We start from the raw sequence: 57,428 nt of genomic DNA, 5'->3' as shown, positions 1-57,428 counted from the left end.
CCTGACCAAGCTGAAAAGCGCGGTGACCGACGCTGAGAAGGTGCCGGTCTTCGCGGCGCCGGGTCCGGCGGTGGATGTCTCGGCGGTCAAAGGCAAGACCGTCTACGCGTTCGCGATCAACGACGAGATCGACACGTGCAACCACCAGGTCGCAACCTACAAGAAGCTCGGCCAGGAGTTCGGGATGAAGGTCATCACCTTCAGCAACTCCGGCTCGCCCGACCAGTGGGCCACCGGTGTGAAGAACGCCATCGCCGCGCACGCCGATGTGCTGGCCATGTTCTGCGGCATCATCCCCGGTGCCATCGGCCCGCAGCTGCAGGCAGCGCACAAGGCCGGCATCAAGATCATCGACGGCAACTACAACGAGACCGACAACTACACGGGCCTGGATGCCGTCACCGGCGTGCAGACCGCAGAGGGCATGAAAGCCAGTGTGGATGCCGCGGTCGTCGCCCTCGACGGCAAGCCGCTGCACGCGCTGATGGTCACCAGCAGTTCGGTGATCCAGGGCCCGGCCGCGACGGCGGCGGTCAAGAGCGAGGTGCAGACAGATTGCGGCAGCGTGTGCACGGTGGCCAAGACCATCGACGTGCCGGTGCAGAGCTGGACGAGCCAGACCACCAATCAGGTGTCCTCGGCACTGCTGGCCGACCCGAGCATCAACGCCGTGTTCGTCGCCTTCGACGGCATGGCCACATTCGCCGTCACCGGCGTGCAGCAAGCCAAGCGCTCCGACGTGAAGGTCTACGCCTGGGGCACCAGCGCCTCCACCGTCAAGACGATGGTCGGTCAGCCCGACGGCATTCTGCAGGCGGATGTCGGACCCAGCGTGGTGTGGGACGCCTACGCCGAGATGGATCAGACGATCCGGCTGCTGGCCGGGCAGCCTGCGGCCACTCCCGAGAAGGAGATCGTGCCCAACCGCTACTGGGCACCCGACAACGCGTCCGGGTTCCTCACCGCCAGCGGCGGCTACAACGAACAGGGGTACGGCGGCAACGCCTACCAGAACGCGTACCGCACGCTCTGGAACGCACCCCAGCTCTGAGCGCTGAGCGAGCGATCGAGGGATGACGAGCATCGTGAACGCGCTCGCAGAGAGAGTCCACCGCCCCGTGCCCGCCCTGCGGGCGCGGGGCTTGGCCAAGCGCTTCGGCGCACAGCTGGCCCTGTCGGGCGTGGATCTGGACATCGAGCAGGGCGAAGTGCTGGCCCTCCTGGGTGAGAACGGATCGGGCAAGTCGACGCTCGTCAAGATCCTCTCGGGATTCCACGCCCCCGAGCCCGGCGGGCAGCTGCAGGTCGCCGGTCGCGACGTGCCGTTGCCGGTGCCGCACGAGAACTACCGCGACTTCGGGCTCAGCTTCGTCTATCAGGACCTGGGGCTGGGCTTCGGCCTGAGAGTGGTCGAGAACCTCTTCGTCGGCAGGCGGGTGCGCGGCTCGGCCGGCGTCCTGAACCCGATCGGCTGGGGCCGTGAGCGCCGCGCGGCCCAGGCGGTGTTCGACCGCTACCACGTCGACCTCGACCCGAACGCCACGGTCGGCGGCCTGCGCCCCACCGCGCAGGCACTGCTGGCGATCGTGCGGGCGGCCGAAGACCTGCGGCTGTTCCGCGAGCGCGTGGCGGCGACATCCGGCCAGCAGTCCGAAACCCCGCACGGCGTGCTCGTGCTCGATGAGCCCACCGTCTTCCTGCCCGAAGACGAGAAGGTGTTCCTGTTCGACCTGGTGCGCCAGGTGCGCCAGCGCGGCACGGCGGTGCTGTTCGTCTCGCACGATCTGCCCGCCATCCGGGAGCTGGCCGATCGCGCCGTGATCCTGCGCGACGGCGCGGCCATCGCCGACGTCACCGTCGCCGACACCCCCGATGAGCAGCTGGTCGAGCTCATCTCGGGCCACCACATGTCGGCCACCGTCGAGCGCGCCGCCTCACGTGCGGTCGAGTCGGTCACCGACGCGGAGGCCGGTGCTGACGCGAGCGCCGCGGATGCGTCCGGTGTGCGCGTCAGCGCCAGCGGCGTCGCCGGGGGCCAGCTGCGAGAGGTCGCCTTCACCGTCGCCGCCGGCGAGATCGTCGGGGTGGCGGGCCTGCTCGGCTCGGGGGTCGAGGACCTGCCCTACGCACTGTTCGGCGCCCTGCCCGGGGCATCCGGACACCTGCGCATCGGCGATGTCGACCACGACCTCGCGCACTTCAGCCCGCGCACCGCACGATCGGCAGGGCTCGCGCTGGTGCCCGCCGATCGCGCGCAGCAGGGGATCGCCCCGGCCCTGACCGTCGGCGAGAACATGATGTCGCTGGTCATAGACCAGTACTTCAGCCGGGGCCTGCTCGCCCGCAGCCGGCTGCGGCGCACCGCGGGCCGGCGCGCGCACGCGTTCGGGGTGCGCCCGCCCAACCCGAACGCGCTGATCTCATCGCTCAGCGGCGGCAACCAGCAGCGTGTCGTGCTCGCCCGCTGGTTGGAGGACCAGCCCCGGGTGCTCGTCCTGCACGAGCCCACGCAGGGCGTCGACGTCGGCACCCGCGCTGAGATCAACGGGATGCTGCGCCACCTGGCCGCCACCGGTGTGTCGATCATCTGGATCAGCACCGACTTCGACGAACTCGCCGACGTGGCTGGGCGCGTGCTGATCTGCTCGGACGGGGTCATCGCCGCGCAGATCGATTCCGGACCCATCACGCGCGATCGGATCACCGCGGAGGTCTATGCGGCCGGTGCCCGCACCGCCGCGTCGCCATCACGAACCGCGCGCTCACGAACCCAGGGAGTCTGAGGCAGCCATGGACACCGAACCGAGACTCGCAACGCCCACACAGACGCAGCGCACGCGCGCGCCGCGCGCCCGCGGCCCGCTGTCGGGCAGGACCGGCAACATCCTCGAGAGCGCGATGCTGCCGGTCGCGTTCATTCTGCTGGTGATCGGGTTCAGCATCGCGACCCCCAACTTCCTCACCGGCGCCAACTTCTCCAGCGTGCTCGGCTCGCAGGCGGTGCTGTTCGTGCTGGCGCTGGGGCTGCTCATCCCGTTGACCAACGGCGACATCGACCTGTCGGTGGGCAGCCTGTCGGGCCTGGTGTCGATGGTGGTGGCGGTGCTGAACACCCAGGTCGGGATGAACATCTGGCTCGCGTGCCTGGTCGGCTTGGCCGTGGGCCTGGTCGGCGGCGCACTGAACGCGTTCCTGGTGATCCGGTTCAACGCCAACTCGTTCATCCTGACCCTTGCCACGGGCACCGTGTTCGCCGGTGTCATCGAGTGGATCTCGGGCGAGCAGACCATCACGGGGGTGTCCAACTCCCTCGTGCAGGTGGTGTTCTACAACGAGCTGCTCGGCATCCCGTGGGAGTTCTTCATCGCCCTGATCATCATGCTGGTCATCTGGTACGTGCTGACCTTCACCCCGTTCGGCCAGCGGGCGCTGTTCGTCGGCCAGTCGCGGCAGGTCGCCCGGCTCAGCGGCTTTCCGGTCAGCCGTGCCCGCGCCTACGGCTTCATCAGCGCGGGCGTGATGGCCGCGATCTCGGGCCTGCTGTTCGTGGGCACCCAGGCCTCGGCCAGCCCTGGCGACGGCAACATCCTGCTGCTGCCCGCCTACGCCGCCGCGTTCCTGGGGCTGACCACGATCCAGCCCGGCCGTTTCAACGCGATCGGCACCGGCATCGCGGTCTACTTCCTCGCCTTCGGCGTCTCGGGCTTCCAGCTGATCGGCGCACAGATCTACATCCAGCAGATCTTCTACGGCGTGATCCTGGCCGTGGCCATCCTGCTCTCCCGGGTGCTCAGCAAGCGCCGGTACGGCGGGGGCACCGACGAGAGCTTCATCGAGACCGAGTAGCTTGCGCACCGCCACCGCAGGCCCCAGCATCCCGCACCCGGCGTAGGGGGCCCCGGCATCGGCGGCCCCGGCATCCCGCACCCGGCGTATCGTGTGGATCTTCGGCGCGATCCGCCCGGGACAGCACCTGCCCGAGGAGGCTGCCGCCCCGTCCGAGCGCACACGAGCGGGGATCTTCAGCGACTCGCCGGGCACGGGCAGCCGGTCTCGGCGTGTCGGGCACAATCCCCGCAGCTGTGCACGCCGGCGGCACGCCCGGCACCGCCGGCCCCGGCATCCCGCACCCGGCGTATCGTGCTGAACGGTGCGCCCGAACGGGCGCGAGCGAGGAGATGAGCATGGGCATACGGTTGCGCGACGTTCCCACGAGGCTGGCGACCGGCGCATACATCCTGCACTCCGGCTTCACGAAGCTGAAGGCCGGGCCCGAGATGGCCGCCGGTCTGCACGGAGGAGCGGCCGCGGCATATCCGGCGCTGCAGAGCCTGCCGCCCGAGAAGTTCGTGCGGTCGCTTGCGATCGGCGAGATCACCGTCGGGTCGCTGCTGCTTGCGCCGTTCATCCCCACCGTCGTCGCCGGTGCTGCGCTGACGATGTTCTCGTCGGGGCTGGTCGGCATGTATCTGCGCACGCCCGCGCTGCGCAAGCCCGGCAGCATCTGGCCGAGTCAGGCCGGCACCGCCGTCAGCAAGGACAGTTGGATGCTGGGAATCGGTCTGGGCATGCTGCTGGGCGCCGCCGAAGACGGGCGGTAGACGCGGGGCGATCGCCGCTCGGGGGCGGGCTCAGGCCGCGCCCGAGGTGTGGCCCAGGTGCTCCTGCGCCCCGACGACGACGGCCAGCTCGAGCTGCTTCGCCCCCTCGGACCCGGGTTCGGCGGTGTAGACCATGACCCGCAGGTCATCGGCGGAGAGCACGAGGATGTCGCAGTCCAGCGCGATCGACCCCACCAGCGGATGGTCGATGATCTTGTGCCGGGACTGATCCGCGGTCGCGGCATCCGGCGCCGTCGCCCACAGCTCGTCGAAGACCGGGCTCGCACGATGCAGGTCGCCGATGAGCCGACGCAGCTGGTGGTCGTCGGGATACTTCGCCGCGGTCAGACGCAGATCGGCGACCAGTTGTGCGACCTGCACGGCGCGCTCTTCGGGCGTCTGCCGCGCGCGCGATCCGTCACCGACGAGGTGGCGCCACACGGCGTTGCGGTCGTTTCCGTGGAGCGCCGCGGTGTCACCCATCAGCGCGTCGAACGGAGCGTTGGCCATGACGAGATTCCACGCCGCGTCGTAGACGACGACCGGCGTGCCGGCCAGGCGGTCGAGCATCCGCTGCACGCTGGGCGCGACATGCGTAGGCACCACTCCGGGGCCGGGCACCGGCATCCCGGCTTCGAGGAACAGGCGTGCGCGCTCGGCATCCGACAGCCGCAGCGCCCGCGCGAGCGCTTCGACCACCTGTGTCGACGGCGAGGTCGCCCGCCCCTGCTCGAGCCGGGTCAGATAGTCCACCGAGATGCCGGCGAGCCGCGCGAGTTCTTCGCGCCGCAGCCCCGCCGCCCGTCGGCGCGGACCTGTCGCGATTCCCACCTCGCCGGGCGCGACGCGATCACGCCGTCGGCGCAGCATCCGTCCGAATTCACTCACCGTGACAGCCTGACACGCGCGGCCCGATCTGTGGTGGCCCTGCTGTTCCCATGATGACCAGGGTTCTGGTTGGGATGCCGCGCCCGCCGCACGATGAAGACATGACATCGATTCTCATCACAGGAGCCAACAAGGGCCTCGGCAACGCCACCGCACGGTTGCTCGTCGAGCGCGGCCACACCGTCTATCTCGGGGCACGGGATCTCGCGCGCGGTCGCGCCGCGGCAGCCGAGATCGGAGCACAGTTCGTGCAGCTGGATGTCACCGACGACGCGTCGGTGGCTGCGGCCATCGCGGGTCTCGACGAGCTCGACGTGCTGATCAACAACGCGGGCATCGCGATATGGACTGCCGGTGGCGAAGCGCTGGACGGACCCAGTGTGCTGTCGGTCTTCGACACCAACGTCGTCGGCATCGTGCGCGTGACCGAAGCCGCACTGCCGCTGTTGGAGCGGTCTGCGAACCCGGTGGTGGTCAACGTGTCCAGTGCACTCGGGTCGTTCTGGGCGACGCATGAGCCGTCACGACCGGCATTCGGATACCCCTCGATCGCATACGGGTCGAGCAAGGCGGCGGTCTCGATGCTGACCGTGCAATACGCCAAGGCGCACCCCGGCGTGAAATTCAACGCCGTCGAGCCCGGGATCACCGCCTCGAGCCTCGGCGGCGGCGACCCGGAGAAGCACCCGGGCCGCCCCGCCGCTGAGAGCGCCGTCGTCGTGGCGCGACTGGCCGAGATCGGAACGGACGGGCCGACCGGGGCGTTCTGGGAGGACGACGGTCAGTTGGGCTGGTGAGGGTGCGGGCCGCGCGGTGCCGCGCGGTGCCGCGCGGTCCGGTGCCTGGCCGCCGGTAGCATCGCGAGGGTGAGCACCGTGCAGGGCGTCGAGCCCGGGATCTACGAGCACTTCAAAGGAAACCGCTATGAGGTGGTCGGCGTCGCGCGGCACTCCGAGACCGAGGAGTGGTTCGTCTACTACCGCCAGCTCTACGGGGACTACGCGTTCTGGGTGCGGCCGCTCGACCTGTTCACGGAGCACGTCGAGCGTGACGGGTACAGCGGGCCGCGGTTTCGACGCGTGGCGTGAGCCTGCGTCCGTGAGGTGACAGAAGTGGCCGGAATGATCACGATCATTCCGGCCATTCGTGTCATCTCAGCGCTGCGCGCGCCGCGGCGCGCCGGGCCGGGCCGCCCGTGCCCCGCGACTCGACAAGGTCGGGGCGAGTAGGAACGCGGCGACGGTTGTGTCCGCCGAAGAGGGGACAGCGGACCGGCCAGCTCCAGCATTAGAGTCGTCTCATCTTCCCGGCGTCTGGGAAACCAAGGAGCACGGTCGCGGTGTCGTTCAGCAACTCAAGATCCACCGAATTCGAAATCACCGATGATCGACCCACGGCCACGGCCACGGCCACGGCCACGGCCACGGCCACGCCCACAGCCACGCCGCCGCCGGCGCTGGCCTTCACGCTGAAACCCACCGTCGATGCGCCGGGCATCCCCACCGAAGCCGGTGACGACTTCACGATCCTCCTCGACAACGCGGTCTCAGGCGGCGGTGGTACGGCCACGTACCTGCGCCGGATGCTGGTCTTCGCGGCATTCGCCGACTATTTGAAGAAGAGCGGCACGGCCGCGTTCTCGACCGCCGACGGCCCACGCGGATCGCGCCGGTTGGTCGCCTCCGACGGGACCACTCAGCTCGAGATCACGGTCGCCCTCAACGATGGATTGCGCGAGCGCGACGTCAACGGCATCCCGGTGCGTGGCCTGGCGACGGTGCGGATGTCCACGGTGGATCCCCTCCAGATCGCCAAGGACATCCAGTTCGGCATCTCGATCGCCGAGATCCCCGCAGGGCTGGCGGTGACCGATGCGCTGATGGACGCGCTGTTCACCCCGTTGCTGAGCAGGTTGGGCACGTTCCTGCAGAGCAGCATCCAGTCCTGGCTGGAGGCGGATGTCGGCGAACTCGACGGCATCGCCGACACGCTGGCGGATGCCGCAGCAGACGTTGCAGAAGACATCGCCGAGGAGACCAGCGAGATCGTCGTGGACGAGCTCGTGGCGGCGGAACTGTCGCTGGACCTCGCCGCGATCGCCCCGCCTCTGGCGGCATTGGGGCTGCTGATGATCGTGCCGTTGCTCATCGGGCTGCTCGCCAAGCAGTTCCAGGTGCATTTCGAAGTGACCAACTACACCGATTCCGATGTCGAGTGGACGCTGGAACACGCGTACAACGGCGCCATGACGGCGCGCCCTGCCAGTCCGGTGATCCCGAAGATGGGGCGGGCGACCGACGCCTGGGGGGACACCACCGATGTTCCCGTTGCCTACCAGGCCGACTTCTTCTCGACCAACTCGAGCGGGTTCGCCGGCACCGGATATGCGATCCGCCTCAGCGCGGCAGGCCTGTCGGGAGAAGACATCGCCGTGGTGGTCTCGGTTCCCTGGGCGCTGGACAACGCCATCTGGCTCGGTCCCGTCCCCGCGGACGGCAACTGGGCGAGACTGTACGACAACGTCGGCAGCGACGGGGCGCTGGCCGTGGAACACGGCACCCGGCATCTGCACGTCGAGATGGGCATCGATGCCCTGTCGGGCCATCACGACTCATATCACTGCGCGCTGCGCATCACCGAGATACCGCCCGACGCCGCCGATGCCGGCGGCGCCTGACCGCGCCTGACCGTGCCTGATCGCACCTGACCGGCGTTCGGCCGGATGCATCTGACCGCACTCGCCGCGCACGCGCCGTGGGCTTCATCGCTGTGCCTGGGGACGACCGTCTCTGGTCTGAAGATAAGGGGAAACACCATGGGCAAGGGAGCATTCGTCTCTGTCACCAACAACCGGCGCGAGGCGGTCAAGCTCTTCGTCAAGGGCCAACACTGCATGTACGACGACGGGGCAGAGGGGTCACGCGTCTCGTACTTCAACAATCTGACGGTGGCGGCGGGGCAGACATTGCCCAACGCGAAGGGTCAGTATGTGGAGGCCAAGGCCAGTTCGACAGGCGGGGACACGTGCGGCACCGAGGCATCCGGATTCGACGTCGAGGTCAACGTGGAGACGACCGAGTTGGGCACCTTCGCCATCAGTGAACGGTGGAACCAGTACCACGGCGAGACCACCAACGACGACGACCTCAAGGTGAACGTCGGGCGCGGGGGCGATCAGGACACCATTCAGCTCACGATCACGTGAGCCGCGGCAGCATCCCACCCTGTACCGGGATGGCGCTTGCCACCCGGTGCATCATCGATCTCCCGCGGCCGGTGGCCGCGCGGCGGAGGACAGAGACATGACACAACCCACTGCATCGAACACGCTGGCGCTGTCGTTGACGCCCATGGATCCGGGCGTCCCCGCGATCGTGGATGACTCGTTCCGCGCGGCGGTGAAGGCCACCCGCGCCGGCGGCGACGGCACGCAGGCGTATTTCGATTCGCTGAACAGCACCGCGAACTTCTGGAACCTCCTGGGGTCGGGTGCGATAACGCTCTCCCCGGGCGAAGATCCCGCCGGACGCCCGATCATGATGGCCGGCGACGGCAACATCGACCTGCGTGTGCAGGCAGTCCCGGCCCATGACAGCGCGCAGCCTGAACGCATAGGCATCCTCACGATCACGACCCGGGAGGTGAAGGGGACCGGGGTCAGTCATCTCATGACCGCCGGCATCCTCGTGCACAACAACCCCAGTTCGCTGACGATCGATGACGACGCCTTCACCACGCTTCTGCCCGCGCTGTACGAGAACGCCGGGAATGCGCTGGTCGCCCTGGCCGACACGTTCGCGCAGAACAGCCAGGTGGAGTCCCCGGATGTGGATGCCGAGACCCTGGCGTCCAAGGCGCTCTTCACCGCCGGAACCAAGGCCATCGGCCTGGCCGCGGCGCTTGCGGAGTGGGGGCTCGAGTTCACCGTCGTCACGTGGGGCGACATGATCGGCGAAGCGCTCGGCGTCGGAGTGCTGATGGCGATCCCGCTGCTCATCGAGTTCCTCGGCCATACGATGCGACACTCGCTCGTGGTCGACAACCTGACCTCCACTCCCGTGCGATGGAAGCTGACCACCGTCCACGGCGAGAGCGAGGTCACACCGGTGGATGCCCCGATCCCCGGTCAGCGGACGCTGCCCGACCCGCTGGCCGCGGGGGCCTCGTTGACGGTGTCGTCGCAGCTGCGGCTGCTGCACGTGAACGCCACCCGGCTCTCGAGCATCGGATGCGTGCTGGAACTCATGCCCGAGGGCGGAGCCACGGCCAACGTGTTGGTGAACATCCCGTGGGCGGGCAAGAACGTCATCTGGGCCGGGGCATCCACCGATTCGGCAGAACACATCTGGCAATCGCACGCCGATGGTCCCGAGACGCCGCTGACCACGACAGCCACGGCGGGCGAGAACAGCGTGACCGTCACCGTGAACCGCCTGCAGGGCGATCGGGACGGCGCCTACTTCTACTGCTCGTCCATCGTCATCGCTCCGCGCTGACTCCATCTCAAAGGAAGAACCATGTCCGAACCCACGCCGGCGAACACCGTCTCGATCTCTCTGACCCCGATCACGTCGGGAAGCACTCCGCCCAACATCGCCGATGACGCGTTCCACTCGGCCACCCGATCCGCCCAAGATGGCGGCGCGAAGACCCAGGCGTTCTTCGACTCCATGAATCAGACAGCCGACTACTGGACCTGGTTGACAGACACCGTCCACGACGGGCAGGAGGCCTGGGCGGACGGCACCGACCCCCAGGGCAACCCGATCGTGATGTCGTCCAACGGCAACCTCGATGTGCGGATGGGCGCGTTCTACCGTGCCCCGGCCAGTGGTGAAGGCCATGTGTTCGTGGAGGGGCAGACTCCGCCGATCACCGGGCTGGCAACGATACAGACGCACAACCGGACCACGGCGCTGTCCAGCAACCTGAGCTTCGGGCTGACCTTGACCGGACTGCCTGCCGGCATCGTGCTCAGCAGCAAACTGTTCAAAGACCTGATCCAGCCCGTATACGCGAATCTGAAGACCGCGGTCAACAAGCTCTCCACCCGGTTCCGCGAGAACGCCGAGGTGGAGGATCCCGCCATCGATCCCGAGGAGGTCGCCGAGGACCCACTGGCAGAGGCCAGCGGCGAAACTGAGACCATTGCCGGGGATCTCGCCGAGGAGGGCGCCGAATACCTCGCTGTGGACTGGGGCGCTGTGGGGGCCGAGGCGGCAGGGCTGGGAGTGCTCGCGGCGATCCCGATGATCATCGGCTTCCTCGGCCACAAGATGATCAACAGCGTGCTGATCGAGAACATGACCGACACGGACTTCACATGGTCCCTCACCCAGGAGCACGGCACGGCGTCGGTCATGCCGGACCCCAAGGAGAAGAACGTCATCCCGAAGATGGATTACAACACTGACTCGTGGGGGGACAAGACGACGGTCAAGGTCGCCTACCAGGCCCAGATGCAGCTGATCAACGTCAACGACTTCTCCTCGATCGGCTGGGTGCTCGGGCTCAAGCCCGGCGATGGACAGCCCGCACTCGCTGCGGTCAGCGACGTGCCGTGGGCCGGCGACAACATCATCTGGTGCGGGGCATCAGAAGGATCACCCGACGACATGTGGAGCGCGCACACGCAGTCCCCGGACGGCCGACTCAGCGTGGCAGCCACGGCCGGCAAGTACAAGGTGACGACCTCGATCAGCGCTCTGCACGGCGAGACCGACGGCGCCTTCTTCTACGGGACTCTGGTGGTCATCGAGCCCGCCTGACCTCGCGCCCGTGAGCTGACACGAATGGCCGGAATCATCGTAGAGATTCCGGCCATTCGTGTCATATCGGCGGTGAGGCGGTGCCGGCGTCAGCGGGCGCGCTCGCCGCGCCGCTTGTTGATCACGTCGAACGCGACGGCGGCCAGCAGCACCAGGCCCTTGATGAACTCCTGCCATTCGGTGCCCACGCCCATGATCGTCATGCCGTTGTTGAGCACCCCGATGATCAGGCCGCCGATGATGGCGCCGCCGATCGTTCCGATGCCGCCGCTGACGGCCGCTCCACCGATGAACACGGCGGCGATCGCGTCGAGCTCGAATCCGTTGCCGGCGCTGGGGCCCGCGAGGTTCAGCTGCGCGGTGAACACGAGCCCGGCCAGCGCCGAGAGCACGCCGATGTTCACGAACAGCAAGAAGCTCACCCGGTCGGTCTTCACACCGCTGAGCTGGGCTGCGCGCTTGTTGCCGCCGATCGCGTAGGTGTGCCTGCCGAACACGCTGTTGGCCATGACGGCCGAGTAGGCCACCACCAGCACGCCCAGGATGATCAGCACGACCGGGGTGCCGCGATAGCTGGCCAGCAGCCATGCGATGCCCAGGATCAGCACCGACATGAACACGGTCTTCAGCGTGAACCAGCCGATCGGCTCGAGCGTGAGGCCGTTCTTGGCCCGAGCACGACGCGAGCGCACGCTCATGCCGATCATGGCGAGCACCGAGCCGACGCCGATGATCATCGTCAATGGTTCGAGGTAGGACGTGCCGCCGCCCAGGTCCGGCAGGAAGCCCGATCCGATCGCGCGGAAGCCGTCATCGAACGGCGAGATCTGCGTGTTGCGCAGCAGGATCTGCGCGAGTCCGCGGAACAGCAGCATGCCGCCGAGCGTCACGATGAATGATTCGATGTGGAAGTAGGCGATCCAGAATCCCTGCCATGCGCCGATCACCGCCCCGGCAAGCAGACACAGCAGCACCGTCATCCACCACGACATGCCCATCTTGTTGTTGAGCACGCCGGCCAGAGCGCCGATGACGGCGACCACCGAACCGACCGACAGGTCGATGTGGCCGGCGATGATCACCATCACCATGCCGATCGCGAGGATCAGGATGTAGCTGTTCTGCACGATGAGGTTCGACACGTTGCGCGGGCTCAGCGTGATGCCCTGCGTGACGATCTGGAAGAACAGCACGATCACGATCAGCGCGATGAACAGGCCGATCTGACGCAGCTGCCCGCTCATGTAGGTGACGGTGCTGGCGATGATCCCTGGGCCCGTGGGGCGGGATGCCGGTGGTGCGGGCGGGGCGACCCGGGTCGTGCTCATAGGTGGTCCTCTTCTCGGATCTTGGTCATGCTCTGCATGAGTCGTTCGGGGGATGCCTCGGCCCGCGGCACCTCGGCGGTGATGACGCCCTCGGAGAGCGTGTAGATGCGATCGCACAGTCCGATCAGCTCGGGCAGCTCGGAGGAGATCACGATGATGCCCTTGCCCTCATCGGCGAGCTGGTTGATGATCGTGTAGATCTCGTACTTGGCTCCGACGTCGATGCCGCGCGTGGGCTCGTCGAGGATGAGCACGTCGGGGTCGGCGAACATCCATTTCGACAGCACGACTTTCTGCTGGTTGCCGCCCGAGAGCTTGCCGGCCAGGGTCGACACCGACGGTGCCTTGATGTTCATCTCGTTGCGGTACTGCTCGGCCACGACGTGTTCGCGGTTGCCATCGACCCATCCGTACTTGCTGAGCTTGCCCAGTGCCGCCGCCGAGACGTTGCGTGCGATGTCTTCGATGAGATTCAGGCCGTAGGTCTTGCGGTCCTCGGTGGCGTAGGCGATGCCCGCGCGGATCGCGGCGGGCACGGTGCGCGTGTTGACCTGCTTGCCGCGCATGAACACGCTGCCCGAGATGTCGACGCCCCAGCTGTGACCGAACACGCTCATCGCAAGCTCGGTGCGCCCGGCGCCCATGAGGCCTGCGATGCCGACGATCTCACCGGCACGCACCGACAGGTGTGCCGCGTCGACGACCTTGCGGGTGCGATCGGAGGGGTGGTGCACGGTCCAGTCTTCGACGCGCATCAGCTCGTCTCCGATCGTGGGCGTGTGCGCCGGGAAGCGGTGTGTGAGATCGCGCCCGACCATCCCCTTGATGATGCGGTCTTCGTTCACCTCGGGGCTGGAGGCATCCAGCGTCTCGATGGTCTGCCCGTCGCGGATGATCGTGACGGTGTCGGCGACCTTCTTGATCTCGTTGAGCTTGTGCGAGATCAGGATGCTGGTGACCCCTTGCCCCTTCAGCTCGAGGATCAAGTCGAGCAGCCGGGCCGAATCGTCGTCGTTGAGGGCCGCGGTCGGCTCATCGAGGATGAGCAGTTCGACCTTCTTCGACAGCGCCTTCGCGATCTCGACGAGCTGCTGCTTGCCGACGCCGAGTTCGGCGACCTTCGTTCCGGGGTTGTCGGCCATCCCGACCCGGTCGAGGTACTCGCGGGCGAGGGTCTCGGTCTTGCCCCAGTCGATCCAGCCGGCGCTTGCGCGCTCGTTGCCGATGAAGATGTTCTCGGCGATGCTCAGGTAGGGGCTGAGGGCCAGCTCCTGGTGGATGATGACGATCCCGACCTTCTCGGAGTCCGAGATGCCGCCGAACTGGCAGACCTGCCCGCCGTAGACGATGTCGCCCTCATACGTGCCGTGCGGGTAGACCCCCGACAGGATGTTCATCAGCGTGGACTTGCCCGCGCCGTTCTCGCCGCAGATCGCATGCACTTCGCCCCGCCGCACCGAGAGGGTGACGTCGGAGAGAGCCTTGACCCCGGGGAACTCCTTGGTGATGGATCGCATCTCGAGGATGGGTGTGTGATCCATGTCGCCTCCTTGCGATGAGATTCGGGATGCCGCAGCCGCCCGGGCCGCGGCATCCCGAATCATGGTCTTACTTGAGGTCGGCGGCGGTGTAGTAGCCGCTGTCGATGAGTTCCTTCTGGTAGTTGTCCACGGTGACCACGACCGGGGGCAGCAGGTAGGTCGGCACGACCTTCTTGCCGTTGTCGTAGCTCTTGGTGTCGTTGACCTCGGGCTTCTTGTTCTGCAGCAGGGCCTCGGTCATCGCGACGGCCTGCTTGGCCAGCAGCCGGGTGTCCTTGAAGATCGTGGAGTACTGCGAGCCCGCGATGAGCTGCTTGACGCTGGCGACCTCGGCATCCTGTCCGGTGATGATCGGCCAGTCGGTCGAGCCCACTTTGTAGCCGCCGCTCTCCAGAGCCGCGATGATGCCGTCCGACAGGCCGTCATAGGGCGAGAGGATGCCGTTGAGCTTGGTGGCGCCGGTCGAGTAGCTCTTGGCGAGCAGGTCGTCCATGCGCTTCTTGGCGGTGGCCGGGTCCCAGCCCTGGATCGCGGTCTGGTTGAACGCGGTCTGGCCGCTGGTGACCACCAGCGTGCCGGCGTCGATGAGAGGCTTGAGCACGCTCATCGCGCCGTTGTAGAAGAACGTGGCGTTGTTGTCGTCAGGGCTGCCGGCGAAGATCTCGATGTGCCAGGGGCCGGTCTTGCCGGTCTTGGCGCCGCTGTCGTCGAGGTAGCCGAGGCCGGTCAGCAGGGAGTCGGCCTGCAGCACGCCGACCTTGAAGTTGTCGAACGTCGCGTAGTAGTCGACGTTGGCGTCGCCGGTGAGCAGCCGGTCGTACGAGATGACCTTGACGCCGGCCGCCTTCGCGTCATCGAGCTGCTGGCCGAGGGCCCCGCCGTCGATCGAGGCGATCACGAGGACCTTGGCACCCTTGGTGATCATCGATTCGATCTGCTGCCCCTGAGTGGGGATGTCGTTGTTCGCGTACTCGAGGTCGGTCTTGTAACCGGCATCCTGCAGGTATTTCTGGACGTTGTTGCCGTCCTGGATCCAGCGCTGGTCGACCTTGGTGGGCATCGCGATCCCCACCAGTGCGCCCTTGTTGACGGTGGCGCTGTTGGAGTCGTCGGCGGCGGTGCCGCCGCGACCACCCCCGCTGCATGCGGAGATGCTCAGGGCGATAGCGGCGCCGACGGCGACGACGGCGGCCAGCTTCTTGGTGCGGAACGACATGGTTCAGCCTCTTTCACACAGACTTGGGACGGATGATGCACCTGCGAGAGATCACGTGACGGCGTGGCGAGGCCGTTCTTGTCGGTGGGCGTCCGGGGAGGGCGTCGATGCCGGGTATGAGAACCGCATCGTCCTGTGTCACGGGCCGGTCACCGGCGACTGCGGGTGGCAGCACGTTACCGGTAACATTGGCTGGCGACGACACTACGACGCGTGTCGGGCGATGTCAAGACCGGGCCGTTTTCGACGGCTGTCGGGTCCTGACCCTCAGTGGTGCGGTGCGTGTGCCGTCGAGGCGCGCACCACGAGCTGCGGTGCGATCGGAGGATGCGCGCCGGGTGCGTCGTCTCCGGCCAGTGTTGCGAGCACGAGCGCGACCGCGCGACGGCCGGCCTCGGCGAAGTCCTGGCGGAGGGTGGTCAGCGGCGGCGTGTAGTGCGCGCTCTCGGGGGTGTCGTCGAAGCCGACGACGCTGATGTCGTCGGGAACGCGCACGCCGTGCTCGTGCGCCGCGTGCAGAAAGCCCAGCGCGATCTGGTCGTTCGCGCAGAAGACCGCTGTGAACGGGTCGCCGTCCAGAAGCCTCAGCCCGGCGTCGTAGCCGGATGCCGCGCTCCAGTCGGTGGACTGCACGTCGATGGGTTCGAGCCCGGCGTCGGCGAGCGCCCGGGCGAACCCTTCGTGGCGTGCGACGGCTTCGGACCAATCGAGGGGCCCGGTGATGACCGCGATGCGCGTGTGGCCGAGGCCGAGCAGGTGGTGTGCGGCTGCCGCGGCTGCGTCGGCGTGCTCGGTGAACGCTGCCGTCTCTCCCGAGCCGTGCATCGTCACGACCGGCACACCGGGCCGCGCTTCGGCCACGGCCTGCCGGATCTGCGCACTGGGGCCGATGATGATCAGGCCCGCGGCATCCTGACTGAGCAGATGGGCGAGCGCTTCGTGCACGCTGTCGGCATCGCTCGGGTCGACGCCGGCGATGGTCACGGAGTAGCCGACCGTGCGCCCCGCCAGTTCGATCGCGTTGATCGTGCTGCTCGGCCCGTACAGCAGGCCGCCGGTCGCGTCGAGCACGCCGAGCACCTGCGTGTGGCCGCGCGCGAGCGCACGCGCCGTGCGGCTGGGGCGGAAGTCCAGCTCGGTGATCGCGGTCTGCACTCGGTCGCGTGTGGCCGCGCTGACGTTGTCGGAATCGTTCAGCACACGCGAGACGGTCATGTGCGAGACGCCGGCGCGCAGGGCGACATCTCGAATGCTCGGCTGGTTCGTGCTGCGCGCGGGGGCCATGCTCCGATTATGTGCCACCGGCGCGACGGCGAGTGCGGCGCGCCCGCGTCAGTCGAGGAACTCCCGGGCGGCGGCGACCAGCGCGGTGACGCCGACGTCGATGGTCGGATGGATCAGCGGAGCGAAGAAGGGAGAGTGGTTTGTCGGGATGTCGGCCTCGACGGTGCCGTTGTGCACAGCGGCGGCGTAGGCTGCGGCATCCGCCCCGCCCCAGAACCAGAACACGAGCGGCGCGCCGGCGTCGCGGGCGAACCATGACACGTCTTCGCTGCCGGTGACCATGCCGGAGTCCACGACGTTCTGTTCGCCCAGAGCCCGCTGCAGAGCAGCGGTGACGCGCGAGGTGGCGTCGGCGTCGTTGATCGTCGGGGGCAGCGTGTGGTCGGTGTGGAATTCGGGCTCGCGCTCGGCGCCGGATGCCGCGGCCTCGGCGCGCACGATCCGATCGACGCCTGCAAGCACGTGCTCGCGCATCTCGTCGTCGGTGTAGCGCAGGCTGAGCTCGAGAACGGCCTTGTCGGCGATGATGTTGTTCTTCAGGCCGGCGTGGACCGACCCCACCGTGACCACGGCGACCTTCTGCGGGTCGACCTCGCGCGAGACGATCGTCTGCAGTCGCATGATCGTGGATGCCGCCATCACGACCGGGTCGACCGTCGATTCGGGCCGGGACCCGTGACCGCCGCGGCCATGCAGCGTGATGGTCAGGCCGTCGGCGCCCGCCATCTGCGTGCCCGCCCGCAGGCCGACCATGCCCGCCGGCAGCGGCGCGACGTGCTGACCGAGCACGATGTCGGGCTTCGGGTAGCGCGCGAGCAGACCCGTGTCGAGCATCGACCGGGCACCGGACCCGTACTCCTCGGCCGGCTGCATCAGCACGACCACGGTGCCCGACCACTCGCTGCGCGTGACCATGAGCTGCTCGACGGCGCCGATCATCGCGGTCACGTGCATGTCGTGCCCGCAAGCGTGCATGACCGGCACGGTGTTGCCGGCGGGGTCGACGGCGGTCTCGGTGCTCGCGTAGGCGAGTCCGGTCTGCTCTTCGACCGGCAGCGCGTCCATGTCGGCGCGCAGCCACACGACCGGACCGTCACCGTTGCGCAGCACGCCGACGACCCCGGTCTGCCCCACGCCCACTTCGACGTCGAGGCCGAGACCGCGCAGATGCTCGGCGGCGATGCCGGCGGTGCGCGTCTCTTGGTACGACAGCTCCGGATGCCGGTGCAGGTCGACGTACAGCGCGTCGAGGTCGATCGTCATGGGCCGAGCCTAGACCCGGGCGGTGCGTGATTCGCGGAGCCGTGCGGGCGGGGTGCGCGGGGTGGTGCAGGCGCGGTCAGCGACCACTCTGAGAACATGGCTCGCGGCCAGGTCGGCACCGGCGAGCATCTTGTCGCCGGTGTGCGGCACTGCGCCGATGGCCGAATAGAACTGCACGTCGCCGGCGGGCGGCCCCAGCACGACACGCTTCGGGTGCGGCCGGCCTGCCGCATCCACCATGAGGAATCCGTCGGCGGTCACATCCAGCGTGTTGGTCTCCAGCGCTGCGTCGCCGGCGTGCACCCGGTGGAACCGCGCCTGCCCGCCGCCGACCAGATGCCTGATCAGCGGGTCGTCGCAGGTGCGCAGGTTCCCCAGCGTCATCCGCGCCTCGGCCAACACACTCCCGTGCCGTCGCTGACCGGGGATCGTCGTGGTCGCGACCACCTCGCCGCCGCCGATCTCGACGGCGATGCCGGGACCGAGGATCTCGACAAGACCCGACTCGCGCAGCGCGATCAGCCGCTCCACGCGTTCTGGCGGCGGGCCGCTGGCCAGCACCAGCCCCTCGGGCAGCAAGGTCTGCTGCAGGTCGCGCACCACCGAGACCGGGTCGATCACCTGTGCCAGCACGAGCCGGGCGAGCCGCCGCCGTGCGGTCTCCATCGCGCGATGCACAATCTTGTGCGGATTCAGGTCAGGGTTGCCGATGCGGTCGAGCTCGGCGGCGAAGTAGTCGTCCAGAAACCGTTCCCAAGAGGCCTCGTCGGCGAACGTGCGTCCATCGGTGGGGAAGACGATCGCCCGCCAATCGAAGTGTTCGCCTCGGCCACGGGTGGATGCCGCCGCCTCGAACAGGTCGCGGAAGTCGGCATGGATGTCGGCCAGCAACTCTTCGCCGGCGTCGACGTCGGCCCTTCCGGCGTGCGCGCGCAGCAGGTCATGCTCGCGCACGGCCGAGAACCGTGCCAGTTCGACCGGGGCCGGCAGCCCATCGGGATAATACGCCTTGCCGCGATAGGGCAGCCCGCGTCGAGAGCCGGCCGACACCAGCGGCTCCCGACCTGAGGGAAGGTATCTCAGACGGCCGTCCGGCCGGCGCACGAACCGCCCACCGCGGCCCTCGAACAGTACCCCGATCAGGTCGAAGAAGTTCGCACCGAGCCCGCGCATGATGACGCGCTCGCCGGCGGGGAGGCCGGCCCAATCGCGCTCGGCAGGCATGCCGGGAGCGATATATGTCACCGCCTGCGCCGATGCCTGCGCTGCCAGCGACAGAGCTTCGGAACCGGCATCCGAGGTCAGCAGCCCCTGTGCGAGGACGACCGCATCGGCGGTGATCGTGGCGCCGTCGGCCAAGGTCAGACGCTGCGCGCCGTCGACGTCATCGTCGAGGGCGACGACCGTGCCGACATGCTCCACGAACGTCACCTCGGCCGGCGCATGCGCGATCACTTCGTCCAGCGCCCACCGGTAGTACGCGCCCTGCAGACGGCGGGAGGGGAATGACCACGGGCGGGCGTCGGATGCCTCGCGTACGAGACTGTCATCGAAGGCGGCCGGGTGGGCGGCCACGTGCGCCGCCCAGACGGCGAGGCTCGGACCGGCGTCGGCCGGACCCGTCGTGGGCACGGTCTCGTCGGCGAAGACGGTCGTCTCGGCGCAGTACGTGTTGTTCAGCAGATGCGGCGATTGGTCGGTACGCCATGTGCGCCCGGGCCCGACGGCGACACCGTCGATGAGATGGACGACCAGCGCCAGACCGGGTGCGAGCGTCTCACGGTCGGCCACGAGGCGAGCCGCGACTGCCACACCACGCGGCCCGACTCCGACCAACGCGATCCTGGCAACCACACAGACAGCCAACCCGATTCCGCGCCTGTTGATGCCCGACCAGGCGGAAATGTGACGCTCTGAGTCGGATTGGTACGCCGTGTGACAGTCCGAATGTGGCCCGCCGCCGATCTGGCTAACATCGGCGGCGACCACTCACCTGTCAACCACTGATCGATTCCGAGGTTCCGCTATGCCCTCCCGCCCCCGTCGATACGCCGCCGTCGCCATCCTTGCGACCGCCGGGATGCTGATGGCCGGCTGTGCAGGAACAGCGGCAGCCGCCCCCGGCGATGGGCCCATCACGTTCGCCGTGTCAGGTCCGGTCACCGGCATCAACGCCGAGTACGGCGGGTTCTGGAAGCGCGGGTTCGCCGTTGCCCTCGACGAGGTGAACGCCGCCGGAGGCATCGACGGCCGCGACGTGAAGCTGGCATGGTACGACTCGCAGTCCGACCCGAAGCAGTCGGTCACCGTGGCCCAGAAGATCGTCTCCGACTCCAGCGTCATCGCAGAGATCGGTGACTTCTCCTCGCCTGCCTCGATGGCCGCCACCCCGATCTATCAGTCGAACGGGCTCGTGCAGTACGCGGCGACCAGCTCGTCGCCGGACTTCACCAAGGGCGGCACGGTCGCCTTCGCCCCCGAGCTGAGCCAGTCCGTCACCGCGGCCGCTCAGGCAGACGCGGCAGTGAAGGTCTCGGACAAGATCGCCGTGCTCTACCAGAACACCGACTGGGGTACCACGACTTTCGGCATCTTCAAGAAGCAGGCCACGGCCAAGGGCGCGACACTCACCGCCACCTCGTCGTATCTGCCCACGAGCACGGACTTCCGGTCGGTGCTGCAGAACGTGAAGGCCTCCGACCCCGACCTGCTGTACATCATCGGGTACGACCCCGACGAGTCCGCCATCATCAAGCAGGCCCGCCAGATCGGGTGGGACGTGCCGGTGTTCGCCTCGCAGTTCTCCAAGACCGCCATCGACCTGACCGGCGACGACTCGGAGGGTGTCTACACGACCGACGCATGGTGGCCCGAGTCCGACGTCCCCGCAGTGAAGACGTTCGTCGAGGCCTTCCAGAAGAAGTATGACGGCGACCTGCCCAACCAGTTCGAGGCCGGAGCCTACGACGCCGTCACCGAACTGGTGGCCGCCGCGAATCAGGGCGGCGCGACCCGTGCGGGCGTGCTGAAGGGTTTGAAAGCCGACAAGAAGCTGCCCAGCGTGCGCTTCGGCGACTTCGCCTTCGGTGCGGACCGCCGGCCCCCTGCCATCCCGATGATCACGTTGGTCGTCAAGGACGGCGCCCTGACCCGGGTCGAGTGAGCGGATGCTGGACACCCTGCTGGCCGGCGTCATCCACGGCGGCACCTACGCGCTGATCGCACTCGGGATCTCGCTGATCTTCGGTGTCGCGAACATCATCAACTTCGCGCATGGCTCGGTGTATGCCATCGGCGGAATGTTGGGATGGGTGTTCACGGGTCTGCTGGGTTGGCCGCTGTGGTCGGCGCTGATCGGGGTGGCGTGCGCGACGGCCGTCGTGGGCATCGTGATTCACATGGTGGCCGTGCGGCCGCTGCACAAATCGCCGCACATCGCCGCTCTGCTGGCCACCTTCGCCGTCTCGATCCTGCTCGACAACATCTCGCAGCTGGTCTTCGGCCCTGACACGCGCAGCTACCCTGACCTGCTGCCGACCGCCAACCTGCACATTGCCGGGTTCACGTTCGGCACGCTGGACGTCGTCATCCTCGCCGTGTGCGTGGCGGCAATGGCGGCGGTCGCCGGGTTCCTCCGTCTGACGAAGTACGGCCGCGCCGTGCGCGCCACCGCGCAGGACCGCGAGGCGGCCGTCATGATGGGCATCCCCGTCGTGCGCACCGAGGTGATCGTGTTCGCGGTCGCCTCGGCAGTCGGCGGGGTCGGCGGGGTTCTGGTGGGCATGTACAACACCGTCACCACGCCCATGGCAGGCCTGCAGGCAATGCTCACCGGCTTCACCGCGGCGACCTTGGGCGGGCTGGGAAGTCTGGCCGGTGCGGTCGTCGGCGGGGTGCTGCTGGGCGTCGTCGAGGCGTTCGGGGTGACCTGGATCGGCGCCGGAGCCTCCAACCTCATCATCTTCGGGGTGCTGGTGCTCACGCTCTGGTTCCGACCGCAGGGGGTGATCGCGACCAAGCGCACCACGGCGCTGTCGGTCGAACCGCTCACCGGGACCTTCCTCGGCGGGGGCAGACCGATACGGCTGAAATGGTGGCAGGTGGCCGTGCTGAGCGTCGCCGCCATCGGCGTGCTCCCGTTCGTGCTGAACGCGTACTGGCTCACCGTCGGCACTCAGGTGATCATCTACGCGATCTTGGGGCTGTCACTGGTGCTGGTGTCGGGGCTGGCCGGCCAGGTCGTGCTGGGCCAAGTGGGTCCCATGGCCATCGGAGCGTACGGGGTGGCGCTGCTGACGACCACGCAGCATTGGCAGTTCCTGCCGGCGCTGCTGGCGGGTGCGGGGATCGCCGCCGTGCTCAGCACCGTCATCATGGCCCCGAGCTGGAAGCTGTCGGGCCACTACATCTCCATGCAGACATTGGGCATCGGACTGGTCACCGTCGCCGTGATCCTGAATCTGGGATGGCTCACCCGCGGCCCGCGCGGTGTTCTCGGCATCCCGCGACCGGAGCTGTTCGGCATCTCGTTCGCCACGCCGCAGGCGCTCTATGTGCTGGATGCCGTCATCCTGGGCATCGTGCTCGTCGTGGTCGCGCTGCTGCAGCGCTCACACCTGGGCACCATCTGGCATGCCGTCGGCAATGACCAGGTCGCTCTGCGCGCCACCGGCCTGCACCCCAGTCACTACAAGTCTCTGGCGTTCGCGGTCGGGGCATTCATCGCCGGCATCGCCGGAGGCTTGCTCGCCACGCAATATACGTACATCGACCCGACGATCTTCACCCCCGACATCTCGATCCTCGCCCTCACGGTGATCGTGCTGGGCGGCATGCGCAGTCCGTTCGGTGCGGTGCTGGGGGCGGCGGTGCTGATCGCCGCGCCCGAGCTGCTGCGAATCACCGATGCCGGCCGGCTGTTGTTCTATGGCGCCGTCATGCTCGCGCTGGTGCTGTTCCGCCCACGCGGGCTGTGGGCGAGGAAGGCATGAGCGCCGTGGAGGAGGCCATCGTGTCGGATGCCGCTGAGACAGACGACGTCGGGTCGGTTGCCCCGGCGGGTGCGCTCATCGGTGGCGCGTCGCTGCTGCGGGTGCGTGGCCTGTCCCGCAGCTTCAGCGGTGTGCGCGCGGTTCACGGCGTCTCGTTCGATGTCGCCCCCGGCGAGACCGTGAGCATCATCGGCCCCAACGGGTCGGGCAAGTCGACGACGATGAATCTGCTCACCGGGGTGCTGCGGCCGGATGCCGGCAGTGTGGTGCTGGACGACGAAGACATCACCCACGCCAGTCAAGAGGCCATCAACGCCCGTGGTGTGGCGCGCACCTTCCAGAACGGGCGGGTGTTCCCCGCGCTGTCGGTGCGAGAGAACGTCTTCGTGGGCGCATATGCCCGCCAGCGCGCGCTGCGGCCGGCACGTCGGCTGATCGATCTTCCGGTGCTGCGGTGGGTGTCGCTGCTGGCCGAACTGGGGCTGGCGCTGGTTCCTTCTCGCGGCGTACGACGCGCGCTGCGCGAGATCGACTCCGAGGCCGATGCGCAGATCGGCCGGTTCGGCGGCAGGCTCACCCCCCGCGCGCAGGACGCCGCATACACGCTGTCGTATGCGAACCGTCGGCGCACCGAGATCGCCCGTACGCTCGTGCAGCATCCACGGCTCTTGCTGCTGGATGAGCCGACCGCGGGCATGAACCCCACGGAGACCGCCGAGGTCATCGAACAGCTCCAGCAATTGAAGAGCCAGGGGCAGACCATCGTGCTCATCGAGCACAAGATCGATCTGGTGATGGCCCTCAGCGATCGGGTTCTGGTGTTCGACTCGGGACACCTCATCGCCGCCGGTGGCCCCGCCGACGTGCAGAACGACCCGCGCGTGGTCCAGGCCTACCTCGGCGCCGGTCGCACCCGCCGACGTACCGGCACGGCAGGCGTCGCCTCCGACGTCGGTGCTGATGCCGCTGCGACGGATGCCGTGGCCGCGGCGGCCGGAGGCGCGCAATGAGCGATGTGCTGCTGGATGTGCGTGATCTCGAGGTGTTCTATGGCTCTGCGCAGGCACTGGCCGGTGAGAGCATCACGGTCGGCGCCGGCGAGATCGTCTCGCTTCTGGGGGGCAACGCGTCGGGCAAGTCGACGACCATGAAGGCCATCCTGGGGCTGGTCCGCCCGCGTACCGGCACGATCACGTTCGATGGCCGTGACATCACCGCGCTGCGCACGTCGCGCCGTGTGCGGCTCGGAATCGGCAGCGTTCCCGAAGCGCGCCGAGTGTTCCCTCAGATGACGGTTGAGGAGAACCTTCTGACGGGTGCGTTCACCCGGCGGTCACGCGCGGCGGTGCGCGCCTCGCTGCGGGAGATGTACGACCTGTTCCCGCGGCTGGCAGAACGCCGCGGCCAGGCGGCCGGCACATTCAGTGGCGGCGAGCAGCAGATGCTGGCCTTCGCCCGCGCGCTGATGAGCAAGCCGCGGCTGATCTGCATGGATGAACCCACCATGGGGCTGTCACCGTTGTTCGTCGAGCGCGTGCTGGATGCGATCGAGCAGATCAACCGCGAGCTGGGTGTGGCAGTGCTGATGGTCGAGCAGAACGCCGAGCTGGCGCTGTCGATCGCGCACCGCGGATACGTGCTGCGCACCGGCGAGATCGTCCTGTCCGGTAGCGCCGGGGATCTCCTGCAGAACCCTCTCGTGCAGGAGGCCTATCTGGGCCGCGCTGCCACCGGCACCACCGCAGGTCAAGCGGCGCGCGCCTCATACAGCTGATCCACAGTGCCCTCGTCGCCCCCTCTCCACCAGAAAGCATCGTCATGACCACATCTGCCGACACCGTCTCTGCGCCCGCCGACACGGCCATCGCGCCCATCGATGCGGTCGATGAGCTCCTGAAAGGGCTCACCGCCGCACAGACATCCACTGTCCGCGCGCTGCGCGCGCGCCGGCCCGTCACCATTGCCCAGACCCAAGCCAGCTACGACGCCCTCTTCGTCGACGTTCCTGCTGGCGCTGCCGTATCGCTGGCCGACCGCACCGCCATTGCCGTGTTCACCGCGCGCCTGCACGGAGACGAGCAGGCCGCGCAGCGGTACAGCTCGGGCGACGGCGTCGATGCCCGCCTGACTGCCGTCGGTGAAGCCGCGGCGTCCGCCGCCGTGCATGGCCCGTACGGCAGGTTTCCGTCGGCCGAGCTGGCGGCGTTCAACGAAGCCGGACCGACGTACCGCGCGCCCGCAGGTCTCGTCGAACGCGTGGGGGCGCCGCTGGCCGCGGCTCTCGAATACGCGCACGCGGTCGTGTTCCACCCGCGGGATGCGGCTCCGAGTTGGCTGACCGCTTTGACGGATGCCGGCTGGTCGGCATCGGCCATCGTGACGATCTCACAGGAGATCGCGTTCCTCAGCTATCAGCAGCGGGTCGCTGCTGGGCTGGCGGCGCTCGCTGGCAGCCCGCTCGTGCATGCCGAACCCGTCGCCCGCCGCGCGCACGCCGTATCTGGCACCGACGAAACCGCCACGCCGGGCGCGTCGGACACGGTAGCCGAGGCGTCGGAGGCTTCGGGGCGGCCCACGCGGTTCTCCACCGCCCAGCTGGACTGGGCTCCCTGGGTACCGCCGGTCGAGGAATCGGACCTCACCGATGAGCAGCGCGATGCGCTGGTAGACCCCGGCCGCGCCAAGAGCCCGTACTTCCGGCTCCTGGCCCGTGATCCCGCGATCCTGAAGTCACGCACGCTGGCCGACAAGGACATCTTCTACAACACCGCCGACGGGTTGCCGCGTGCCGAGCGCGAGTTGAGCGCAGCGGCCACCTCGCGCGTGAACGGCTGCATCTTCTGTGCATCCGTGCACAGTCGGTTCGCCGCGCATTACAGCAAGCGACCCGACGACGTGCAGCGCCTGCTGGATGAAGGTGTTGCCGGTGCGCAGGAGCCACGCTGGCGGGCACTCATCGACGCGGCCGCCGCTCTCGCACAGACCCCGCCGGCGTTCACCCCCGCTCACGCCGACGCGCTGCGTGCCGCGGGGTTGGATGACGCCGAGATCAGTGATGCCATCCATGCTGCCGCCTTCTTCGCTTGGGCGAATCGGCTCATGCTGGGCCTCGGCGAGCCGCGCGTGCCGTGATCCTGCGGCACGGTTGGTGTTCCGCGGTGCTCGTCAGCGGGTGAGGGTGAGCGAGAATTCGACGAACCCGTTGTCTTCCACGCGCACGAACCCCAGGCTGGGTGGTTGAACGCCGAAGTCGGTGAACGTGATGGGGATGCGTCCGACGACCTGCGCATGAGTGCCGTCGAAAGCGGCATCCATCCGGACCGTGACCGGGCGCGTCTTGTTCGCGAGGGTCAGATCGCCCGTAGCGGTCACGGTCTGCGTCGCGCCGGTGCGCGGGGTGGATGTCGCGGCCACCGGCTGGGTGAGCACGAACGTCGCGGTCGGGTAGCGGAAGGTCTGCATCGCCGTGTTGCGGAAGTACGAGTCACGGCTGCCCTGGTCGGTCGCGATCGACGCGACGTCGACGGTGATGGATGCCGCAGCCACGGTCTGATCGGTCACTGTGACCTCGCCCGTGACTTTCGCGGTGCGTCCGACCACCGTCGCGTCGACGCCGTTGAGCACCTCGTCGACGCGATAGCCCGCATAGGATCCGTCGCCGACGTGCCAGCCGCCGTCGACGTCGGCGGCATCGATCGGTGCGCCGCTGGTCGCGGCCGAATCGAGCGTCACCGTCGGAGCGGGAGCCGCGGCATCGGCTGCCGCGTTGCGATACACGAGCGGCCCGCCGATGGCGGCGGCGGCCCCGATCGCCACCACGCCGGCGACGATCAGCACGGCGAGGTTGCGCTTTCTCATCCCTTTCAGCGTAGGCGGGCGCGGCGGGGTTGCGGCTGCCGCATCCCGCATCATCCGGCGAGTGGCGATTTCGCGCCTACTGTGGATAACTTTCGAGGCGGGTGCCGTCGACTCGGTACCGTGGGCGGGTGACTTTTCGTCGGCGAACCCCTGTGGCGACGGCGCTGTGCGCACTGATCGGCGCGGCGCTGCTCGTCGGCTGTGCGCCGCAGACGTCGTCGACGCCGACTCCAACGCCTCACTTCACGAGTGAGCAGCAGGCCTACGCCGCCGCTGAGCAGACCTACCGCAACTACATCGATGCGACGAACGCGATGGTTATAAGCGATCCATCGACTTTCGAGGACGTCTACTTTTGGGAGACGGGAGACGCCCTCGACAGCGAAAAGAAGTCGCTCACCAAGATGCACGCCGACGGCTGGACTGTCGCGGGCGAGACCAAACCTGGACAAGTGATGCCGGGGACGTTTTCGCCCACCGACAGGACGATTTTCTCGTTGCGCGTGTGTATGGACGTAAGCGCAGTTACCGTCCGGGACGAGAGCGGTAAGTCATTAGTCCGACCGGATCGTCCCAGCATCCAGCCTTTACGGCTGGAATTCGATCAGGCATCGACATCGCCAACGGGGCTTCTCATCTCAAGCATTGCGGGGGATGATTTCGCGTGCGACGGTTGACTGCGGTCTTGGCGCTGGCTGCGTTGCTTGTGCTGGCCTTTCCAACCTCAGCGTCGGCCGTTGAGTGCGATCAGGCTACGAGATATACGGGCCCATGCCCGACCGCCTCGGTCACAGACGGCAGCGTTGTGCTGAAGGATTCTCGATCGTCGCCCAGCCACTATTCTTCCGATCGTGACAATGGTGCACCGCCACCGCAAGGTGCACCGCACGCCACCCATGGTGGCGGTGTCGGATCGCGACCCAGACAGGACCGCCCGCCCGCGCCCCCCGACCCGCTCACCGCGGTGGACTGCGTCGCGCCCGACGTCGCCTGCAACGGCAACGCCAGACCCAAGCCGTCGCCGACGCCCTCGGTGAGGCGCCGCGCGATCCCGGCTGTCACGCTGACCGATCTGGTGTCGTTCCGGCCGGTCGCGCCGGCGCTGGCCAGCGAGCCGGACGGGATCGGCATCGTGGGCATGCCCACGAATCTCGTGGCGACCGCTCAGACGCAGACGCTGCGGGGCGAGCTGTTCGATTTCGCGGTCTCCGTGCGTTTCACGCCTGACCACTACTCGTTCGCGTACGGCGACGGCACGACCCGCACTTCGCGCACCGCGGGCACGAGGTGGTCGGCGTCGGGCGATCCGCAGTTCACGCCGACGGGCACGAGTCACGCCTACCGTGAGCGCGGCACCTATATGGCGGCGGTGACGGTGTCCTACGCGGCGACCGTGAACTTCGGCGATGGTGTCTGGCGGCCGGTCGCGGGGTTCGTGACGTCGACCAGCGCGGGCCAGAGCATCCGGGTCTACGAAGCCCACACGGCGCTCGTCGCCCGCACATGCACCGAGAAACCGAGCGGCCCCGGCTGCTGACGCGGTTCCCGCCTCTCGATCGACTCGTCTGACGGTCAACCCGAGATTCGGGATGCCGCGATGCTCAGCAGTCCCAGCTGATTCGTCACGTGGTGAGCATCCGCAGCCTCGCAATACAACATAAATCAACTCTTGTTTTGTGTTGATATGTGTTGTAATGTGTGGGAAACCACAGGAGGCGGCGATGTATGCAGCGGAGCGGCAGGAGCTCATCGAGCAGCTGTTGAGCGACGACGGGCGGGTCTCGGTGCAGGACCTGTCCGACCGTTTCGGTGTCACAACCGAGACGGTGCGCCGCGACCTCGACGCCCTCGAGCGCGCGGGGGCGCTGCGTCGAGTGCACGGCGGTGCTGTCGCGCACGCAAACCACAGCACGATCGAGCCCACGGTCACCGAGCGCTCGCACCGCCGCACGCAGGCGAAGGCCGCGATCGCGTCGCGTGCGCTGGAGGCGCTCGGCAACGGATTCCGCGGATCGGTGTTCTTCGATGCCGGCACCACGACCGCCGCCGTCGCCGAGCTGCTGCCCGCACGGCTTGCCGCGACCGGGGGCACGGCCGAGGTCGTGACGCACTCGCTGTCGCTGGCGCCGGGACTCGCCGCAGCCGATCGTGTCGCCCTCACCGTCGTCGGCGGTCGGGTGCGCGGCGTGACGGCTGCCGCCGTGGGTGCGGGCACCGTGCGCACGATCGGTGGCCTGCGCCCCGACATCGTGTTCGTCGGCACCAACGGCATCTCGGCGGCGTTCGGGCTGAGCACCCCCGATTCCGAAGAGGCCGCCGTGAAAGAAGCACTCGTTCGCGCCGCGCGCCGTGTGGTGCTGGTCGCCGACGCCGGAAAGTTCGGCGCCGAGTCGCTCGTGCGATTCGCCGGCCTCGACGACATCGATGTGCTCGTCACCGATGTCGCACCCACCGGCACCCTCGCCGCCGCCCTCGCCGACGCGGGAACCGAGGTCTGGGTCGCATGATCGTCACCGTCACGATGAATCCGTCGCTGGACCGCACGATCGTGCTCGAGGCACCGCTGCGGCCGGGCGAGGTGCAGGCTGCGGCATCCACCCGCGAAGACGCAGGCGGCAAGGGAGTCAACGTCGCTCGCGTGCTGACCGCGGCGGGTGCCGACACGGCGGCGGTGCTGCCGCTCGCCGACGACGACCCGTACGCTGCCGCGCTCGCGGCCACACACCTGAACATCCGACCGGTTCGGGTTGCCGGGCACTGCCGGTCCAACGTGACGATCACCGATCCCGCCGGCACGACGACGAAGCTCAATCTGCCCGGCGCCACGCCGTCGACCGCGGAGCTGGCCGCACTGCAGACCGCGGTCGTTGCGGCCGCCGAGGGCGCCGACTGGGTCGTGCTGGCCGGATCGCTGCCACCCGGCGTTCCGGACGGCTTCTACGCCACGCTCATCCACGCGGTGCGTCATCGCTGGGGCCACGCGGCTCCGCGGATCGCGGTGGATGCCTCGGGCCCGGCTCTGCAGTGCGTCGTCGCCGGTGCGCACCCCGACCTGATCAAGCCGAACGAGCACGAGCTCGTGGAACTGACCGGAGTCGCGCTCGACGACGCCGCAACACCCTCGCTCGTGACCGCCTCGGCGCGTGCCGCCCGCACGCTCGTCCCCGAACGCATCGGAGCGGCGCTCGTGACCCTCGGCAGCAGCGGAGCCGTGCTCGTCGACTCCGATCAGACGCTCGCCGCCGTGCCGCCCGTCATCCGCGTGCGCAGCACGGTCGGAGCAGGCGACTCCTCGCTCGCCGGCTATCTGCTCGCCGACAGCGCCGGCGGTTCGGCTGCCGATCGCCTCACCTCGGCGATCCGGCACGGCGCGGCAGCGGCATCCCTGCCCGCAACGGGCGTGCCGAAACCCGGCGACCTCTCCCGCGCCGACATCGCGGTCACCCGCATCTGAATCTCACCCCCTGACCGACGGAGGTCATCATGTCCCACACCATCACCCCCGAGCTCGTGAGTCTGGACGCCGACCTCGGCGCCGACAAGGCTGCCGTGATCCGTGCGCTCGCCGCGCGCGTCGCGAACCAGGGCCGCGCCACGGACGCTGAGGCGCTCTTCGCCGACGCGTGGGCCCGCGAGCAGAAGGATGAAACCGGCCTGCCCGGCGGCATCGCGATTCCGCACGCGAAGAGTACTGCGGTCACCGAGCCGTCGCTCGCGTTCGCGCGGCTGTCACCGGGTGTCGAGTTCGGCGCCGACGACGGGCCGGCCGACCTCGTCTTCCTCATCGCGGCACCGGCCGATGCGGCCGAGGCGCACCTCGCCGTGCTCTCTCAGCTCGCCCGCAACCTCATGCAGGACGACTTCACCGACGGACTGCGTGCCGCAGCCACAGCTGACGAGGTCACGCACATCGTGTGGGTCGCGATCGGTGAAGAGGAGCGGGATGCCGCGGCCGGCGCCGACGACTCCGGCGCTGTCGTGAGCGCGCCTGTGCCAGCCGGAACCGAGGCCGCCGCGGACGACGCTGCGACTGCGGCCGCTCCAGCCGCGGCATCCGGTGTACGGGTCGTTGCGGTCACGGCCTGCGCCACCGGCATCGCCCACACGTTCATGGCCGCCGACGCGCTGACCGCCGCGGGAAAGAAGACCGGCGTCGACCTGGCCGTCGAGCCGCAGGGCTCCAGCGGATACAAGGCGCTGCCCGCCGACGTCATCGACGCCGCCGACGCCGTGATCTTCGCGGTCGACGTGGATGTGCGCGAGCCGCAGCGGTTCGCGGGCAAGCCGGTCGTGCGCGCGTCGGTCAAGGCCGGCATCGAGCACCCCGAGCAGCTGCTCGCGCAGGCCGTGGCTGCGGCATCCGACCCCCACGCCGAACGGGTGGTCGGCGCAGGTACCGCGCCCGCAGCCGTCGCGCCGGCCGAATCCGGCGGAGCGCGCATCAAGCGCATCCTGCTCACCGGCGTCAGCTACATGATCCCGTTCGTCGCAGGCGGCGGGCTGTTGATGGCGATCGGCTTTCTGCTGGCCGGGTATGCGATCGCGTCGGCGCACGGCGACAGCGGTGTGAGCAACGCCGTCTACACGTTGCAGCACTATGCGGTGTGGAACCTGCCGCCCGAGGGCCTCGTCTACTACCTCGGCGCGATCGCGTTCGAGATCGGCAACATCAGCATGGGCTTCCTCGTGCCCGCTCTGGCCGGCTACATCGCCTTCGCGATCGCCGACCGGCCGGGCATCGCTCCAGGCTTCGTCGCGGGCGCCGTCGCCGTCTTCATGAACGCCGGCTTCATCGGCGGCCTCGTCGGCGGCCTGATTGCAGGGTACGTCGCGTACCTCATCGGCAAGCCCGCCGTGCCGCGCTGGCTGCGAGGCCTCATGCCGGTCGTGATCATTCCGCTGCTGGCGTCGGCCATCTCGTCGGGGCTGATGCTGCTGATCCTCGGGGCGCCGATCGCCTGGCTGATGGAGCGGATGACCGAGTTCCTCAACGGCTTGACCGGTGCGGGCGCGGTCGGGCTCGGCATCATCCTGGGCCTCATGATGTGCTTCGACCTGGGCGGACCCGTCAACAAGACCGCCTATGCCTTCGCCGTGGCAGGACTGGCCGCGCAGACGCCGGCGAGCTTCCACATCATGGCCACCGTGATGTGCGCGGGCATGGTGCCGCCGCTGGCGATGGCGCTGGCCTCGACCGTGCTGTACCGCCGTGGCTTCACGACCGTGGAGCGCGAGAACGGCGCCGCCGCCTGGCTGTTGGGGGCATCGTTCATCTCCGAGGGCGCGATCCCGTTCGCGGCGGCCGACCCGCTGCGGGTGATCCCGGCGAACCTCGTCGGCGGAGCCGTCGCCGGCGCGCTGTGCATGGCGCTGGACGTGTCGTCGCGTGCGCCGCACGGTGGGATCTTCGTCTTCTTCGCGATCGATCCGATCTGGGGCTTCCTGCTGGCGCTGCTCGCCGGAACCGTCGTGACCGCGGTGCTGCTCGTGCTGCTCAAGCGCTTCGTCGGGCGCCCGGTCGCCGTCGCGGTCGCCGAGCCCGCTGTCGCCCCGGTGGCCGTCGCCGCCTGAACACGGCCACTGCGACCCGAAACAGGCGAAGATGTCAGCATGAGCAACACCGAGGCGCATCCCGACGAAGTCGTGTGCCGCGACGGCGGTCTGCCGGGTCCGCGCTCCGAGTGCGCGGACGGCGTGGCAGTTGAGATCATCGAGGCGCGTGACGTTCCGCTGGGCGGCCCGCGCGCCATGACCGTGCGGCGCACGCTTCCGCAGCGCCAGAGGTCGATGATCGGCGCGTGGTGCTTCGTCGACCACTACGGGCCCGACGATGTGTCGACCACCGGCGGTATGGATGTCGCACCCCACCCGCACACGGGACTTCAAACCGTGAGCTGGCTTTTCGAGGGAGCCATCGACCACATCGACTCGGGCGGCAACGTCGGTCGTGTGCTCCCCGGTGAGCTGAATCTGATGACCGCCGGCTTCGGCATCTGCCACTCCGAGGTCTCGACGGCAGAGACCACGAGGCTGCACGGCGTGCAACTGTGGGTAGCCCTGCCCGATGCCGTGCGCGAGAGTCTCGCCCGCCGCTTTCAACACTATGCGCCGTCGCCGCTCACGTTCGAGGGCGGATCGGCGCTCGTGTTCCTCGGCACGCTGCTGGGCGAGACCTCGCCGGTCGACGTGCACTCACCGCTCGTGGGCGCCGAGATCCGCCTCGACCCGGGTGCTGTGCTCGCGCTGGACGTCGACCCCGCCTTCGAGCACGGAGTACTCGTCGACGCCGGCGACGTGACCGTCGACGGTGTGACCGTGCCGCGCGCGTCTGTCGGATATACGGGCACCGGCAGCGGCATCCTGCATCTGCGCAACGAAGGCATCGAGCCGGCGCGGCTCGTGCTGATCGGCGGCGCCCCGTTCGGCGAAGAGATCATCATGTGGTGGAACTTCGTCGGTCGGAACTCCGATGAGATCACCCGCTACCGCGAGGAGTGGCAGGCCCATGGCGACCGCTTCGGCCGGGTCGACGGGTACGTCGGCCACGACCCCGACGGGCTCGATCGCCTGCCCGCTCCGGCGCTGCCGGGTGTGCGCCTGCATCCGCGCGTGAACCGACCGCCGCACGTGCAGGAATAGGCGCCTCGCTCGCCGCCGGTATTGCCGCTTCCCGACCGCTACGCGATGACTCGCTCGGCGGCATCCGCCGACTGCCGGTGATCGGCGTCGAAGCGCAGCGCCGCCATCGCGGCTTTGCGCCCGGCGCGCGTTGCGCCCAGCGTCGAGGCGGACGCGCCGTACCCCGCCATGAACAGGCCCGGCACGCGCTCGACCGTGACCCCGTCCTCGCCCATCAGAATGCCGCCGCCGGCCTCGCGCAGAGCGAGCGGACGCAGATGCGGGATGTGCGCCCGGAATCCCGTCGCCCACAGCACCGCGTCGATCGGCACTTCCCACAGTCTGGTCGTCGGCCCTTCGCCACCCTGCAGGAGGCCTCGCTCAGGGACCTGGGCGACGGCGTGGCCGGGCAGCCGCTCGACACGTGTCGGGTCGACGACGGCATCGGCCTCCCCCTGTGTCGGGAATCCTGCACCCTCGGGCCCCGGGCCGTCCAGCACCGCCGTCCTCGGCGACAGTGAGACCAGCGTGCCCCGGCTGACGAGCAGGCCGGATGCCACATCCGGGCGGTACACGTCATCCAACCGCAGACCTGTCGCTGCCGACACCGACAGCGGCGGCAGTCCCACCCGGGTGCGTGCCGACACGGAGCGCTCGACCTCCAGGCCCCACTCCGGGTCGAACGGGCGCGCCACCCACTGCGGCGTGCGCCGGGTCGCCCACACGGTGTCGACCCCGTGGGCGTGCAGCTCCTGCACGAATTGCAGGGCCGAGGTTCCACCGCCGACCACGAGCACACGCGATCCGGCGAACTCATCGGCCGAGCGGTAATCGCGCGTGTGCAGCTGCCGACCGGCGAACCGGTCTGCACCCGGGTAGAACGGAAGGTATGGACTGTCCCAGGTGCCGGTGGCGTTGATGACGGATGCCGCAAGCACCCGTCCGCGCACAGTATCGACCGCGAAACCGTCGTCGATACGTCTGACAGCGGTGGCGGCGGCCGGGCGCAGCACCGGCAGGTGGAAGCGCTCCTCATAGCCGCCGTAGTAGCGCGGCACCACGCGGTTCGCAGGCTCTGATGGATCCGGTGGGTCCAGGGGCCCTGCCGGAAGCGGGTGGATGCCGTGCGCCCGGCCGAATGTCAGCGTGTCCCAGCGATGGCGCCAGGCCCCGCCGGGGCCGTCGTTCGCGTCGAGGACGACGAAGTCCTGCCACGGCCGCAGGCCCCGCACGGACAGGTAATAGGCCGCCGAGAGCCCGGCCTGGCCGGCGCCGATCACGACGGCCGACAGCATCCGTCCATCGAACACGTCAGTCACACAGGCGACAGCGTCCGTGGGCGTGGGGTTATTCCGCTGACGGGGCTCAGCGCTTGCGCGCCGGGCGCAGGAAGATGCCGAGGATCCAGTTGATCACCGTGATGATCAGAGCCGCGACCACGCCCCACCAGAAGTCCTCGACGCGCAGGCCCCAGCTCCACCAGTGCGTGAGCCAGGCGGTCAGCCACAGCAGAAAGCCATTGATCAGCAGGGAGATCAAGCCGAGCGTGAGGATGTACAGCGGCAAGGCGACGATCTTGATCACCGTGCCGATGATGGTGTTCACGATTGCGAAGATCGCCGCCACGATCAGCAGCGTGATGATCGTGGACAGCGTGCCGTCCCAGCCCACCTTGATCGGCAGCACCGAGACCTGCAGCACCGGGATGAGGGTCACGACCCAGATCGCGAAGGCGTTGATCACCACACGGATGAGGAAGCGCATGCGCCCAGTCTGGCATGTCGTGCCCGCCAGGCGAAGGGTCCGTGTCAGCCGCGCGTGACGGGCACCGCCGACCCGGCTGTCGAGATCGCCCCATGGGATATTTCCCCACCCGCGCGGCCGTCCCGTTTCGGCCCGCGTTGCTCGCTCAGCGCCCGAGACGGCACAAGCGTGCGGCCGCGGCATCCTCGTAGACTCAAGGGGTGACCGAAGACGTTCCTGTGCGCATCCGCCCCGAGATCGCTGCCCTCGCGCCGTACAAGCAGGGCAAGCAGGCCGGCGCCGACGCGTTCAAGCTGTCCAGCAACGAGAATCCGAACGAGCCGCTGCCCAGCGTCGTCGAGTCGCTGCGGCGCACCGTCGGGGTGAACAGGTACCCGGATGCCACGGCCGCCCGCCTGCGTCAGCGGCTCGCCGAGCGCTACGGCGTGCTGCCCGACGAGGTGCACGTCGGTGCCGGCAGCGTGTCGATCCTGTCGCAGCTGATGCTGGCCGCCGCCGGACCCGGCGACGAGGTCGTCTACGCGTGGCGGTCGTTCGAGGCCTACCCCGGGCTGGTGCTCGTCGCCGGGGCCACGCCGGTCGAAGTCCCGCTGAAAGAAGGCGCTCGGCACGACCTGGACGCCATGGCGGCGGCGATCACAGACCGCACCCGCGCGGTGATCGTGTGCAGCCCCAACAACCCGACCGGCCCGACCGTGACCCAGGCGGAGTTCGAGGCGTTCCTGGCGAAGGTTCCCCGCGATCTGCTGGTCGTGCTCGACGAGGCGTACGCCGAGTTCGTCACCGATCCCGACGCCGTCGACGGCATGACCAAGCTCGGACGTGACGACCACCCGAACGTCGTCGTGCTGCGCACGTTCTCGAAGGCGTTCGGCCTGGCCGGTCTGCGCGTCGGCTACGCGATCGGACACCGCCGCATCCTCGACGCCGCCCGCTCGACCGCGGTGCCGCTCTCGGTGACGGCGCAGTCCGAAGAGGCGGCCCTGGCGAGCCTGGACGCCGAGGCCGAACTGCTCGAGCGCGTGCGCGAGATCGCCGACCGCCGGGACCGGCTCGCCGCGGCGCTGCGCACACAGGGTTGGAACGTGCCCGATGCACAGGGCAACTTCGTGTGGCTGGCCACGGGTGCGCAGACGATGGATGCCGCAGCCGCCTTCGAGACCGCAGGCTGCATCGTCCGCCCCTTCGCCGGTGACGGCATCCGTGTCTCGGTCGGTGAGGAAGAGGCGCTCGAACCCGTCGAGCGGATCGCCGGCGCCGTTCTCGCCGGGCTTCCGGCCACGCATCCCGCGCGTCGGTGACGCCGAGACGATCGCGACGAACTGTGAGGCTCGCACTACGAATTGCAGCATCCGTTGTCGACGGTGTTGAAGAACGCGTCCCGCGGGGCGGTTAGCGTAGAACGGTGACCCAGACCGACGCCACGACGCTGGACGACACTGACCCGGGTATCGTGCGGATCCTGTCCGCAGACGGCACCTTCGCCCCCACGCCCGCCGCAGAGCCCTACCTCGCGCTGATCGACGCGCTCGCCGATGCTGAGCTCGAGCAGTTCTATCGCGACATGGTCGTGGCCCGCGCCTTCGACACGCAGGCCACGAACCTGCAGCGGCAGGGCCAGCTCGCCCTGTGGCCGCCGAGCTATGGGCAAGAGGCCGCGCAGGTGGGTTCGGCGCGTGCCGCCCGCGCGCAGGACCACATCTTCCCGTCGTACCGCGAGCACGTCGTGTGCACGATCCGCGGCGTCGACCCGATCGACATCATCCGCCTGATGCGCGGGCTGACCCACGGCGGGTGGGATCCGACCGATCCCGCCAACGGCAACACCCGGATCTACACTCTCGTGCTCGCCTCGCAGACCCTGCACGCGACCGGGTTCGGCATGGGGCTCGCCTTCGACGAGCGCAGCGGCACCGGCGACGTCGACCGCGACGAAGCCGTCATCGTCTACTACGGTGACGGCGCCTCCAGTCAGGGCGACGTGCACGAGGCGATGGTGTTCGCCGCCAGCTACCAGACCCCCGAAGTGTTCTTCCTGCAGAACAACCACTGGGCGATCTCGGTTCCGGTCTCGACCCAGGCGCGCGTGCCGCTGGCGAACCGGGCGGCGGGCTACGGCATCCCCTCTGTGCGCATCGACGGCAACGATGTGCTGGCCGCCTACGCGGCGACCCGCATCGCTCTCGACGAGGCGAGATCGGGCGGGGGTCCGCGCGCGATCGAGGCGGTCACCTATCGGATGGGCGCCCACACCACCAGCGACGACCCGACGAAGTACCGTACGTCCGAAGAAGAGGCATCCTGGGCACGGCGGGACCCGATCGACCGCATGCGAGCGTACCTGCGCGGGCGGGGCGCGTCCGACGCGTTGTTCACCGAGGTGGATGCCGCGGCCGCCGACTACGCGGCAGACGTGCGCGAGCGCACCACGCAGCTGGGCACGATCCCCGTCTCGACCATATTCGATCACGTGTATTCCGAGCCGCACCCGCTGATCGATCGCGAGAAGGCGTGGCTGGCCGACTACGAGGCATCCCTGGAAGGGGGCACCCGATGAGCACCGATCGCGCGGTCGCAGAACGTTTCGACGCTCCGTCGGCTCCCTCGACTCCTTCGGCTCCCTCGACGCCCGATGTCACGACGCTGCCGTTCGCGAAGGCGTTGAACGCCGGGCTGCGCCGTGCGATGCAGGGCGATGACCACGTGCTGCTGATGGGGGAGGACATCGGGAGGCTCGGCGGCGTGTTCCGCGTGACCGAGGGCCTGCAGGGCGAGTTCGGCGAGCGCCGCGTGCTGGACACGCCGCTGGCCGAATCGGGCATCGTCGGCACGGCGATCGGACTGGCGATGGCCGGATTCCGGCCTGTGGTCGAGATCCAGTTCGACGGGTTCGTCTTTCCCGCGTTCGACCAGATCACCACGCAGCTGGCCAAGATCACCAACCGGCACGAGGGTGCGCTGCGCATGCCGGTGGTCATCCGCATCCCCTACGGCGGCCACATCGGTGCGGTCGAGCACCACCAGGAGAGCCCCGAGACGTACTTCGCGCACACTCCCGGCCTGCGGGTGGTCTCGCCCTCGACCCCGAACGACGCGTACTGGATGATCCAAGACGCGATCGCCTCGGATGACCCGGTGATCTTCTTCGAGCCGAAGGCGAAGTACTGGCAGAAGGGCGAAGTCGCCCTCGACGAGCGCGCACTGCCGCTGCACGCCTCGCGCATCGTGCGCCGCGGCACCGATGTCACGCTCGTCGGCCACGGTGCCATGGTCACGACGCTGCTGCAGGCCGCTGCCCTCGCGGAGGGCGAGGGCACATCATGCGAAGTGGTCGACCTGCGCTCGCTGTCGCCGGTGGACTACGGGCCGCTGCTGGATTCGGTGCGCCGTACCGGCCGCATGGTCTATGCGCAGGAGGCGCCGGGCTTCGTCTCGCTGGGCGGCGAGATCGCCGCAACGGTCATGCAGGAGGCGTTCTATGCGCTCGAAGCACCCGTGCTGCGCGTGTCGGGGTTCGACACCCCGTTCCCGCCCGCCAAGCTCGAAGGCACCTACCTGCCCGACCCCGACCGCATCCTCGAGGCCGTCGACCGGGCCCTCGCCTACTGACTGCGCTTCTCACCCTCTCTCCTGCACCCGCCTACCGACAGGAACGACATGAACATCCAGACCTTCCTCCTGCCGGACGTCGGCGAAGGCCTCACCGAGGCCGAGATCGTCACCTGGCGCGTGGCCCCGGGCGACACCGTCGCGGTCAACGACGTCATCGTCGAGATCGAGACGGCCAAGTCGCTCGTCGAGCTGCCCTCGCCGTTCTCGGGAACCGTGGGCGATGTGCTGGTGGCCGAGGGGACGACGGTGGATGTCGGCACCCCGATCATCACGATCGCCGGTGGTGACGCGCCCGCCGCCGACGTCACGGTCGGCCAGAGCGCGCACGGCCAGCCCGAGCCCGAACCGCAGGACGAGGGTGCCGTGCTGGTCGGCTACGGTACCGGCGGTCAGGTCGCCTCGCGTCGCCGCAAGCCTGCCGAGCGTCCCGTGCGGGCCTCGGTCGGTGTGGTGGCCAAGCCCCCGATCCGCAAGCTCGCCCGCGACCTCGGTGTGGAGTTGGCCGCCGTCACCCCCTCCGGCCCCGCCGGTGAGGTCACCCGTGAGGACGTCATGCGGCACGCGTCGCAGGCCAGCGTCTTCCGCAACATCGCGACCCCGGAATGGCCCGAGGTGCGCGAAGAGCGCATCCCGGTTGCTGCCGAGATCGCGGCCTCGGCCGTGGCTCCCGTGCAGGCGACCGCGCCCTCGACGCTCGCACCCGCGCGGGCCGCGGCATCCCCCTCTTCGCGCGAGGACGAGCGCATCGAGACCATCCCCGTCAAGGGAGTGCGCAAAGCCACCGCGAACGCGATGGTCGGTTCGGCCTACAGCGCGCCGCACGTGTCGGTGTGGACCGATGTCGACGCCACCCGCACGATGGAGCTCGTCAAGCGGCTGAAGACCTCGCCCGACTTCGCCGACGTCAAGGTGTCGCCGCTGCTGATCATGGCGCGCGCGGTGATCTGGGCGGTGCGCCGCACCCCGATGGTCAACGCCGCGTGGGTGGATGCCGACTCGGGCGCAGAGATCCATGTGCGGCACTACGTGAACCTGGGCATCGCCGCCGCGACCCCGCGCGGACTGCTCGTGCCCAACATCAAGGACGCGCAGAACCTCTCGATGCGCGAGCTCGCCCGCGCGCTCGAGAAGCTCACCCTCACCGCCCGCGAGGGCAAGACGACCCCGGCCGACCAGCAGCACGGCACGGTCACCATCACCAACATCGGCGTGTTCGGGATGGATGCCGGAACCCCGATCATCAACCCCGGCGAGGCTGGGATCGTGGCGATGGGCACGATCCGCCAGAAGCCGTGGGTCGTCGACGGCGAGGTGCGCCCCCGCTGGGTCACCACCGTGGCCGGATCGTTCGACCACCGCGTGGTCGACGGCGACGGCATGAGCCGCTTCATCGCCGACGTGGCCTCGATCCTCGAGGAGCCCGCCCTCCTCCTGGATTGACCGCGCCCCTCCCTCCCTCGCTCCCTCGCTGGCGTCCCGAGTTGAGAATGATTCTCATTAAGGGTTAGGGTGTGGGGATGAGAGCGCGAGGCGTATGGGCAGGGGTGGTGGCGGCATCCGTCGTCTTGTTGGCGGGATGCTCGGGGTCGAGCACCGCGGACGACGGCCGCATCCACGTCGTCGCGTCGACGAACGTGTACGGATCGATCGCCGAGGCGATCGGCGGCGACGCCGTGGGCGTGACCTCGCTCATCGCGTCGGCGGCGCAGGATCCGCACGAGTTCGAAGCCAGCGCGCGCGACCAGCTGCGAGTCAGCGAAGCCGACGTCGTGATCGAGAACGGCGGCGGATACGACCCGTTCATGCAGGGTCTCATCTCCGCTTCCAGTTCGAAGGCCCAGGTGGTCACCGCGGTAGACCTGTCGCAGAAATTCACGCCCGGTGGCAATGAGCACGTGTTCTACGACCCGGCGACGATGGCAGCGCTCGCCGACGACCTCGCCGCGCGGTTCGCGAAGCTCGACCCGTCGGGGGCAGACACGTTCACCGCGAACGCGCATGCGTTCGGCGCCGGCATCGATCGCATCGAGGCGACCCTCGCCGCGATAGACAAGAAGCACCACGGGTCCGGGGTGTTCGTCACCGAGCCGCTGCCGCTGTACCTCACCGAGGCTGCGGGCCTGCGCAATCTGACCCCGGCGGCGTTCAGTGAGGCGGTCGAGGCCGGGCAGGACGTGGCACCCGCGATCCTGCTCGAAGCCCTGAAGATCGTCGCGAGCGACCAGGCGCAGGTGGTGATCGTCAACGAGCAGGCGGGCGGGTCCGAAAGCGACCGGGTGCAGGGAGCGGCGAAGGATGCCTCGACCCCCGTGCTCGCGTTCTCAGAACTGGTGCCCGACGGCGACACGTACCTGACCTGGATGCAGGGCAATGCCGACGCGCTCGCTCGCGCCCTCGGATGACGTCGTGCGAGCATGAGAACGGTTATCACTAAGGTGGAACGATGAGCTCGAACACCTCACCCGGCACGCCCCTCGTGATCGAGGGCGCCGCGCTGCGCCGTGACGGCCGCGAACTGTGGGCCGGGTTGGAGCTGACGGTCGACCCGGGCGAGCTCATCGCGGTGCTCGGTCCGTCCGGGTCGGGCAAGACCACGCTGCTGCGCGCGATCCTGGGACTCGAACGGCTCAGCGAAGGCCGCATCACCGCGCTGGGCGAACCCGTGCACCGCGCCGGCAACCGCCGCATCGGATACATCCCGCAGCAGCGCCCACTGCCGCCCGACACCGCGATGCGGGCGCGCGACCTCGTGCAGCTCGGCATCGACGGTCACCGGTTCGGACTGCCGTTCGCCCGCCGCGGCGATCACGACCGCGTCGACGCGCTGCTGGCCGCCGCCGGCGCGACCGCGTATGCCGACCGGCCCGTGGGCGACCTGTCCGGCGGCGAGCAGCAGCGGCTGCGCGTGGCGCAGTCCCTGGCCGACGACCCCAAGCTGCTGCTGTGCGACGAGCCGCTCACCAGCCTCGACCTGGCCAACCAGGACGCCGTGGTGCGCATGATCGACAAGCACCGCCGTGAGAGTCAGGCCGCGGTCATGCTGGTCACCCACGACATCAATCCGGTGCTCGGCAAGGTCGACCGCATCCTCTACCTCGCCGGCGGTCGCTTCATGCTCGGGGCCCCGCGCGACGTGCTGCGCAGTGACGTGCTCACCGACCTGTATGGGGCAGCGGTGTTCGTGCTGCGCGCAGGCAATCGACTGGTCGTGGTCGGAGCACCGGATGCCGAGGCATCCCATCATCATCATGAAAGCCACCTCGAAGGCGAACCCGTATGACCTGGAACGACGTGTGGGACGCGATGTTCGGGGGAGCCGCCGACTACGGCGCCATCCTTGCACTGGTGTCGAACTCGGTCTGGGCCGGCGCACTGTTGGGACTGGTCGGGGGACTGGTGGGCGTGTTCGTGATGCAGCGCGACATGGCCTTCGCCGTGCATGGCATCAGTGAGCTCTCGTTCGCCGGGGCGGCGGCTGCCCTGCTGGTCGGGGTGGATGTCGTGACCGGCTCGATCATCGGATCGTTGGTCGCCGCCGCGCTGATCGGGTGGCTGGGCGCCCGTGCGCGTGAGCGCAACTCGATCATCGGCGTGCTGATGCCGTTCGGGTTGGGCCTGGGCATCTTGTTCCTGTCGCTGTACCCCGGGCGCAGCGCCAACCGCTTCAGCCTGCTGACCGGTCAGATCGTCACCGTGCAGAACACCGAGCTGGGGTGGCTGGCCGCGATCAGCCTCGTCGTGCTCGTCGGGCTGTTGCTGATCTGGCGGCCGCTGCGGTTCGACTCGCTCGACCCGCAGGCCGCCGCCGCACGCGGCGTCCCGGTGCGCTGGGTGTCGCTGGCGTTCATGCTGCTGCTCGGGCTGATCGTGGCCGTCGCCGTCCACATCATCGGGGCGCTGCTCGTGCTGGCACTGGTGGTCACTCCCGCCGCGAGTGCGATGCGCGTCAGCGCGGGCCCGGTCGCCGTGCCCGTGCTCGCGGCGGTCTTCGGATTCGCGGCGGCCGTCGGCGGCATCCTGCTGGCCGTCATGGGCGAGCTGCCGGTCAGCCCGTACATCACGACCATCTCGTTCGTGATCTACCTGGTGTGTCGCGGACTCGGCGCCCGCCGCGGACGCGTGGTGCGCGCGGCGGCGACGGCAGCGGTCTGACCCGCGCCGTCGGGCTCACTGCTGATTCTTAGCCGGCGGCGCTCACCCTTGTCTGGTGCGCATGCAGACACCACCACGCAGCCTGGTCGCCCGGGTCGCGGTTCCCACCCTCGCCTTCTGGCTCGCCAAAGGCGCGTCGACGGCCCTCGGCGAGGCGCTGTCGGACTTCTCGATCCATGTGCTGCCGCCGGTGGCCGCGGTGCTGATCGGGTTCGTGCTGTTCGCGGCGGTGCTCGTGCTGCAGCTGACGCGGCGGCGCTTCATCCCCGCCGTCTATTGGCTGACCGTCGCCATGGTCGGTGTGTTCGGGACCATGGCCGCCGATGTCGTGCACGTCGTGATCGGTCTGCCCTACCTGGTGTCGGCGACGCTGTACGCCGTGCTGCTGGCCGCCGTGTTCACAGCCTGGAGGCTGACCGAGCACACGCTCGATGTGCATGCCATCACCACCACGCGCCGCGAGCTGTTCTATTGGGGGGCGGTGGTCGGCACGTTCGCGATGGGCACCGCGCTCGGCGACTTCACCGCGGTGGGGCTCGGAATGGGATACCTGCCCTCGGTCGCGCTGTTCGCCGTGCTGATCCTGATCCCCGCCCTCGGGTACCGCTTTCTGAGGTGGAACGGCGTGTTCGCGTTCTGGTTCGCCTATGTGCTGACCCGCCCGCTGGGCGCGTCGATCGCAGACGGGCTGGGCAAGCCGGTCAGCGCGGGCGGGGCAGGGCTCGGAGCGGGCTGGGTGTCGCTGGGGTTCGCCCTGGCCATGGTCGTCATCGTCGCGGTGTCGGTGCGGTGGACCGGCCGGCGGGCGCAGGTCGAGACCGCCGAGGTCGGCTGACCGCCGGTGTCGGCGAGTCGGCAGACCGGCGGGCGGCAGCCCCGTGGGCGGGCATCGTCGTCGCCTCACGTGCACAGCCCCTCTTCATACAGCCCGCCCTACACTCGAAGCATGGCCCAGCGCAACACGTGGCAGCGTGAACGCGTGCGCGAAGCCCTGGCCGAAACGCCGGGCTTCGTCAGCGCGCAGTCTCTGCATGCCACTCTGCGCGAAGAGAACACGGGCATCGGCCTTGCCACCGTGTACCGAGCGCTGTCTGACATGGCTTCGGCGGGCGACGCCGATTCGCTGCAGAGCCCGGAGGGCGAGAGCCTGTACCGTGCGTGCACGAGTCCCGGGCACCACCACCACCTCATGTGCAGGTCGTGCGGTCTGACCGTCGAGATCGCCGCGACCGACGTGGAGACGTGGGCGCGCGCCACGGCGGCCAGCCATGGGTTCACCCAGGCCGAGCACGTCGTCGACATCTTCGGATTGTGTGCGGATTGCACCGCGAACCGCGCCCGCACGGGGCGCCTGGCGACCGATGCCGCAGAGCACCACTGATCTGGCGAACCCCCGCACGCGCGCTGTGACGCACACGCGCGCTGTGACGCACACGCGCGCGCACGCGACGCCTGCGCGCCGACGCCGGCCTGCCCTGGCGGCCGGGATCGGAGCGCTCGCCGTCGTCGCGCTGTTCGCGGTCTTCGCCTTCGTGCCGCAGCTCACACCGGGGCTGCCCACTCGCCTGCAGGACGGCCTGACCCTCTCGATCAGCGTGCTCATCGAGTCGCTGCCGTTCGTCATGATCGGCGTCGTCCTGTCGATCGTGGTGCAGGTGTGGGTGCCTCCCGGGGCTCTGGAGAGATGGATGCCGCGGCGGGCGTGGGCTCGTCGGATCGTGCTGTCGTTCCTGGGCATGTTCGTGCCGGTCTGCGAGTGCGGCAACGTCCCGTTCGCGCGCGGCCTGCTCATGCGCGGGTTCAGCGTGCCCGAGACCCTGACGTTCCTCATCGCGGCCCCCATCGTCAACCCGATCGTGATCATCACCACGCACCAGGCGTTCGGATTCAGCGACGGCATCCTGATCGCACGGCTGGGCGGCGGTCTGCTGGTGGCCAACCTGCTCGGCTGGATCTTCAGCCGGCATCCCCACCCCGAGCGCCTGCTCACCGAGCGGTTCATCCGCACCTGCGACATCGCCGCGCAGGACCGCCACGGACGCGGGCAGCGCAGCATCGCCCAGTTCGTCGTCGAATTGCGCGCCGTGATGCCCGCCCTCATCATCGGGTCTGCGCTGGCGGGAGCCGTCCAGGTGCTCATCCCCCGCGACGCGCTGCTCGCGATCGGATCGAACCCCGTGCTGTCGATCGTCACGATGGTCCTGCTGGCGATGATCGTGTCGATCTGCTCGAACGTCGACTCATTCTTCGCGCTGTCGTTCGCCGCGACGTTCACGCCCGGTTCGATCGCCGCGTTCCTGATCGTGGGGCCGCTGGTCGACGTCAAGATGCTCACTCTGCTGCGCACGACGTTCCGTGCTCCGGCGCTCGTGGTCATGGTGGTCGTCGTGGTACTGACGGCGTTCGCGATCGCGGTGGGGGTGAATCTGCTTGCGTGACTCGTGGGGCGCATGGGGCGGCCGCTGGCTGGGCGTCGGTCTGGCCTCGGTGCTCGCCGTGGTCACCCTGGGACTGTGGGCCACGGGGCGTCTCGGTCTGTACATCAACCCGTCGTCGAACTGGTTCGCCGTTCCCATGGCGGTGCTCGTGCTGGTCGGCGCGGTGCTGAGCTTCCTGCTGCCGGCGGGGGCCGAGGCCGACCACGGCCACGACCACGGCGTCGGCCACGAACACGACCACCGCGTCGGCCACGATGACGTTCACGGCCAGGCTCCCGATCCCGGCGAAACCCGCCACCGGCGGCCCGGTGGGGCTCTGCCGCACTCCGGCCGCCGTCGCCGCCGCCCCTCCGTCGGCATCGGTGCCGTGGCCGTGGCAGCCGGCGGGGTCGCGGCATCCGTCGTCACCCTCTCGATGCTGATCGTCCCGCCCGCCAGCCTCTCGGCCGAGATCGCGCAGTCCCGCGACACCGGCGCAGCCCCGCTGTTCGCGGGGTCCGACGTGGTGGCGCTTGCCACGCGAGGTGACACGTCCCGCTTCGGCGTGGGCGACTGGGCGAGCGTGTTCGCCACGGCCACCAACACCGACGCGTTCGAGGGCGATGCGGTCACCCTCACCGGGTTCGTGTCAGCGGCGGCTGCCGCCGGCGGCTTCCGGCTGACGCGCATGGTCATCACGCACTGCGTGATCGACGCGCAGCCTGCCTCGGTGCCGGTCAGCGTCTCGGCCGCCGGCTCCGCGCACCGCAGCCTGGGCACCGGCGTCTGGGTGAGCGTGACCGGCACTGTGCGCTCCACGTCGGCGGGCAAGCTCGAGGTCGACGCGAGCCGCATCGAGCGCATCGCCGAGCCCAAGGACCCGTATGAGTACTGACGCGCCCCGAAGTGGGCGTCGCGCTGCGGGACGACGGCGTCAGGCCCGGCTCTATGCGGTGACGCTCGCTGTCGTCATCGCCGTGCTCGGGGTCGTCGGGCTCGCAGGAGCGGCGGTCACGACGGGTCAGGGACCGCGGGTGTCGAGCACGAGCTCCGACCCGAAGGCGGCGGTCGCGGCATCCGGATCGCGCCTGATCGTCGCGATGAACCAGTCCCTGCGCAAGGTCGAGGCCGAGCAGGTGACCGTGACCCCCGCCACGCCGTTCACCGTCGACACGTCGGGGCGCTCGATGGGCGTGCGCTTCACCCTGCCGCTGCACGACGACACCGAGTACACTGTGCGCTTTCGCGACGTCGTCGGCATCGGCGGCGGACCGGCCGCTGATGTCGTCGAGCGATTCCGCACCCCGCGTCTGCGCGTGCTCGTGATGCAGCGCGGGCAGGACGGCGACCGGATCCTCAGCACCGACGTGCGCGGCGGAGACCGCGAACCGGTGTTGACGGATGCGCACATCGAGGATTTCCGCGCCACCCCCGAGCACATCGTCGTCCAGACCCTCGACTCGCGTGGGCGGGCGCGGCTCACGGTGACCAGACCCGACGGCACCCATCGCCGTGCTCTCCCCCTGCCGGGGTCGGGGCAGATCGCGCAGCTGCAGATCGCCGACCGCGGAGATCTGGCCGGCTACACCTACACCGACGCCGACCCGGGCGCCGCCGGAGCGCAGATCAGCGCGCTGTACGTCGCGTCGTTGAAGGATGCCGCGGCCCGCACGCCGCCCCGCCGCATCCCGCTGCCGGGTTCTGACACGCGTGTGGCCGATTGGCGGTTCGTGCCCGACAGCGACAGCATCCTCGTGATGACCTTCGACGGGCGGATGCTGCTGACCGGCGCGAACGGCGACAAGCCCGTCGACCTCGGCCGGGGACTGGCCATCGACGGCATCGCCCGTGGCTCGTCGACCGCCGTGATCGAGCGCGCCGACGGCGTCTTCACGGTCGACCTGGCCGACGGCAAGCAGAAGCCGCTGCCGCCGGCGACCGAGGCCGGCGCCGCCGTGCCCGGCCAGGCCGGGCCGGTCGTTCCAGCGCCGGGGGATGACGGAACGACGATCCGCTACTACGCCGTGCTGCATGTCGCGGGAGCCGCGGGCGCGGACTCGGGTGCGCCCGAGGGCACCACCGTGTTCCGGGTCGACCGCGCGGGGAAGTCTCTGCCTGTGCTGCAGCTGCCCGCCGCCGACGCGGTGCTGCAGACCTGCGTGTCGCCCAGTGCGCGCTATGTCGCGGTGACCGTCGCCCCCGACACCGTGAACAACCCCTACGACCAGTACCAGCTGCCGATGCCGCTCAGGACGCTGACCCACATCGTGGATCTCACCGAAGGTCGCGAGGTCTCGCAGGTGCACGGCTTCGCGCCGTCATGGTGTCAGGAGCCGCCGGCACTGACGGGCTGAACGGCCGCTATCCGCGCGCGAATGCGGTGAGGATCCGTCCCGGCTCGGTCACCGATGAGGCGAGCACCCGCCCGGCGAGAGTGTCGAAGTCGTCGGACTCGAAGTATCCGCCGTTGCGATAGATCTCCATCCGCTCCACGAACGCGTGCGTGCTGGCTTCGGGGTGGAACTGCGTGGCGTACAGCCAGTCGCCCACGCGGAACGCCTGCACCGGGCACGCCTCGTTCGTCGCCAGCAGCACGGACCCCGGTGGAGTGGCCCCGGACCCCTCTTTGTGCGCTGTCAGCACGGTGAACCGGCTCGCCAGCCCGCCGAACAGCGGATCGTGCTCGCCGGCCGGGGTGAGCGCGACGGTCGCCGGCCCGGTGTCTTCGGGAAAGCGGCGGCTGACTTCGCCGCCCAGCATCCGGGTCACCACGCCGATGCCGTAGCAGGTGAACAGCGCCGCGGTGGTTCCTGCCGCCGCCGCCGCGGCGATCCGCTCGAGGTCGGCTTCGAGCCGCAGCTGCACGTCGGTTTTCGTCGAGGACGGATCGGTCACATTGAACGGGCTGCCGCCGACGAGGAACCCCGACCAGCGCTCGAACGCGTCGGGCGGCAGCGGGTCATGCACCAGATCGTGCATCTCGAGCTGGTCGCCGCCGACCTGCGACATCGACCGGAAGGATTCGTACTCCGCGTCCGCCGCGCCGCGCTGCGGGCGCACGCACATATACACGAGGGGCATGGCCGCGAGTCTAGAGGCGTATGGTGGTGCCAGAAACCCCCTGGTTCCCCTGCAATGACAGATCTTCTTCCCGACACGCGTCTGCGCCCCGCCACGCGCGATGACCTGACCCCGTTGCCGGTCGAGGTCGCGCCGCGCCTGCTGGGCGGCATCCTGACAGTGACGATGGATGCCGCAACTGTCGCGCTGCGGATCACCGAGGTCGAGGCCTACCACGGCAAGGGCACGGGCCCGGTGCCGGATCTGGGCTCGCACGCCCGCATGGGCTACACGGCCCGCAACGCGACGATGTGGGGCGAGCAGGGGCATCTGTACGTGTACCTCAGCCACGGAATCCACTCGTGCGCGAATGTCGTGTGCGGGCCGGAGGGCGAGGCCGGTGGCGTGCTGCTGCGCGCCGGCGAGATCGTGGACGGCATCGAGATCGCGCGCGTGCGGCGGCCCGCCGCCCACACCGATCGCGAGCTCGCCCGGGGTCCTGGGCGCCTGGGCGACGCGATGGGGCTCACGCACGCGCTGCACGACGGCATCGATGTGGTCGATGCGACGCCGTTCGGCGGGGCCGTGGCGCGACTCGCGCTGCGTGACGAGCCGTTGCAGGATGTGGCATCCGGCCCCCGTGTGGGCATCGCGGGAGTCTTCGGCACCGACGCGTTCCCGTGGCGGTTCTGGATCCCCGGCGACCGCACTGTCTCACCGTTCCGGTGGGGTCGCGGCGCGGCGGAGGCGGCGTCCCGGCTCTGACCGGCGCGGCCTGGACCTGTGCGCCCGGTCAGCCGCCCATGCGCTGCGTGCCCAGCACGGCGAGCAGTTCGAGCTTCTGCGCCGCCTCGGTGTGCGGTGGCGCGGTCAGCACGAGCAGCGCCTGCGACTGGTCTTCGGTGAACAGCACCTGGCAGTCCAGTTCGATCGGGCCGAGCTCGGGGTGGATGAGCGTCTTGTGGTCTTCGAACCGCGCTGCCACCTCGTGCCGCTCCCACAGCTCGGCGAACTCGTCGCTGGCCGACTGCAGCGCGCGCACCAGCTCACCTGCCCGCGAGCGCGGGCCCATCGCTCCGTAGGCGACGCGGAGGTTCGCCACCAGGGCGCGCGACTGGCGCGGGTGGTCGTCCTGCGGATAGATCGCGCGGGCGGCCGGTTCGGTGAACCAGCGATAGACATCGCTGCGCGCGAATCCGGTGCGGGCCGCGCTGTCCCCGAAGAGCGATGTGGCCATGCGATTGGCCACGAGCGTCTCGGCAAGATCGGACATGATGAGCGCGGGCGTGTCCTCCAACCTGTCGAGCACGCGCAGCAGCGCCGGGGCGACGTGGGGGAGCGAGGTGCGCCGATCCGGCGCAGAGTGCCCGGCCACGCGGAACAGGTAGTCGCGTTCGGAATCCGTCAGACGCAGTGCGCGCGCCAGCGCCGCCAGCATCTGCTCGCTGGGCTGTGGGCCGCGCCGCTGCTCGAGGCGCGTGTAGTAGTCGACCGACATGCCGGTCAGCTGTGCGACCTCTTCGCGCCGCAGTCCGGGGGCGCGCCTGCGTGCGCCCTCGGGCAGTCCGATGTCGCCGGGCTGCAGCGCCTCACGTCGGTGGCGGAGGAAGTCGGCCAGTGTGATGCGGTCCATGCGACCATTGTGCTGCCCGGGCGCGCTGCGAACCAGGGATCGCCGGTCCCCCGATCGACGGGTCTCTTACACCGCGGGCGGATGCCGCCGATCGTGGAACGCATGAACATCACAGGAAATACCGTCTTCATCCCCGGCGCGACGAGCGGGATCGGCCTCGCTCTCGCGCTCCGGCTGCAGGCCGCCGGAAACACCGTCATCATCGGCGGTCGCCGCACCGAACTGCTCGCGCGGCTGCACGCGGAGCACGGGCTGGACACCGTCCGCATCGACACGACCGATCCTGACGACATCCGCACCGCCGCCGCTGACGTGATCGGCACGCACCCCCAGTTGAACGTGCTGATCGCCATGGCGGGCATCATGCGGGTGGAGGACTGGCGCAGCGACGGCTTCCTCGCCGACGCCGAGCAGACCGTCACGACGAACCTGCTGGGCCCGATCCGGCTGGTCGCCGCCTTCATCGGGCACCTGCAGACGCAGCCGGACGCGATGATCGTCACCGTCTCCAGCGGCCTCGCTCACACGCCGCTGCGTGTGACGCCCAGCTACAACGCGACCAAGGCCGCCATCCACATGCTCTCCGAGTCGCTCCGACTGCAGCTGTCCGACACCTCTGTGAGCGTGCTCGAGCTGGTGCCGCCGGCCGTGGCGACCGATCTGATGCCCGGACAGCGCACGAACCCGTTCGCCATGCCGCTGGATGAGTTCGTCGACGAGACGATGGCGTTGATCGCGGCCCAACCCGACCAGCACGAAGTGCTCGTCGAGAACGTGAAGCCGCTGCGCTTCGGCGAGGTGCGCGGCGACTACGACCAGACCGTCGAGGCGCTGAACCGGACCGATCCGCATGTTGCCGCCTGAGCAGCCGTCTGAGCAGAAGAACCCCAGGTCAGCAACCAGGATGTGACTTCCCCTCGGAAGTGGGCTATGGTCACTCGGAATACCCGCCGGCTGGACCAAGGGAAGCGAGTATCACGATGGCTGACAAGAACCGTGCGAAGAAAGCTCCGCAGGCGACTCTGAAAGAGAAGCGCGCAGTGAAGAAGGAGCGCGCCGAGGAGACCACCGTCAAGGCGCGCAAGCGCTGACGTAGGACCTCGGTCGTTGAGCGGGCCTGCCGGATGTGCGGCCGAGACGAAGCGCCGCCGACGTCGCTTCGTCTCGCCCGGCCCGCTCAACGGCTGAGAGGGGCCGCCGTCACGGCGAAACGCCCGGCCATGCTAGACTCTCCCCTTGTCTGTGCGCACTCCTGCGTGCAGTTCGCACCCTCCTGATGACACCGACCGAAAACGGCCGGTTCTTCGGCTGGGTGCAGACAAGGGATCTTGGGTGAGGCCGTCCGGTCTCACGGTATAGAAGGAGACATCACCATGGCTGCAGTGTGCCAGGTGACTGGAGCGGTTCCCGGCTTCGGTCACAACATCTCGCACTCGCACCGTCGGACGAAGCGCCGCTTCGACCCGAACGTGCAGAAGAAGACCTATTTCGTTCCGTCGCTGGGCCGTAAGATCACGCTGAACGTGTCTGCCAAGGGCATCAAGGTGATCGACGCCCGTGGCATCGAGTCGGTCGTGAAGGACCTGATCGCGAAGGGTGTGAAGCTCTGATGGCGAAGAAGTCACAGGACGTCCGTCCGATCATCAAGCTGCGTTCCACCGCTGGCACGGGGTACACCTACGTGACCCGCAAGAACCGCCGCAACAACCCCGACCGCATCGTGCTGAAGAAGTACGACCCGGTAGTGCGCAAGCACGTCGAATTCCGAGAGGAGCGCTGATCGCATGGCCAAGAAGAGCAAGATCGCGCGCAACAACCAGCGCGCCGAGATCGTCGCCCGTTACGCCGAGAAGCGCGCCGAGCTGAAGAAGCAGCTGATCGACCCCACCTCCACCGACGAGCAGCGCGAAGCCGCTCGCGTGGGTCTGCAGAAGCTGCCCCGCAACGCGTCGCCCGTACGCCTGCGCAACCGCGATGTCATCGACGGCCGCCCGCGCGGCAACCTGTCGAAGTTCGGCATCTCGCGTGTGCGCTTCCGCGACATGGCGCACCGTGGCGAACTGCCCGGCGTGACCAAGTCGAGCTGGTAACACCAGCTCGCGTCAGACAAGGCCGGAACCCCGCGGGGTTCCGGCCTTCGTCGTTCTCCGCAGTCAAACGCCACATCAGTCACTTGCGTCACATAAGACACCGCGACACGCCGGTGAGAATCGGGGAGGATGCCGCGAAATCCGCGTGATTCCGCGGTTTCTTGGTACATTCGACGCGGTCGCATTGACCAGCCGGGGGGCGCAGGGCTCCTCGGTCACGTAGAGAAGGCGGCAACCACGCCGTCTGGAGGACACATCCACATGGCCGACAAGTCCATCACCAAGACCGAACTCGTTGCGAGCATCGCCAGCGCGACGGGCCAGAGCCAGGCCGTCGTCTCCGGCGTTCTCGACTCCCTCTTCTCCACGGTCTCCGAGGCCGTCGCCAAGGGCAGCAAGGTCTCGATCCCCGGTTGGATCGCGTTCGAGCAGGTCGCCACCGCGGCCCGCACCGGCCGCAACCCGCAGACCGGGGCCGAGATCAAGATCCCCGCCGGCAAGCGCGTCAAGGTCACTGCAGGCTCGAAGCTGAAGGCTGCGGTCAAGTAAGCACCGCCGGGTAAACACCGTCGAGCACGATCTTGCGATGAGGGATGCCGCAGCCGCGGCATCCCTCATCTTTTTCGTGTGATTCCCGCGGGGGGCTGACCTTCAGCGAATCCGCTTAGGCTTGAGGGGTGAACCCCCGCGCCCTGCGGGCCATCGGGCCCGTGCTTCTCGTTGTGGCCGCGCTCATCGCCGCGACCTGGGCGCTCGCCTTCGGCGGCGGTGCCGCGCCCCTTCAGCTGGGTGACCCCGGCCCCGGGGTGCGCTGGGGCCTGCCGCTGGTGACGCTGGTGGTCAATCTGTCGGCGGCAGGGCTGTGCGGGTCATTGGTGGTGGCGCTGTTCACGCTGCGCCCCGACGAGAAACCGTTCGACGTGGCGCTGCTGGTGGCCTCCGTCTCGGCCACGGTGTTCACGCTCGCCTCCGCCGCCACCGGCTTTCTCACGTTCGTCCTGACGTTCAACCCGACGATCGGCCTCGACAACACGTTCGGCAGCCAGCTGGGCAACTGGCTCACGCAGACCGAGGGCGGCCGCACTTGGCTGATCACGACGCTGGCCGGCGCCGTCATCTGCGTGCTGACCTACGCGGTGCGCGGCTGGACGATGACGCTGATCACCGCGGGCCTCGCCCTGGCGGCCCTCGTGCCCATGGGCACGCAGGGCCACTCCGGCGCGCTGGCCAGCCACGAACTGGCCGTCAGCGCGATGATCATGCACATGATCGGCGCCGCCGTGTGGCTCGGCGGTCTCGTGCTGCTGGTGGTCCTGCGTCCGATGGTCAAACGCGAGGCGATGGCCGACATGATGGCCCGCTACTCGTCGATCGCACTGGTGGCCTTCATCGTGGTCGCGATCTCGGGCATCGTGCGCGCCGCCGTCTCGCTCGGCGGTCTCAGCGAGATCTTCTCGGCCTACGGCACCGTGCTGCTGGTCAAGGTGCTCTCGCTGGTGCTGTTGGGCGTGTTCGGCGCGATCTATCGCACCCGTCTGATCTCCCGCGCGCGCGAGGCACGGGCATCCCGCAGCTTCTGGGGGTTCGTGCTGATCGAACTGATCATCATGGGCATCGCCAGCGGTGCAGCCGTCGCCCTCGCGCGCACGCCCCCGCCCGGCGATCAGGTGCCGGTGTCGCAGACCCCCGCCGAGATCTTGACCGGGGCACCGCTGCCGCCCGAGCTCACGCTGGCGCGCTGGTTCACCGAGTGGAACTTCGACGTGCTGTGGGTCGTCGTGTGCGGCTTCGGCCTCTTCTTCTACCTGGCCGGTGTGTGGCGCCTTCGCCGCCGTGGTGACAAGTGGCCGATCCACCGCACCGTGCTGTGGGTGGCAGGCATGCTGTTCCTGTTCTGGGTGACCTCGGGGCCGATCAACGCCTACCAGGACTACCTGTTCAGTGTGCACATGGGCGGGCACATGATGCTCACCATGGCGATCCCCGTGCTGCTGGTGCCCGGCGCACCCGTGACCCTTGCGCTGCGCGCGATCGCCAAGCGCCGCGACGGCACGCGCGGAGCACGCGAGTGGATCATGTGGGCCGTGCACACCCCGTTCGCGCGTGTGGTGACCAACCCGATCGTCGCGGCACTGATCTTCGGCGTCTCGCTGTGGGTGTTCTATTACACCGACCTGTTCCGATGGGCGCTGTACGACCACCTCGGCCACGAGTGGATGGTCGTGCACTTCCTCATCTCGGGCTACCTGTTCGTGCAGTCGCTGATCGGCATCGATCCGGTGCCGTACCGCATGCCGCACTCGCTGCGGCTGGTGGTGCTGATCCTGGTCATGGCCACGCACGCGTTCTTCGGGGTCACGCTGATGATGCAGTCCGGCCTGATGGTGGCCGAATGGTTCGGATCGATGGGACGCACCTGGGGTGCGACACCGCTGTTCGATCAGTATGTCGGCGGCGGGGTGGCGTGGTCGATCGGTGAGATCCCGACCATGATCCTCGCGATCGTGGTGGGCATCGACTGGAGCAGGAGCGATGCGCGCGCCGAGCGCCGTGCCGACCGTCAGGCCGACCGCACCGGCGACGCCGAGCTCGTGGCGTACAACGAGCGGCTGGCGGCGATGGCCGCGCGTGACGCTCGGGATGCAGCCCGCGAGGCGCAGCTTCAGCAGCGGTAGCGGCCGCGTCTCAGCTGCTGGGCGAGGCGATCTGGATCGAGGCGGCACCGCTGGGCGAGATGCCGATGGTGCCGACCATGCGGAACGGGACGTCCTCATCGACGTGGTGGATGGAGCCGTCGTAGATCGAGCGGATGTCCACGACGATGTGGGCCACGCCGCTGGTCTCGGGAATCGCCCAGTCCTCGTCTTTCGGGACGATCGTGATCTTCGGCTCCTTGACCATCGACCAGGTCGGCGGACTGTCGATGCGGTTGCGCACCACGTATCCGAACGGGCAGCCGGTCGGCTGGAGCACCTGCTGGGTCGCGCACTGATCGAGGAAGTCATCGACGCGGCTCTGCACCGTGTCGATGAACTTGTCGGTGGGCTCGGTCTGCACCTCCACCGGCACCTTCTTCATCGGGGCGTCTGAGAGCACAGCCACTCCGGGCGAATACGAGATCGGCGTGTCCACGCGCACCGAGTACAGGCCGGGGGTGAACATCAGCATCGGCACCGCATCGGCCGGGTCCACCTCGGAGCCGGCCAGAGCCACCTGACGCTTGTCGAGCCGGAAGCCGTTGACCTGGAACGTCATCGACCCGTGCAGCGTCAGATCGACCACCGCCAGCGGACTGCGGGCGAAACGCCAGGCCGGCAGCAGGCCGATATGGCCGTCGCCGGTGACCTGGAAGGTCGTGGTGCCCGGGTAGCCGCCTGCGCGATAATCCACCGTCACCTCGGTGATGTCGCCGTCGGTCCGCTCGGAGCGGACCTGCACGTCGGTCAGCGTCGACAGCGCCGACTGACGCAGCAGTGCCTCGGAGGCGTTCTTGGGCAGGCCCGCCGCCTGCATCTCGGACCGGTCGATGGCGACCCCGGCAACCAGCAGCGCATCGGCGGCATGCCCGGTCGAGAGCAGGTCGAGGTAATGCTCCACGAAGGCGGCCGGACTGTACAGGCTGCGGTACAGGAAGCTTCCGCCCACCCCCAGACCGCCCAGCAGCACCGCGACGATGACCCCGATGAGGGTGAGGTCCCGTCCGAGGCGAACACGGGTGCCGTCGGTGCGCACGGATGCGGTGGTCGCCGAATCCGGTTCCTGCGGCGGGGAGACAGAGGACTCGGGCGGCGCCTCAGCCGTCGCGTCCATCGATCCCCGATTCATCTCCTCAGTCTAGAAAGAGCATCCGGGAGGGTCCTGTGGATCGTCACGCGGCGTCGCGGGCGCGGGCCTCTACCATGGACAGGTGAGCACGCCGATCCTGTCCGCCGAGCAGGAGACGCTGTTCCGGCTCATCGAAGACACCCGCGAGCACGTGTTCGTCACCGGTCGCGCCGGCACCGGCAAGTCGACCCTGCTGAACCACCTCGCGATGCACACCGACAAGCAGATCGCGGTGTGCGCGCCCACGGGAGTCGCGGCGCTGAACGTGATGGGTCAGACGATCCACTCGCTGTTCAAACTGCCGATCGGACTGATCGGCCGCAAAGACGAGCCGCAGTCCGATGCGACGCGAAAGCTGCTGAACGCCATCGACACCCTCGTCATCGACGAGATCTCGATGGTCAACGCGGATCTGATGGATGCCGTGGACCGCGCGCTGCGCACCGCCCGGGGCCGCCGGGCCGAGCCGTTCGGCGGTGTGCAGATGGTGATGTTCGGCGACCCGTATCAGCTCGCCCCGGTGCCGCCGCGCGGCGACGAGAGACGGTACGTCGAGGATCATTACCGCTCGTTCTGGTTCTTCGATGCACATGTGTGGGCCGGTGAGGCCCCCGATGAGTCCGGCCTTCTCGACCTCGGACGCCACGGAGCCGAGCTGAACATCCGCGAGCTGCGCGACATCCACCGCCAATCCGACCCTGTGTTCAAGGCCATGCTCAACGCGGTGCGCCACGGGCATGTCACCGCCGAGATCGCCCAGGTGCTCAACGACACCGGTGCCCGCACGCCGCCTACCGCGGCCGATGACGAACCGCCGGTGATCACGCTGGCCACCCGCAACGACCGCGTCACCGCGATCAACAAGCGCCACCTCGATGCGCTGCCCGGGCGCGCTCAGACCGCTGTCGCCGAGATCAGCGGCGACTTCGGTCGCGGTGACGCGTATCCCGCCGACGTCGACCTCGCACTGAAAGTCGGTGCACAGGTGATGTTCCTGCGCAACGACACGCAGTCGTTCGGCGAGCCGCCGCGCTGGGTCAACGGCACGATCGGCACGGTCACCCGCATCGCCGGCGGCACGGTGCGCGTGGACGTGGACGGTGACGAGCATGACGTCGAACCGGCCGTGTGGGAGAAGTTCCGCTACGCGTACGACCCGTCGACCAAGGCGCTCTCGCGCGACATCGTCGCCGAGTTCACCCAGTTCCCGCTGCGGCTGGCGTGGGCGGTGACGATTCACAAATCGCAGGGCAAGACGTACGACCGGGCGATCATCGACCTGGGTTCGGGGGCGTTCGCACCCGGGCAGACCTACGTCGCCCTGTCGCGGTTGACCTCGCTGGACGGGCTGTACCTGACCCGCCCGCTGCGGCCACGTGACATCCAGGTCGACCCCGACGTTCAGCGGTTCATGGCAGGGGTGCGGGCCACGGCATCCTGAACCGCGCCTTCATGAGACCCTCGTCATTCGGCGATGCACCACAGGCACGCGCGATACGCGGTGTGTTTGAATGCTAAC

At 68.8% G+C, this 57,428-nt stretch carries 54 protein-coding genes (1 of these 54 only partly in view); 41 read left to right on the top strand and 13 right to left on the bottom strand.

Annotated elements, in window-relative coordinates; all coding sequences use genetic code 11:
* From QU603_RS15270 to QU603_RS15255, 4 genes are all read left to right on the top strand, one after another.
* Positions 1-1,051: the 3' portion of a sugar ABC transporter substrate-binding protein gene (locus tag QU603_RS15270; RefSeq protein ID WP_308492233.1), read on the top strand. It extends 119 nt beyond the left edge of the window; 1,051 of the gene's 1,170 nt are visible here — the last part of the coding sequence; its start codon lies off the left edge, out of view; the stop codon is at positions 1,049-1,051.
* Positions 1,052-1,073: 22 nt separating this feature from the next.
* On the top strand, positions 1,074-2,783 hold the full coding sequence (locus QU603_RS15265) for a sugar ABC transporter ATP-binding protein (protein ID WP_308492232.1): 1,710 nt from the start codon (positions 1,074-1,076) through the stop codon (positions 2,781-2,783).
* A 7-nt stretch (positions 2,784-2,790) separates the two neighbouring features.
* On the top strand, positions 2,791-3,846 hold the full coding sequence (locus tag QU603_RS15260; protein WP_308492231.1) for an ABC transporter permease: 1,056 nt from the start codon (positions 2,791-2,793) through the stop codon (positions 3,844-3,846).
* Positions 3,847-4,184: 338 nt separating this feature from the next.
* Positions 4,185-4,601 carry a hypothetical protein gene (locus QU603_RS15255; protein WP_308492230.1) on the top strand — a complete coding sequence of 139 codons (417 nt, stop codon included), beginning with the start codon at positions 4,185-4,187 and terminating at the stop codon, positions 4,599-4,601.
* A 30-nt stretch (positions 4,602-4,631) separates the two neighbouring features.
* Here the strand turns inward: QU603_RS15255 and QU603_RS15250 are convergent, their stop codons facing one another.
* Entirely contained in the window at positions 4,632-5,489 is an 858-nt protein-coding gene (locus QU603_RS15250; RefSeq protein ID WP_308492229.1) for a helix-turn-helix transcriptional regulator, read from the bottom strand.
* 101 nt (positions 5,490-5,590) lie between these two features.
* On the opposite strand from QU603_RS15250, the gene QU603_RS15245 reads away from it, so the two are divergent.
* The 6 genes from QU603_RS15245 (at position 5,591) to QU603_RS15220 (ending at position 11,257) form a co-directional block, all read left to right on the top strand.
* A complete protein-coding gene (locus QU603_RS15245; protein WP_308492228.1) occupies positions 5,591-6,286 on the top strand; it encodes an SDR family NAD(P)-dependent oxidoreductase in 696 nt (231 codons plus the stop codon).
* A gap of 69 nt (positions 6,287-6,355) precedes the next feature.
* On the top strand, positions 6,356-6,577 hold the full coding sequence (locus tag QU603_RS15240; RefSeq protein WP_308492227.1) for a DUF1653 domain-containing protein: 222 nt from the start codon (positions 6,356-6,358) through the stop codon (positions 6,575-6,577).
* A gap of 251 nt (positions 6,578-6,828) precedes the next feature.
* Positions 6,829-8,166 carry a hypothetical protein gene (locus QU603_RS15235; RefSeq protein ID WP_308492226.1) on the top strand — a complete coding sequence of 446 codons (1,338 nt, stop codon included), beginning with the start codon at positions 6,829-6,831 and terminating at the stop codon, positions 8,164-8,166.
* Between the two features lie 138 nt (positions 8,167-8,304).
* A complete protein-coding gene (locus QU603_RS15230; protein ID WP_308492225.1) occupies positions 8,305-8,694 on the top strand; it encodes a hypothetical protein in 390 nt (129 codons plus the stop codon).
* A gap of 97 nt (positions 8,695-8,791) precedes the next feature.
* On the top strand, positions 8,792-9,985 hold the full coding sequence (locus QU603_RS15225; RefSeq protein ID WP_308492224.1) for a hypothetical protein: 1,194 nt from the start codon (positions 8,792-8,794) through the stop codon (positions 9,983-9,985).
* A gap of 21 nt (positions 9,986-10,006) precedes the next feature.
* Complete coding sequence (locus tag QU603_RS15220) at positions 10,007-11,257, top strand: hypothetical protein (protein WP_308492223.1); 1,251 nt, start codon at positions 10,007-10,009, stop codon at positions 11,255-11,257.
* Positions 11,258-11,346: 89 nt separating this feature from the next.
* Here the strand turns inward: QU603_RS15220 and mmsB are convergent, their stop codons facing one another.
* From mmsB to QU603_RS15190, 6 genes are all read right to left on the bottom strand, one after another.
* A complete protein-coding gene (gene mmsB / locus QU603_RS15215; RefSeq protein WP_308494044.1) occupies positions 11,347-12,501 on the bottom strand; it encodes a multiple monosaccharide ABC transporter permease in 1,155 nt (384 codons plus the stop codon).
* A gap of 80 nt (positions 12,502-12,581) precedes the next feature.
* Positions 12,582-14,126 (bottom strand): multiple monosaccharide ABC transporter ATP-binding protein, encoded by a 1,545-nt coding sequence (gene mmsA, locus QU603_RS15210; RefSeq protein WP_308492222.1) that lies wholly within the window; start codon positions 14,124-14,126, stop codon positions 12,582-12,584.
* A 67-nt stretch (positions 14,127-14,193) separates the two neighbouring features.
* Positions 14,194-15,342 carry a multiple monosaccharide ABC transporter substrate-binding protein gene (chvE, locus tag QU603_RS15205; protein WP_308492221.1) on the bottom strand — a complete coding sequence of 383 codons (1,149 nt, stop codon included), beginning with the start codon at positions 15,340-15,342 and terminating at the stop codon, positions 14,194-14,196.
* Between the two features lie 267 nt (positions 15,343-15,609).
* The gene (locus tag QU603_RS15200; RefSeq protein WP_308492220.1) at positions 15,610-16,626 is read right to left on the bottom strand and encodes a LacI family DNA-binding transcriptional regulator; all 1,017 of its coding nucleotides are present in this window, start codon (positions 16,624-16,626) and stop codon (positions 15,610-15,612) included.
* Between the two features lie 48 nt (positions 16,627-16,674).
* Complete coding sequence (locus QU603_RS15195; protein WP_308492219.1) at positions 16,675-17,889, bottom strand: amidohydrolase; 1,215 nt, start codon at positions 17,887-17,889, stop codon at positions 16,675-16,677.
* 9 nt (positions 17,890-17,898) lie between these two features.
* Positions 17,899-19,743, bottom strand: coding sequence for an FAD/NAD(P)-binding protein (locus QU603_RS15190; RefSeq protein ID WP_308492217.1), 1,845 nt, complete (start codon positions 19,741-19,743; stop codon positions 17,899-17,901).
* 172 nt (positions 19,744-19,915) lie between these two features.
* On the opposite strand from QU603_RS15190, the gene QU603_RS15185 reads away from it, so the two are divergent.
* The 5 genes from QU603_RS15185 to QU603_RS15165 are packed head-to-tail and all read left to right on the top strand — an operon-like array spanning position 19,916 to position 26,012.
* Positions 19,916-21,052 (top strand): ABC transporter substrate-binding protein, encoded by a 1,137-nt coding sequence (locus tag QU603_RS15185; protein ID WP_308492216.1) that lies wholly within the window; start codon positions 19,916-19,918, stop codon positions 21,050-21,052.
* 4 nt (positions 21,053-21,056) lie between these two features.
* Entirely contained in the window at positions 21,057-22,880 is a 1,824-nt protein-coding gene (locus QU603_RS15180; protein ID WP_308492214.1) for an ABC transporter permease, read from the top strand.
* Positions 22,877-23,890: an ABC transporter ATP-binding protein gene (locus QU603_RS15175; RefSeq protein ID WP_308492213.1), complete on the top strand. Its 1,014-nt coding sequence runs from the start codon at positions 22,877-22,879 to the stop codon at positions 23,888-23,890. Before QU603_RS15180 ends, QU603_RS15175 begins: the two co-directional genes overlap by 4 nt.
* Positions 23,887-24,654, top strand: a complete 768-nt coding sequence (locus QU603_RS15170) for an ABC transporter ATP-binding protein (protein WP_308492212.1) — start codon at positions 23,887-23,889, stop codon at positions 24,652-24,654. Before QU603_RS15175 ends, QU603_RS15170 begins: the two co-directional genes overlap by 4 nt.
* Before the next feature lie 44 nt (positions 24,655-24,698).
* The gene (locus QU603_RS15165) at positions 24,699-26,012 is read left to right on the top strand and encodes an alkylhydroperoxidase domain protein (protein WP_308492211.1); all 1,314 of its coding nucleotides are present in this window, start codon (positions 24,699-24,701) and stop codon (positions 26,010-26,012) included.
* Positions 26,013-26,045: 33 nt separating this feature from the next.
* Here the strand turns inward: QU603_RS15165 and QU603_RS15160 are convergent, their stop codons facing one another.
* Entirely contained in the window at positions 26,046-26,738 is a 693-nt protein-coding gene (locus tag QU603_RS15160; RefSeq protein ID WP_308492210.1) for a YceI family protein, read from the bottom strand.
* 152 nt (positions 26,739-26,890) lie between these two features.
* On the opposite strand from QU603_RS15160, the gene QU603_RS15155 reads away from it, so the two are divergent.
* From QU603_RS15155 to QU603_RS15130, 6 genes are all read left to right on the top strand, one after another.
* Positions 26,891-27,415 (top strand): hypothetical protein, encoded by a 525-nt coding sequence (locus QU603_RS15155; protein WP_308492209.1) that lies wholly within the window; start codon positions 26,891-26,893, stop codon positions 27,413-27,415.
* 287 nt (positions 27,416-27,702) lie between these two features.
* Positions 27,703-28,275 carry a hypothetical protein gene (locus QU603_RS15150; RefSeq protein ID WP_308492208.1) on the top strand — a complete coding sequence of 191 codons (573 nt, stop codon included), beginning with the start codon at positions 27,703-27,705 and terminating at the stop codon, positions 28,273-28,275.
* A 184-nt stretch (positions 28,276-28,459) separates the two neighbouring features.
* Positions 28,460-29,245, top strand: coding sequence for a DeoR/GlpR family DNA-binding transcription regulator (locus QU603_RS15145; RefSeq protein WP_308492207.1), 786 nt, complete (start codon positions 28,460-28,462; stop codon positions 29,243-29,245).
* A complete protein-coding gene (locus QU603_RS15140; RefSeq protein ID WP_308492206.1) occupies positions 29,242-30,192 on the top strand; it encodes a 1-phosphofructokinase family hexose kinase in 951 nt (316 codons plus the stop codon). The genes QU603_RS15145 and QU603_RS15140 overlap by 4 nt, the downstream gene beginning before the upstream one ends.
* A gap of 29 nt (positions 30,193-30,221) precedes the next feature.
* On the top strand, positions 30,222-32,309 hold the full coding sequence (locus QU603_RS15135; RefSeq protein WP_308492205.1) for a PTS fructose transporter subunit IIABC: 2,088 nt from the start codon (positions 30,222-30,224) through the stop codon (positions 32,307-32,309).
* Between the two features lie 39 nt (positions 32,310-32,348).
* Positions 32,349-33,377, top strand: coding sequence for a pirin family protein (locus QU603_RS15130; RefSeq protein WP_308492204.1), 1,029 nt, complete (start codon positions 32,349-32,351; stop codon positions 33,375-33,377).
* Between the two features lie 38 nt (positions 33,378-33,415).
* Here the strand turns inward: QU603_RS15130 and QU603_RS15125 are convergent, their stop codons facing one another.
* Positions 33,416-34,675 carry an NAD(P)-binding domain-containing protein gene (locus QU603_RS15125; RefSeq protein WP_308492203.1) on the bottom strand — a complete coding sequence of 420 codons (1,260 nt, stop codon included), beginning with the start codon at positions 34,673-34,675 and terminating at the stop codon, positions 33,416-33,418.
* A 46-nt stretch (positions 34,676-34,721) separates the two neighbouring features.
* Entirely contained in the window at positions 34,722-35,120 is a 399-nt protein-coding gene (locus tag QU603_RS15120) for a phage holin family protein (RefSeq protein WP_308492201.1), read from the bottom strand.
* Between the two features lie 200 nt (positions 35,121-35,320).
* On the opposite strand from QU603_RS15120, the gene QU603_RS15115 reads away from it, so the two are divergent.
* From QU603_RS15115 to QU603_RS15060, 12 genes are all read left to right on the top strand, one after another.
* Positions 35,321-36,421: a histidinol-phosphate transaminase gene (locus tag QU603_RS15115; RefSeq protein ID WP_308492200.1), complete on the top strand. Its 1,101-nt coding sequence runs from the start codon at positions 35,321-35,323 to the stop codon at positions 36,419-36,421.
* 104 nt (positions 36,422-36,525) lie between these two features.
* Positions 36,526-37,677, top strand: a complete 1,152-nt coding sequence (locus QU603_RS15110) for a thiamine pyrophosphate-dependent enzyme (RefSeq protein WP_308492199.1) — start codon at positions 36,526-36,528, stop codon at positions 37,675-37,677.
* Positions 37,674-38,729: an alpha-ketoacid dehydrogenase subunit beta gene (locus QU603_RS15105; protein WP_308492198.1), complete on the top strand. Its 1,056-nt coding sequence runs from the start codon at positions 37,674-37,676 to the stop codon at positions 38,727-38,729. The genes QU603_RS15110 and QU603_RS15105 overlap by 4 nt, the downstream gene beginning before the upstream one ends.
* Before the next feature lie 48 nt (positions 38,730-38,777).
* Positions 38,778-40,172 carry a dihydrolipoamide acetyltransferase family protein gene (locus QU603_RS15100; protein ID WP_308492197.1) on the top strand — a complete coding sequence of 465 codons (1,395 nt, stop codon included), beginning with the start codon at positions 38,778-38,780 and terminating at the stop codon, positions 40,170-40,172.
* 77 nt (positions 40,173-40,249) lie between these two features.
* On the top strand, positions 40,250-41,134 hold the full coding sequence (locus QU603_RS15095) for a metal ABC transporter solute-binding protein, Zn/Mn family (protein WP_308492196.1): 885 nt from the start codon (positions 40,250-40,252) through the stop codon (positions 41,132-41,134).
* A 41-nt stretch (positions 41,135-41,175) separates the two neighbouring features.
* A complete protein-coding gene (locus QU603_RS15090) occupies positions 41,176-42,012 on the top strand; it encodes a metal ABC transporter ATP-binding protein (protein ID WP_308492195.1) in 837 nt (278 codons plus the stop codon).
* On the top strand, positions 42,009-42,884 hold the full coding sequence (locus QU603_RS15085; RefSeq protein ID WP_308492194.1) for a metal ABC transporter permease: 876 nt from the start codon (positions 42,009-42,011) through the stop codon (positions 42,882-42,884). The genes QU603_RS15090 and QU603_RS15085 overlap by 4 nt, the downstream gene beginning before the upstream one ends.
* 61 nt (positions 42,885-42,945) lie before the next feature.
* Positions 42,946-43,719 (top strand): COG4705 family protein, encoded by a 774-nt coding sequence (locus QU603_RS15080; RefSeq protein ID WP_308492193.1) that lies wholly within the window; start codon positions 42,946-42,948, stop codon positions 43,717-43,719.
* A 111-nt stretch (positions 43,720-43,830) separates the two neighbouring features.
* Positions 43,831-44,265: a Fur family transcriptional regulator gene (locus QU603_RS15075; protein WP_308492192.1), complete on the top strand. Its 435-nt coding sequence runs from the start codon at positions 43,831-43,833 to the stop codon at positions 44,263-44,265.
* Positions 44,266-44,308: 43 nt separating this feature from the next.
* Positions 44,309-45,322, top strand: coding sequence for a permease (locus tag QU603_RS15070; protein WP_308492191.1), 1,014 nt, complete (start codon positions 44,309-44,311; stop codon positions 45,320-45,322).
* Positions 45,315-46,196 carry a TIGR03943 family putative permease subunit gene (locus QU603_RS15065; RefSeq protein WP_308492190.1) on the top strand — a complete coding sequence of 294 codons (882 nt, stop codon included), beginning with the start codon at positions 45,315-45,317 and terminating at the stop codon, positions 46,194-46,196. The genes QU603_RS15070 and QU603_RS15065 overlap by 8 nt, the downstream gene beginning before the upstream one ends.
* A complete protein-coding gene (locus QU603_RS15060; RefSeq protein ID WP_308492189.1) occupies positions 46,186-47,655 on the top strand; it encodes a hypothetical protein in 1,470 nt (489 codons plus the stop codon). The genes QU603_RS15065 and QU603_RS15060 overlap by 11 nt, the downstream gene beginning before the upstream one ends.
* Positions 47,656-47,662: 7 nt before the next feature.
* Here the strand turns inward: QU603_RS15060 and QU603_RS15055 are convergent, their stop codons facing one another.
* Positions 47,663-48,382, bottom strand: a complete 720-nt coding sequence (locus QU603_RS15055; RefSeq protein ID WP_308492188.1) for a glutamine amidotransferase-related protein — start codon at positions 48,380-48,382, stop codon at positions 47,663-47,665.
* A 54-nt stretch (positions 48,383-48,436) separates the two neighbouring features.
* On the opposite strand from QU603_RS15055, the gene QU603_RS15050 reads away from it, so the two are divergent.
* On the top strand, positions 48,437-49,126 hold the full coding sequence (locus QU603_RS15050; protein ID WP_308492187.1) for a DNA-3-methyladenine glycosylase: 690 nt from the start codon (positions 48,437-48,439) through the stop codon (positions 49,124-49,126).
* A 28-nt stretch (positions 49,127-49,154) separates the two neighbouring features.
* Here the strand turns inward: QU603_RS15050 and QU603_RS15045 are convergent, their stop codons facing one another.
* On the bottom strand, positions 49,155-49,994 hold the full coding sequence (locus QU603_RS15045; protein WP_308492186.1) for a helix-turn-helix transcriptional regulator: 840 nt from the start codon (positions 49,992-49,994) through the stop codon (positions 49,155-49,157).
* Between the two features lie 102 nt (positions 49,995-50,096).
* Here QU603_RS15045 and QU603_RS15040 point away from each other — a divergent pair, with 102 nt between their 5' ends.
* The 6 genes from QU603_RS15040 to QU603_RS15015 all read left to right on the top strand — a co-directional run bounded on the left by QU603_RS15040 (position 50,097) and on the right by QU603_RS15015 (position 54,759).
* The gene (locus tag QU603_RS15040; protein WP_308494043.1) at positions 50,097-50,858 is read left to right on the top strand and encodes an SDR family oxidoreductase; all 762 of its coding nucleotides are present in this window, start codon (positions 50,097-50,099) and stop codon (positions 50,856-50,858) included.
* Positions 50,859-51,367: 509 nt separating this feature from the next.
* The gene (rpmB, locus tag QU603_RS15035; protein WP_055987914.1) at positions 51,368-51,604 is read left to right on the top strand and encodes a 50S ribosomal protein L28; all 237 of its coding nucleotides are present in this window, start codon (positions 51,368-51,370) and stop codon (positions 51,602-51,604) included.
* Positions 51,604-51,774 carry a 50S ribosomal protein L33 gene (gene rpmG / locus QU603_RS15030; RefSeq protein WP_036301131.1) on the top strand — a complete coding sequence of 57 codons (171 nt, stop codon included), beginning with the start codon at positions 51,604-51,606 and terminating at the stop codon, positions 51,772-51,774. Before rpmB ends, rpmG begins: the two co-directional genes overlap by 1 nt.
* A 4-nt stretch (positions 51,775-51,778) precedes the next feature.
* On the top strand, positions 51,779-52,084 hold the full coding sequence (gene rpsN, locus QU603_RS15025; RefSeq protein ID WP_308492185.1) for a 30S ribosomal protein S14: 306 nt from the start codon (positions 51,779-51,781) through the stop codon (positions 52,082-52,084).
* Between the two features lie 261 nt (positions 52,085-52,345).
* Positions 52,346-52,633 carry an HU family DNA-binding protein gene (locus QU603_RS15020; RefSeq protein ID WP_308492184.1) on the top strand — a complete coding sequence of 96 codons (288 nt, stop codon included), beginning with the start codon at positions 52,346-52,348 and terminating at the stop codon, positions 52,631-52,633.
* A 128-nt stretch (positions 52,634-52,761) separates the two neighbouring features.
* Positions 52,762-54,759 carry a bifunctional copper resistance protein CopD/cytochrome c oxidase assembly protein gene (locus QU603_RS15015; protein ID WP_308492183.1) on the top strand — a complete coding sequence of 666 codons (1,998 nt, stop codon included), beginning with the start codon at positions 52,762-52,764 and terminating at the stop codon, positions 54,757-54,759.
* 10 nt (positions 54,760-54,769) lie between these two features.
* Here QU603_RS15015 and QU603_RS15010 read toward each other — a convergent pair whose 3' ends face one another.
* Positions 54,770-55,909: a hypothetical protein gene (locus QU603_RS15010; RefSeq protein WP_308492182.1), complete on the bottom strand. Its 1,140-nt coding sequence runs from the start codon at positions 55,907-55,909 to the stop codon at positions 54,770-54,772.
* A gap of 82 nt (positions 55,910-55,991) precedes the next feature.
* Between QU603_RS15010 and QU603_RS15005 the strand changes: the two genes are divergently transcribed.
* Complete coding sequence (locus QU603_RS15005; protein ID WP_308492181.1) at positions 55,992-57,350, top strand: ATP-dependent DNA helicase; 1,359 nt, start codon at positions 55,992-55,994, stop codon at positions 57,348-57,350.
* Positions 57,351-57,428: the final 78 nt, after the last annotated feature.

The sequence above is a fragment of the Microbacterium terrisoli genome, assembly GCF_030866805.1.
GTDB classification, from domain to species: Bacteria; Actinomycetota; Actinomycetes; order Actinomycetales; family Microbacteriaceae; genus Microbacterium; species Microbacterium terrisoli.
Note: the sequence above shows the minus strand (reverse complement) of the source record. Positions and strands in the feature narration are given on the sequence as shown.

Bases quoted from the DNA above. Each gene is read 5' to 3' on its own strand.
- QU603_RS15185 (WP_308492216.1), top strand. From the start codon at position 19,916: ATGCCCTCCCGCCCCCGTCGATACGCCGCCGTCGCCATCCTTGCGACC.
- QU603_RS15165 (WP_308492211.1), top strand. From the start codon at position 24,699: ATGACCACATCTGCCGACACCGTCTCTGCGCCCGCCGACACGGCCATC.
- QU603_RS15230 (WP_308492225.1), top strand. From the start codon at position 8,305: ATGGGCAAGGGAGCATTCGTCTCTGTCACCAACAACCGGCGCGAGGCG.
- QU603_RS15095 (WP_308492196.1), top strand. From the start codon at position 40,250: ATGAGAGCGCGAGGCGTATGGGCAGGGGTGGTGGCGGCATCCGTCGTC.
- QU603_RS15080 (WP_308492193.1), top strand. From the start codon at position 42,946: ATGCAGACACCACCACGCAGCCTGGTCGCCCGGGTCGCGGTTCCCACC.
- QU603_RS15265 (WP_308492232.1), top strand. From the start codon at position 1,074: ATGACGAGCATCGTGAACGCGCTCGCAGAGAGAGTCCACCGCCCCGTG.
- mmsA (WP_308492222.1), bottom strand. From the start codon at position 14,126: ATGGATCACACACCCATCCTCGAGATGCGATCCATCACCAAGGAGTTC.
- QU603_RS15145 (WP_308492207.1), top strand. From the start codon at position 28,460: ATGTATGCAGCGGAGCGGCAGGAGCTCATCGAGCAGCTGTTGAGCGAC.
- QU603_RS15120 (WP_308492201.1), bottom strand. From the start codon at position 35,120: ATGCGCTTCCTCATCCGTGTGGTGATCAACGCCTTCGCGATCTGGGTC.
- rpmG (WP_036301131.1), top strand. From the start codon at position 51,604: ATGGCGAAGAAGTCACAGGACGTCCGTCCGATCATCAAGCTGCGTTCC.
- QU603_RS15020 (WP_308492184.1), top strand. From the start codon at position 52,346: ATGGCCGACAAGTCCATCACCAAGACCGAACTCGTTGCGAGCATCGCC.
- rpmB (WP_055987914.1), top strand. From the start codon at position 51,368: ATGGCTGCAGTGTGCCAGGTGACTGGAGCGGTTCCCGGCTTCGGTCAC.
- QU603_RS15100 (WP_308492197.1), top strand. From the start codon at position 38,778: ATGAACATCCAGACCTTCCTCCTGCCGGACGTCGGCGAAGGCCTCACC.
- QU603_RS15255 (WP_308492230.1), top strand. From the start codon at position 4,185: ATGGGCATACGGTTGCGCGACGTTCCCACGAGGCTGGCGACCGGCGCA.
- QU603_RS15200 (WP_308492220.1), bottom strand. From the start codon at position 16,626: ATGGCCCCCGCGCGCAGCACGAACCAGCCGAGCATTCGAGATGTCGCC.
- QU603_RS15050 (WP_308492187.1), top strand. From the start codon at position 48,437: ATGACAGATCTTCTTCCCGACACGCGTCTGCGCCCCGCCACGCGCGAT.
- QU603_RS15010 (WP_308492182.1), bottom strand. From the start codon at position 55,909: ATGAATCGGGGATCGATGGACGCGACGGCTGAGGCGCCGCCCGAGTCC.
- QU603_RS15055 (WP_308492188.1), bottom strand. From the start codon at position 48,382: ATGCCCCTCGTGTATATGTGCGTGCGCCCGCAGCGCGGCGCGGCGGAC.
- QU603_RS15040 (WP_308494043.1), top strand. From the start codon at position 50,097: ATGAACATCACAGGAAATACCGTCTTCATCCCCGGCGCGACGAGCGGG.
- QU603_RS15260 (WP_308492231.1), top strand. From the start codon at position 2,791: ATGGACACCGAACCGAGACTCGCAACGCCCACACAGACGCAGCGCACG.
- QU603_RS15085 (WP_308492194.1), top strand. From the start codon at position 42,009: ATGACCTGGAACGACGTGTGGGACGCGATGTTCGGGGGAGCCGCCGAC.
- QU603_RS15060 (WP_308492189.1), top strand. From the start codon at position 46,186: ATGAGTACTGACGCGCCCCGAAGTGGGCGTCGCGCTGCGGGACGACGG.
- QU603_RS15105 (WP_308492198.1), top strand. From the start codon at position 37,674: ATGAGCACCGATCGCGCGGTCGCAGAACGTTTCGACGCTCCGTCGGCT.
- QU603_RS15195 (WP_308492219.1), bottom strand. From the start codon at position 17,889: ATGACGATCGACCTCGACGCGCTGTACGTCGACCTGCACCGGCATCCG.
- QU603_RS15175 (WP_308492213.1), top strand. From the start codon at position 22,877: ATGAGCGCCGTGGAGGAGGCCATCGTGTCGGATGCCGCTGAGACAGAC.
- QU603_RS15075 (WP_308492192.1), top strand. From the start codon at position 43,831: ATGGCCCAGCGCAACACGTGGCAGCGTGAACGCGTGCGCGAAGCCCTG.
- QU603_RS15140 (WP_308492206.1), top strand. From the start codon at position 29,242: ATGATCGTCACCGTCACGATGAATCCGTCGCTGGACCGCACGATCGTG.
- QU603_RS15170 (WP_308492212.1), top strand. From the start codon at position 23,887: ATGAGCGATGTGCTGCTGGATGTGCGTGATCTCGAGGTGTTCTATGGC.
- QU603_RS15160 (WP_308492210.1), bottom strand. From the start codon at position 26,738: ATGAGAAAGCGCAACCTCGCCGTGCTGATCGTCGCCGGCGTGGTGGCG.
- mmsB (WP_308494044.1), bottom strand. From the start codon at position 12,501: ATGAGCGGGCAGCTGCGTCAGATCGGCCTGTTCATCGCGCTGATCGTG.
- rpsN (WP_308492185.1), top strand. From the start codon at position 51,779: ATGGCCAAGAAGAGCAAGATCGCGCGCAACAACCAGCGCGCCGAGATC.
- QU603_RS15045 (WP_308492186.1), bottom strand. From the start codon at position 49,994: ATGGACCGCATCACACTGGCCGACTTCCTCCGCCACCGACGTGAGGCG.
- QU603_RS15130 (WP_308492204.1), top strand. From the start codon at position 32,349: ATGAGCAACACCGAGGCGCATCCCGACGAAGTCGTGTGCCGCGACGGC.
- chvE (WP_308492221.1), bottom strand. From the start codon at position 15,342: ATGTCGTTCCGCACCAAGAAGCTGGCCGCCGTCGTCGCCGTCGGCGCC.
- QU603_RS15180 (WP_308492214.1), top strand. From the start codon at position 21,057: ATGCTGGACACCCTGCTGGCCGGCGTCATCCACGGCGGCACCTACGCG.
- QU603_RS15090 (WP_308492195.1), top strand. From the start codon at position 41,176: ATGAGCTCGAACACCTCACCCGGCACGCCCCTCGTGATCGAGGGCGCC.
- QU603_RS15245 (WP_308492228.1), top strand. From the start codon at position 5,591: ATGACATCGATTCTCATCACAGGAGCCAACAAGGGCCTCGGCAACGCC.
- QU603_RS15220 (WP_308492223.1), top strand. From the start codon at position 10,007: ATGTCCGAACCCACGCCGGCGAACACCGTCTCGATCTCTCTGACCCCG.
- QU603_RS15135 (WP_308492205.1), top strand. From the start codon at position 30,222: ATGTCCCACACCATCACCCCCGAGCTCGTGAGTCTGGACGCCGACCTC.
- QU603_RS15225 (WP_308492224.1), top strand. From the start codon at position 8,792: ATGACACAACCCACTGCATCGAACACGCTGGCGCTGTCGTTGACGCCC.